The organism is Mesorhizobium sp. M1334 (genome assembly GCF_040317995.1).
GTDB lineage: Bacteria > Pseudomonadota > Alphaproteobacteria > Rhizobiales > Rhizobiaceae > Mesorhizobium.
Genome location: NZ_JAMYLM010000027.1, coordinates 1 through 57,671, shown reverse-complemented (window position 1 = coordinate 57,671; position 57,671 = coordinate 1). Strand labels below are relative to the sequence as shown.

The 57,671-nt window shown below is 57.9% G+C and carries 47 protein-coding genes and 5 pseudogenes (1 of these 52 running past the window's edge); 18 read left to right on the top strand and 34 right to left on the bottom strand.

Going from position 1 to position 57,671, the window contains the following annotated elements; genetic code table 11:
- Positions 1 to 726 carry the 5' portion of an ABC transporter substrate-binding protein gene (locus tag NKH17_RS28950; protein ID WP_352973080.1) on the bottom strand. The gene continues 351 nt to the left of window position 1, outside the view, so only the first 726 of its 1,077 coding nucleotides appear in the window; its start codon is at positions 724 to 726; its stop codon lies beyond the left edge, outside the window.
- A 239-nt stretch (positions 727 to 965) separates the two neighbouring features.
- On the opposite strand from NKH17_RS28950, the gene NKH17_RS28945 reads away from it, so the two are divergent.
- Positions 966 to 1,637, top strand: a complete 672-nt coding sequence (locus tag NKH17_RS28945; RefSeq protein ID WP_352973078.1) for a GntR family transcriptional regulator — start codon at positions 966 to 968, stop codon at positions 1,635 to 1,637.
- Positions 1,638 to 2,372: 735 nt separating this feature from the next.
- Here the strand turns inward: NKH17_RS28945 and NKH17_RS28940 are convergent.
- The 3 genes from NKH17_RS28940 to eutB form a co-directional block, all read right to left on the bottom strand.
- Positions 2,373 to 3,158 (bottom strand): maleate cis-trans isomerase family protein, encoded by a 786-nt coding sequence (locus tag NKH17_RS28940; RefSeq protein WP_352973076.1) that lies wholly within the window; start codon positions 3,156 to 3,158, stop codon positions 2,373 to 2,375.
- Positions 3,159 to 3,806: 648 nt separating this feature from the next.
- Positions 3,807 to 4,796: a cyclodeaminase gene (locus NKH17_RS28935; protein ID WP_352973074.1), complete on the bottom strand. Its 990-nt coding sequence runs from the start codon at positions 4,794 to 4,796 to the stop codon at positions 3,807 to 3,809.
- Positions 4,789 to 5,799 carry a hydroxyectoine utilization dehydratase EutB gene (gene eutB, locus NKH17_RS28930; protein ID WP_352973072.1) on the bottom strand — a complete coding sequence of 337 codons (1,011 nt, stop codon included), beginning with the start codon at positions 5,797 to 5,799 and terminating at the stop codon, positions 4,789 to 4,791. The genes NKH17_RS28935 and eutB overlap by 8 nt, the downstream gene beginning before the upstream one ends.
- A 514-nt stretch (positions 5,800 to 6,313) precedes the next feature.
- Between eutB and NKH17_RS28925 the strand changes: the two genes are divergently transcribed.
- The 6 genes from NKH17_RS28925 (at position 6,314) to NKH17_RS28900 (ending at position 13,796) form a co-directional block, all read left to right on the top strand.
- Positions 6,314 to 7,468: a M24 family metallopeptidase gene (locus NKH17_RS28925; protein WP_352973070.1), complete on the top strand. Its 1,155-nt coding sequence runs from the start codon at positions 6,314 to 6,316 to the stop codon at positions 7,466 to 7,468.
- A gap of 101 nt (positions 7,469 to 7,569) precedes the next feature.
- Positions 7,570 to 8,937 (top strand): ArgE/DapE family deacylase, encoded by a 1,368-nt coding sequence (locus tag NKH17_RS28920; RefSeq protein ID WP_352973068.1) that lies wholly within the window; start codon positions 7,570 to 7,572, stop codon positions 8,935 to 8,937.
- A 122-nt stretch (positions 8,938 to 9,059) separates the two neighbouring features.
- Complete coding sequence (locus tag NKH17_RS28915) at positions 9,060 to 10,463, top strand: aspartate aminotransferase family protein (RefSeq protein WP_352973066.1); 1,404 nt, start codon at positions 9,060 to 9,062, stop codon at positions 10,461 to 10,463.
- Positions 10,464 to 10,594: 131 nt separating this feature from the next.
- Complete coding sequence (locus tag NKH17_RS28910; RefSeq protein ID WP_352973064.1) at positions 10,595 to 12,004, top strand: aldehyde dehydrogenase family protein; 1,410 nt, start codon at positions 10,595 to 10,597, stop codon at positions 12,002 to 12,004.
- 127 nt (positions 12,005 to 12,131) lie between these two features.
- Positions 12,132 to 13,016, top strand: coding sequence for a formyltetrahydrofolate deformylase (gene purU, locus NKH17_RS28905; protein ID WP_352973062.1), 885 nt, complete (start codon positions 12,132 to 12,134; stop codon positions 13,014 to 13,016).
- 3 nt (positions 13,017 to 13,019) lie between these two features.
- Positions 13,020 to 13,796: a tetrahydrofolate dehydrogenase/cyclohydrolase catalytic domain-containing protein gene (locus NKH17_RS28900; RefSeq protein WP_352973060.1), complete on the top strand. Its 777-nt coding sequence runs from the start codon at positions 13,020 to 13,022 to the stop codon at positions 13,794 to 13,796.
- Between the two features lie 634 nt (positions 13,797 to 14,430).
- Here the strand turns inward: NKH17_RS28900 and NKH17_RS28895 are convergent.
- The 11 genes and pseudogenes from NKH17_RS28895 to NKH17_RS28845 form a co-directional block, all read right to left on the bottom strand.
- Positions 14,431 to 15,906 carry a M81 family metallopeptidase gene (locus tag NKH17_RS28895; protein WP_352973058.1) on the bottom strand — a complete coding sequence of 492 codons (1,476 nt, stop codon included), beginning with the start codon at positions 15,904 to 15,906 and terminating at the stop codon, positions 14,431 to 14,433.
- 53 nt (positions 15,907 to 15,959) lie between these two features.
- Entirely contained in the window at positions 15,960 to 16,511 is a 552-nt protein-coding gene (locus tag NKH17_RS28890) for a carboxymuconolactone decarboxylase family protein (protein ID WP_352973056.1), read from the bottom strand.
- Entirely contained in the window at positions 16,508 to 17,845 is a 1,338-nt protein-coding gene (locus NKH17_RS28885) for an aspartate aminotransferase family protein (protein WP_352973054.1), read from the bottom strand. The genes NKH17_RS28890 and NKH17_RS28885 overlap by 4 nt, the downstream gene beginning before the upstream one ends.
- Before the next feature lie 126 nt (positions 17,846 to 17,971).
- Positions 17,972 to 18,112, bottom strand: a pseudogene (locus NKH17_RS28880) (IS6 family transposase); the annotation flags it as partial.
- A 153-nt stretch (positions 18,113 to 18,265) separates the two neighbouring features.
- Positions 18,266 to 19,297, bottom strand: a complete 1,032-nt coding sequence (locus NKH17_RS28875) for an ABC transporter ATP-binding protein (RefSeq protein WP_352973052.1) — start codon at positions 19,295 to 19,297, stop codon at positions 18,266 to 18,268.
- Positions 19,294 to 20,316, bottom strand: coding sequence for an ABC transporter ATP-binding protein (locus tag NKH17_RS28870; protein ID WP_352973050.1), 1,023 nt, complete (start codon positions 20,314 to 20,316; stop codon positions 19,294 to 19,296). The genes NKH17_RS28875 and NKH17_RS28870 overlap by 4 nt, the downstream gene beginning before the upstream one ends.
- Before the next feature lies 1 nt (position 20,317).
- Positions 20,318 to 21,199 carry an ABC transporter permease gene (locus tag NKH17_RS28865; RefSeq protein WP_352973048.1) on the bottom strand — a complete coding sequence of 294 codons (882 nt, stop codon included), beginning with the start codon at positions 21,197 to 21,199 and terminating at the stop codon, positions 20,318 to 20,320.
- Between the two features lies 1 nt (position 21,200).
- Positions 21,201 to 22,142 (bottom strand): ABC transporter permease, encoded by a 942-nt coding sequence (locus NKH17_RS28860; protein WP_352973046.1) that lies wholly within the window; start codon positions 22,140 to 22,142, stop codon positions 21,201 to 21,203.
- 3 nt (positions 22,143 to 22,145) lie between these two features.
- A complete protein-coding gene (locus tag NKH17_RS28855) occupies positions 22,146 to 23,747 on the bottom strand; it encodes an ABC transporter substrate-binding protein (protein WP_352973044.1) in 1,602 nt (533 codons plus the stop codon).
- A gap of 88 nt (positions 23,748 to 23,835) precedes the next feature.
- The gene (locus NKH17_RS28850) at positions 23,836 to 24,936 is read right to left on the bottom strand and encodes a serine hydrolase domain-containing protein (protein ID WP_352973042.1); all 1,101 of its coding nucleotides are present in this window, start codon (positions 24,934 to 24,936) and stop codon (positions 23,836 to 23,838) included.
- Between the two features lie 434 nt (positions 24,937 to 25,370).
- Positions 25,371 to 26,294, bottom strand: coding sequence for a MurR/RpiR family transcriptional regulator (locus tag NKH17_RS28845; RefSeq protein WP_352973040.1), 924 nt, complete (start codon positions 26,292 to 26,294; stop codon positions 25,371 to 25,373).
- Between the two features lie 331 nt (positions 26,295 to 26,625).
- Here NKH17_RS28845 and NKH17_RS28840 point away from each other — a divergent pair, with 331 nt between their 5' ends.
- From NKH17_RS28840 to NKH17_RS28825, 4 genes and pseudogenes are all read left to right on the top strand, one after another.
- Complete coding sequence (locus NKH17_RS28840; RefSeq protein WP_352973038.1) at positions 26,626 to 27,408, top strand: enoyl-CoA hydratase/isomerase family protein; 783 nt, start codon at positions 26,626 to 26,628, stop codon at positions 27,406 to 27,408.
- Between the two features lies 1 nt (position 27,409).
- Complete coding sequence (locus NKH17_RS28835; protein WP_352973036.1) at positions 27,410 to 29,602, top strand: acetate--CoA ligase family protein; 2,193 nt, start codon at positions 27,410 to 27,412, stop codon at positions 29,600 to 29,602.
- Positions 29,599 to 30,414, top strand: a complete 816-nt coding sequence (locus tag NKH17_RS28830; protein ID WP_352973034.1) for an enoyl-CoA hydratase-related protein — start codon at positions 29,599 to 29,601, stop codon at positions 30,412 to 30,414. The genes NKH17_RS28835 and NKH17_RS28830 overlap by 4 nt, the downstream gene beginning before the upstream one ends.
- Positions 30,415 to 31,131: 717 nt before the next feature.
- A pseudogene (locus tag NKH17_RS28825) lies at positions 31,132 to 31,624 on the top strand (Lrp/AsnC family transcriptional regulator).
- A 214-nt stretch (positions 31,625 to 31,838) separates the two neighbouring features.
- Here the strand turns inward: NKH17_RS28825 and NKH17_RS28820 are convergent.
- The 6 genes and pseudogenes from NKH17_RS28820 to NKH17_RS28795 form a co-directional block, all read right to left on the bottom strand.
- Positions 31,839 to 32,297, bottom strand: a complete 459-nt coding sequence (locus NKH17_RS28820; RefSeq protein ID WP_352973032.1) for a hypothetical protein — start codon at positions 32,295 to 32,297, stop codon at positions 31,839 to 31,841.
- 171 nt (positions 32,298 to 32,468) lie between these two features.
- The gene (locus tag NKH17_RS28815) at positions 32,469 to 32,957 is read right to left on the bottom strand and encodes a hypothetical protein (protein ID WP_352973030.1); all 489 of its coding nucleotides are present in this window, start codon (positions 32,955 to 32,957) and stop codon (positions 32,469 to 32,471) included.
- A gap of 205 nt (positions 32,958 to 33,162) precedes the next feature.
- Positions 33,163 to 34,062, bottom strand: a pseudogene (locus NKH17_RS28810) (3-hydroxyacyl-CoA dehydrogenase NAD-binding domain-containing protein); the annotation flags it as partial.
- Positions 34,063 to 34,141: 79 nt separating this feature from the next.
- On the bottom strand, positions 34,142 to 35,041 hold the full coding sequence (gene bcoG / locus NKH17_RS28805; protein ID WP_352973028.1) for a 3-dehydrocarnitine:acetyl-CoA trimethylamine transferase BcoG: 900 nt from the start codon (positions 35,039 to 35,041) through the stop codon (positions 34,142 to 34,144).
- Positions 35,042 to 35,178: 137 nt separating this feature from the next.
- Positions 35,179 to 35,955 (bottom strand): SDR family oxidoreductase, encoded by a 777-nt coding sequence (locus tag NKH17_RS28800; RefSeq protein WP_352973026.1) that lies wholly within the window; start codon positions 35,953 to 35,955, stop codon positions 35,179 to 35,181.
- A gap of 514 nt (positions 35,956 to 36,469) precedes the next feature.
- The gene (locus NKH17_RS28795) at positions 36,470 to 37,093 is read right to left on the bottom strand and encodes a TetR family transcriptional regulator (RefSeq protein ID WP_352973025.1); all 624 of its coding nucleotides are present in this window, start codon (positions 37,091 to 37,093) and stop codon (positions 36,470 to 36,472) included.
- A 685-nt stretch (positions 37,094 to 37,778) separates the two neighbouring features.
- Between NKH17_RS28795 and NKH17_RS28790 the strand changes: the two are divergent.
- From NKH17_RS28790 to NKH17_RS28780, 3 genes and pseudogenes are all read left to right on the top strand, one after another.
- A pseudogene (locus tag NKH17_RS28790) lies at positions 37,779 to 38,111 on the top strand (hypothetical protein); the annotation flags it as partial.
- Between the two features lie 109 nt (positions 38,112 to 38,220).
- Entirely contained in the window at positions 38,221 to 38,565 is a 345-nt protein-coding gene (locus tag NKH17_RS28785) for an ABC transporter permease (protein ID WP_352973110.1), read from the top strand.
- Between the two features lie 133 nt (positions 38,566 to 38,698).
- Positions 38,699 to 39,724, top strand: coding sequence for a quaternary amine ABC transporter ATP-binding protein (locus NKH17_RS28780; RefSeq protein WP_352973023.1), 1,026 nt, complete (start codon positions 38,699 to 38,701; stop codon positions 39,722 to 39,724).
- A 23-nt stretch (positions 39,725 to 39,747) separates the two neighbouring features.
- Here the strand turns inward: NKH17_RS28780 and NKH17_RS28775 are convergent, their stop codons facing one another.
- The 7 genes from NKH17_RS28775 to NKH17_RS28745 all read right to left on the bottom strand — a co-directional run bounded on the left by NKH17_RS28775 (position 39,748) and on the right by NKH17_RS28745 (position 47,140).
- Positions 39,748 to 41,073, bottom strand: a complete 1,326-nt coding sequence (locus NKH17_RS28775; protein ID WP_352973021.1) for an amidohydrolase family protein — start codon at positions 41,071 to 41,073, stop codon at positions 39,748 to 39,750.
- Between the two features lie 112 nt (positions 41,074 to 41,185).
- Positions 41,186 to 42,199, bottom strand: a complete 1,014-nt coding sequence (proX, locus tag NKH17_RS28770) for a glycine betaine/L-proline ABC transporter substrate-binding protein ProX (protein ID WP_352973018.1) — start codon at positions 42,197 to 42,199, stop codon at positions 41,186 to 41,188.
- A 241-nt stretch (positions 42,200 to 42,440) separates the two neighbouring features.
- On the bottom strand, positions 42,441 to 43,661 hold the full coding sequence (locus NKH17_RS28765) for an NAD(P)/FAD-dependent oxidoreductase (RefSeq protein WP_352973016.1): 1,221 nt from the start codon (positions 43,659 to 43,661) through the stop codon (positions 42,441 to 42,443).
- 47 nt (positions 43,662 to 43,708) lie between these two features.
- Complete coding sequence (locus tag NKH17_RS28760) at positions 43,709 to 44,032, bottom strand: 2Fe-2S iron-sulfur cluster-binding protein (protein ID WP_352973014.1); 324 nt, start codon at positions 44,030 to 44,032, stop codon at positions 43,709 to 43,711.
- Positions 44,033 to 44,135: 103 nt separating this feature from the next.
- Positions 44,136 to 45,218: a sterol desaturase family protein gene (locus NKH17_RS28755; RefSeq protein ID WP_352973012.1), complete on the bottom strand. Its 1,083-nt coding sequence runs from the start codon at positions 45,216 to 45,218 to the stop codon at positions 44,136 to 44,138.
- Entirely contained in the window at positions 45,154 to 46,170 is a 1,017-nt protein-coding gene (locus NKH17_RS28750; RefSeq protein ID WP_352973010.1) for a 3-methyl-2-oxobutanoate hydroxymethyltransferase, read from the bottom strand. The genes NKH17_RS28755 and NKH17_RS28750 overlap by 65 nt, the downstream gene beginning before the upstream one ends.
- A gap of 22 nt (positions 46,171 to 46,192) precedes the next feature.
- On the bottom strand, positions 46,193 to 47,140 hold the full coding sequence (locus NKH17_RS28745) for a LysR substrate-binding domain-containing protein (RefSeq protein WP_352973008.1): 948 nt from the start codon (positions 47,138 to 47,140) through the stop codon (positions 46,193 to 46,195).
- 225 nt (positions 47,141 to 47,365) lie between these two features.
- On the opposite strand from NKH17_RS28745, the gene NKH17_RS28740 reads away from it, so the two are divergent.
- The gene (locus NKH17_RS28740; RefSeq protein ID WP_352973006.1) at positions 47,366 to 47,557 is read left to right on the top strand and encodes a hypothetical protein; all 192 of its coding nucleotides are present in this window, start codon (positions 47,366 to 47,368) and stop codon (positions 47,555 to 47,557) included.
- Positions 47,558 to 47,950: 393 nt separating this feature from the next.
- Here the strand turns inward: NKH17_RS28740 and NKH17_RS28735 are convergent, their stop codons facing one another.
- The 5 genes from NKH17_RS28735 to NKH17_RS28715 form a co-directional block, all read right to left on the bottom strand.
- Positions 47,951 to 48,415 carry an acetate--CoA ligase family protein gene (locus NKH17_RS28735; protein ID WP_352973003.1) on the bottom strand — a complete coding sequence of 155 codons (465 nt, stop codon included), beginning with the start codon at positions 48,413 to 48,415 and terminating at the stop codon, positions 47,951 to 47,953.
- Between the two features lie 45 nt (positions 48,416 to 48,460).
- Complete coding sequence (gene gabT, locus NKH17_RS28730) at positions 48,461 to 49,765, bottom strand: 4-aminobutyrate--2-oxoglutarate transaminase (protein ID WP_352973001.1); 1,305 nt, start codon at positions 49,763 to 49,765, stop codon at positions 48,461 to 48,463.
- A gap of 468 nt (positions 49,766 to 50,233) precedes the next feature.
- Complete coding sequence (locus NKH17_RS28725) at positions 50,234 to 52,441, bottom strand: N,N-dimethylformamidase beta subunit family domain-containing protein (RefSeq protein ID WP_352972999.1); 2,208 nt, start codon at positions 52,439 to 52,441, stop codon at positions 50,234 to 50,236.
- Positions 52,434 to 52,841 (bottom strand): N,N-dimethylformamidase alpha subunit family protein, encoded by a 408-nt coding sequence (locus NKH17_RS28720; protein WP_352972997.1) that lies wholly within the window; start codon positions 52,839 to 52,841, stop codon positions 52,434 to 52,436. Before NKH17_RS28720 ends, NKH17_RS28725 begins: the two co-directional genes overlap by 8 nt.
- Positions 52,842 to 53,109: 268 nt before the next feature.
- Positions 53,110 to 54,762, bottom strand: a complete 1,653-nt coding sequence (locus NKH17_RS28715) for an ABC transporter substrate-binding protein (RefSeq protein WP_502910635.1) — start codon at positions 54,760 to 54,762, stop codon at positions 53,110 to 53,112.
- A gap of 1,030 nt (positions 54,763 to 55,792) precedes the next feature.
- On the opposite strand from NKH17_RS28715, the gene NKH17_RS28710 reads away from it, so the two are divergent.
- From NKH17_RS28710 to NKH17_RS28700, 3 genes are all read left to right on the top strand, one after another.
- Positions 55,793 to 55,915, top strand: coding sequence for a hypothetical protein (locus NKH17_RS28710; protein ID WP_352972993.1), 123 nt, complete (start codon positions 55,793 to 55,795; stop codon positions 55,913 to 55,915).
- Positions 55,916 to 56,064: 149 nt separating this feature from the next.
- On the top strand, positions 56,065 to 56,247 hold the full coding sequence (locus NKH17_RS28705) for a hypothetical protein (protein ID WP_352972991.1): 183 nt from the start codon (positions 56,065 to 56,067) through the stop codon (positions 56,245 to 56,247).
- 742 nt (positions 56,248 to 56,989) lie between these two features.
- The gene (locus tag NKH17_RS28700; RefSeq protein WP_352973108.1) at positions 56,990 to 57,289 is read left to right on the top strand and encodes an aminotransferase class III-fold pyridoxal phosphate-dependent enzyme; all 300 of its coding nucleotides are present in this window, start codon (positions 56,990 to 56,992) and stop codon (positions 57,287 to 57,289) included.
- A 248-nt stretch (positions 57,290 to 57,537) separates the two neighbouring features.
- On the opposite strand, the pseudogene NKH17_RS28695 reads toward NKH17_RS28700, so the two are convergent.
- A pseudogene (locus NKH17_RS28695) lies at positions 57,538 to 57,671 on the bottom strand (IS256 family transposase); the annotation flags it as partial.

Here is a 57,671-nt window from a genome sequence, read left to right as displayed (position 1 = left end):
CTGGTCGATGCAGGTCACTGAGGTTTCGCCAGTATCTAGTGATGTGATCAGGTCCGAGGTGGTCGCCGCTACGCGCCCGATGTTGCCGGACTTCGCGAGTTCCTTTAGGAATCCCCACCCTGGCTCCAAGTTGAATTGATCGCCGCCGCGGGCCATCGCCAAGGCAACGACCTGCAGGTTTGTGTTCAAGGTTGGGTTTGGCCAGAGAATTTGGCCTTTCAGCTTCGGGTTCAACAGGTCCTCGATCGACTTGATCTCGATCGGGCACTTTTCGGGAACGTAGGTGAAAAAGATCCCGCTCGATCCGCGCGGAACCACCTTCCAATTGCCGTTAGCGTCTTTAGGGATAAGTCCTTCGGGGACATCCGCAAGGTTCGGGCAGTCTTGGGGGGTGACGGTTTCCGCCCAATCTTCTCGGATCATCGATTGGAAGACGGGACTCCAATTATCGACAACGTCGTAGGGTGGATTTGGCCATGCCGCCTTGATCTTTGGCAAAATCGACGCCGCTCCGCCGGCATGGAGTGTCCAGTCGATCGAAGCCTTGCCCCATTCGGCTGCGAGCGCTTTGGAGTGGTCGATAAAGGGCGGACCCCACTCAACCACTGAAAGCGACTCCGCTGCTCGAGCCTTGCCCATAAACGGTGCGGTCAATTGCGCTGCGGCTAGCGCCGCACCCCCGGCAAAGCTCGTCTTGATGAAGTTCCTTCGCGAGAATTTTGTCATTTGCTATTCCCCTGTATGGACGCTTCTGAATTTGGCCCTTGCGATGGCTCCGCTTGCATGACTATGTTCGTATTGGCGGAGCACCACCTATATACAGCTACGATGCAGCTTTTGTCAATGAGAGATTCCGCGCTCGCATGGCGTGCAGACGGCACGTTTCTAGAAGACAGGGGATTAATCATTGTCGTGTAGTCGATGATGTATTTTCGCCAAGAGACAGACGGAGCTAAATTGGAATCATGAATAGACCCACTAAGCTAAGTGCCGATCAACGCCAGCGATCTATGTATGAGATTATTCGGCAGCGGATTAGCATATTACATTATCCACCTGGCATGATGATCAATGAGACGCAACTCGCCGCGGAGTTCGGCGTCAGTCGGACGCCACTACGGCGGGTACTCCAACAGCTCAGTTATGAAGGGCTACTTGAGATTCGCAATGGAGTAGGCACGCGCGTCACCGACATCGATATGAAGACATTCAAGGACATTTATGACCTCCGGATTCTTCTTGCGGAGACGATGGGATCATTGTCCCCGAACTGGGTCACGGATCGGCACCGGGAGGCCCTCGATGAACTCATCGCGCGAGCAGAGGAACTTCGCGGTCGGCGGGACATTGAGGGCTATGCGCATCTGGCTAACGACCTTTCAGCTCTGATCTGCGATCTTATTGGCAGCGCACCGATGCGCGAAATCACGGACCTGCTGTACTACCGGGTCGCTCGGATCTGGTATACTTTCTTGCCGAATCTTGACTGGGACAACGTCGTGGAAGAGCTGTTGGGCGAATTGAAAGGCCTTTCGGCCGCTTTGGCGTCCAGTGATCTCGGAACGTTCGGCAAGGTCAGGGCAACGTATCTACGCTGGATGCTGAAGAAAGTCAGCCGCTATATTTCGAGCGATTGACCCATCATGTGACGGCTCAAGCCCCTACCACGAAGAGAAGCGAATGGATGCGGAACGGCCCGAGAAAGGTGCTGGAGAGGAGATATCAATGTGTTTCACGATCCTGCGAGCCATGGTTCGGGACTCTCAACGAGATCGCACGAAACGATCTCCCCGCCATCGCCTTTCGGGCGAAAGCGCTGTTCGCGTTCCTTGCTCCTTTAATCTGTCTCGGGTCGCTGGCAATGCGGCTGGCTTCTTTTTAAGCGGAACTCGGTTTCATTTGCTCGCGTGCGGTGCAGGATGACGGCCCCTGGCGAGCCCCCGGCAAGAATGCCTGAGGCATGCGGTGGCGTCTGAAGATGTTCATGCCCCGGCGCAAGATCGGTCACTTCGAGCGCACTAGCAGCGTGTGAGCGGCCTCGTAGAGCGGTGCGGGCGAGTTCATCGCCACGGCCGCTTGACCTTCCCCCTAACGCTAGTCTCGCCGGACCGATAGCGCGCGAACGTCAGCTCGCAGATGCGGAGCCGAACCGCTCCGGCCGGCCGATCGCGGCGCCGAATGTGAAGGCGGGATTCGGCCTGGCCCCGGGTGCGCTCATCAGCAGCCAAGGCGCTGCACAACGATATGCGCACCCAACTTAAGCGATGCGTCTTGCCCATAGTCGTTCTCTTCCACGGGCAAGCGGATCAGTATCCAGGCGCTTTACGGCTTTCCTGATCATTGTCGCTTTTCGTGGGATTCAGTATGATTTTTCAGTGCTCGCGCAGCAGGCGTCCGTACCCGTCGAACTGATCGCTGATTCCTGCTAGGCGCAGGCAGTTCCACATCATCCCCTGGTTGCTGGTAACCACAGGCTTGCCCGTGTCTTGCTCTATCTGGTCAATAACATCGATGGCGCGGAAGCCGCCGCAGCTTAAGAAGATAGCATCCGCGTCCGGGTGATCGATCGCCTTAGCGAACTCACGAATGTATGCCGGCGTTACCCTAGTAATGTCCTTGTCGTAAACCAGATTTAGCCCCTGAACATTCAGGAGCTCGAACCCGCTCTTTTGCATGTATTGCGCCACGACCGACGTTACGTCATCAGTGTAGGGCGTGCCCATCACGATCTTTTGGGCTGATAGGGCGCGAAGTCCCTCGACAACACCGGTCAGGAGCGTCGTCGCCTGCCTCTCAGGATTGGCCCGCTTCAATTCACGGATAACTGCTGCTTCGCCCATTACCGCGGTCCCCGACGTGCAGGCATAGCAGATTACGGGAACTTCGAATTCCGGCATCAACTCCGCCGCTGATGCCGCCAATCCGCTTTCCATCGCAGCTAGGTTTTCGACGGTGCAGCCTATCGGCATGTGCGAACGGGTGAAGTGGACGCAGACGCCTTCCGGCGCCATACGCATCATGTCTTCTTCAATCAGATGGTCACTTGAAATCAGGACAAAGCCTATCCTAGTGCGCCATGCACGGCCTTTGTCGAACTCTGGTGCCCATTTCTCCGAGGCAACTGTCAGAGCCATCTGGGTTCTCGCCGCTTCCGCCATTTGCATTCCCTCATATTGTTTGATGGAGGCCGTCCGCGTGTCGCGCACGGTCTTGTCAATGCGCGGATCATAGGCTCCCCTCGAGTAAAACACAAGCTATATACAGCTACAATTCATCATGGTGAGGACTTGCGACGGGGCCTTGTTTTCGATTCAAATCCGCAGGAGCCATAGCGACGAGACGGCGAAGCCATAGGTGCGAGCGCCGTTTCCACCACCGATTTCGAATGGGCCGATTACCTTCTTCATGCGGGACGAACGCGAAGGCGAACATCGGAAACGCTGGCATCAGCGTTCTTATTTCGGCGCAGAGCTTCCTAGCGCGTTTAGATAGACGTTGGACTGTCGGCGCGGCGAGCCCCGCGGAAGGACCTCGCAGCAGTGGTTCTGACTCAATAGGCTCGGTCCATCCTGGCTCGGGTTTTTCAGTTGTGAATTTCTACTTGATTTGAGCGTCGGGGGCATTTCTGATGGTCGCAGGCGGCGATGTTAAGCCAACTCGCGCGCCAGGGCTTGCCAAACGCCCATTTCGAGCCCGCCCGCCTCCAGTCCACAAGATGATCATAATCATTGGGCGTCTATGCGCTTCAATAGCTCACATCCTGCACTGGCTGCAGATCAACCAGTCAACAGACTGTGAAAACGGTACTAGTTCGAAATGATGGTGCCAGCATCGAGATAGAGTGCTCGCTCGAATGCGAAGGCTGCGATCGCGGTGTCCTGGATTCCGGTTCCGGTGAGATCGCATACTGTGATCTCGTCGTCGGATCCACGCGCCGGCTCTCGACCGGCGATGACCTGGCCAAGCTCCGGAAAATCGGTATTGGTGGCCACGGTTCCTGCGGCTATCGCGGGTCGGAGTTCTCCTTGCCGCCGGCATTGCGCCAAGCTGTCGCAAACGTATCGGCTGGCGGCGGGGATCACGTCGGGAGCAAGCTCCGTTTTGTAATCAGCATCGGTTCCCATTGCTGTCACGTGCTGGCCCGGTCTCAGCTGCGATCTATAGATCAATGGCGTCCGGGAGGGGGTCGTGGTGACAACGATGTCGGCTACAGCCATCACGTCGTCGATGGTCCCGGTCCGCACATTTATGCCCAGCTTTTGCCGGCAGTCGTCGGCGCATTGCCGTGCTTTCTTGGGATCACGCCCCCAAATGACAGCTTCTTGGATATCGCGGACAAGTGTGAGGGCCTCCAACTGCAGGCGAGCTTGTGTGCCGCTTCCGAGTATGCCCGCGACATGCGAGTCAGGCCGCGAAAGCCATTTCGCGGCGACCGCGCCAGCGGCTGCCGTGCGTATGTCGGTCAGATAGCCGTTGTCGAGATGGATTGCCTCGACCATGCCCGTCCGGGCGGCAAACAGTATCATTAGGCCGCTTACGCTTGGTAGTCCAAGTTTCGGATTATCGAAGTAGCCGGGGCTCATTTTGATCGCGAAACTCTCAATTCCCGGCACGTAAGCGGTTTTAACGTCCACCTCGCCGTTATATTCGGCAACATGAAAGCTGAGAATGGGAGGCATCACGACATCCCGTGTCGCGAGAAGTTTGAAGGCATTCTCGACACATTCCACCGCGTCGGGGTCAAGAGCAACGACTCGGCGCAACTCGGCCTCCGTGAGGATCTTGATATCAGGCATTTTCCACTCCTCCTTCTGCTGCAGCCGCAATGTCGCCGACCTCGCCGTCGATGAGCCGCTTGTGCAGTGCCATGTCGAGATTGCAGCCTGTGACCAGGGAGACGCAGATGCCGGGTTTACCTATTTTACCTGCGAGAAGTGCGGCGATGCCGACGCTGCCCGATCCTTCGACAACTTGTTTTTCTGACCAGTAGCAGTGGCGAACTGCGTCGGCGATTTCTCTCTCCGTCACCGTAATCAACTCGTCTGCGAGATCGCGCACCATGTCGAACGTGTAGCGATTGTCGAACCCAATGCCGCCGCCGAGCGCATCGGCGAGCGTGGGCAGTTCCTCCACAAAAATTGGCTTGCCCGCGCGCTGGCTCTCGATCATCGCAGCACCCCGTTCCATTGAGATCCCGACGACGCGAATCGATGGGTTCGCGGATTTCAACGCGAGCGCGACGCCGGCTAGGAGACCGCCACCCGACAATGGGATCAAAACAGTCTCGACTTCGGGACAATCCGCAAGAATCTCCAGACCTAAGGTTCCCTGACCGGCGATGACGTCAGGATGGTCAAAAGGAGGTAACATGATCATGCCTTCTGCCTCGACAAGACGGTCGACCTCAACCTGGGCATCATCCTGCGACCGGCCGGCAATCAGAACTTCGGCACCATGCGACCGAACGCCCTCGATCTTGTTCGAGGGCACCAGTTCAGACATACAGATGATGCATCGAACGCCGGCTTCGTTGGCCGCATAGGCGAGGCCGCGTCCGTGATTGCCGGTCGAAACGCCAACCACACCGCGGGCACGTTCGGCATCCCTCAGTCTCAAAACAGCGTTTGTTGCTCCCCGCAGCTTGAAGCTTCCCGTCGTCTGGAGATGCTCCAGTTTCAGATGAACTGTTCCTCCAGTCAGGTCCGACAAATATGGTGAGACGATCAACGGGGTCCGTCTCACTCTCCCATCAATACGTTTTCGCGCTCGGTAGATATCTTGAAGGCAGATCGTATTCATTATGCGGCATCCATTTCGCGTTCGTCCGTCAGATACCTTCGATGATTCCCTCCCAATCGACTGTCCAACCCGGCCATGAAATGGACGTCATGTTTTCTCCAGTGCGGTCTTATCCCGGCGCGAAATGTCGGCATCGCTGGTCGATTGCTCTGCCACGGGACCGTAGGAGCATTTGATCTCGTTGCTCGCTACGCGGGACAGGAATAACCAGCAAGGCCCTCCCGGATCACGTTTGCGAGTTGAATTTTAGCTATATATAGCTTGTGTTTTCCTATGGTCAAGCTTATCATCCCTCGTGACGACTCGTGCGCGAGGAACGGCGTCGGTCAGAAAATGGAGAAATGCAAATGGCGCGGACGCAACATCCTCGCCAAAGGCGACCGACCACCCGACGCGGATGTGATCGTCACAAGTTGCAACGCCTGTCCCGCATCAGCGATCAGTTTGGCAGGGACGGTCGCCTGCTACGCAAGCGCTGACCAAATTTCTCTAAATCCCTTGAGGAAAAACAATCATGATGCGAGCCAACCTTATCCCGCAATCAGAATTCGATGCACGGATGAACAAGGTCAAACAAGCCCTCGCCCAAGGTGGAATGGATGTTGGGATTGTCACGAGCGCGGAAAATATTTTTTACCTCACTGGATTGGACCACCAAGGATACTTCGGACCTCACGCCCTCGCTGTCCGTCCAGATGGCGAGACGCTCCTGTTTGCCCGAGCACACGAACAAACGACCGTAAATCGCCAGGTCGAGAATTCCCGTTTCGTGGGATATCCCGATACAGCTTCGCCCGGGGCCTTCATTGCAGAACATCTAAAGAGTGTGGGTCTCGGAGATGCGACGATAGGGATTCAGGGAGAAAGCCTTGGATTTCCGCCGGCGTTCGACACTGCCGTTCGCGCTGGACTGCCGGAGGTCCAGTGGTCCGACATTTCGGGGCTCGTCGAGCGGTTCCGGCTGGTGAAGTCTAACAGTGAGGTTTTCGCTATTCGAAAGGCCGCCGCCGTCTCCGACGCTTGTATGGAGACTGCGCTTTCAGTCGCAAAAGTGGGCATTAACGAGCAGGTTATCGCAGCCGAGGTCCATAAACGGATGTTCGAAATCGGCGGTGAGTACGTCGGCTTCGGTCCCTTCATTCGGTCCGGCGAGCGGCTGCCTTATGAACACGAGGTATGGAGCGACCGCGTCATCGGAGAGGGCGAGCAGCTTCTCTTGGAGATGGCTGGATGTGTCGGTCGTTACCACGCGCCTATGGGAAGGTTGGCATTCGCACGGAAGGCGCCTCCGGGAACGCACGCACTAGCGGAAATCTGCATTGCAGCACAGGACCGCGTTCTCGAGGCGATGAGGCCGGGCGCCACCGGCGCCGATGTCTACAATGCTTGGCAGTACGTCATCGACGAAGCTGGAATGGCGCATTATCGCCGACATCATTGCGGCTACGTCGTAGGTATCGCCTTCCCGCCGACGTGGACTGGCGGCATTGGTGTCGTCAGCATGCATCCCGAGAGCGATCTGGTCCTTGAATGCAATATGGTGTTCCACCAATTGTCTTGGTTGCTCGGCTGCGGCCGAGGAGACTACTTCGTCTCGGACACGGTGTTGGTGGGCGAAGGCGGAGGTGAACGTCTAACCAAGGCATCGCGCGATGTCGTGGTTTTCTGATGAGACCAAGTATGGGCAAGAAAACCGGCATTTTTATCTCAAACATTAGCTGCTGCGCATAGGGCTGCGATACATTCTATTAAGACTTAAGGAGCGCGAACGTGAACGACCCGACATCTTTGCGGCATCCCGCTGTTGAGGTTTCATTGGACAAGTCTCCATTGGGACCTGCGGATATCGAGCGCATCATCAAGGCGGTTGAGAACCGCTTCGATGAGCAGGTCGAGTTTTTGACACAATTGGTGCGTGCTGCCTCGCTTCGAGGCAATGAAGCTAGTGTTCAGAAAATTGTCTCCAACGCGCTCGAAAAACGTGGCTATGACGTTCGCAGCTTCGCGATCGACCCAGCTCGCATCGGCACGGATCCGGCTTTTTCACCAACCCGATTTGAACTCAAAGATTCTGCCATTGTTGTTGGCTCGAAGCGGCCAACGCTAGAAGGCGGCAGGTCTCTGGCCCTGAACGCACATGTTGATGTGGTGCCAGTCGGCACAAGCGCCCGATGGAAATATGAGCCGTTTTCGGCGACTCGCGACGGGGATTGGCTTTATGGCCGTGGTGCGGGTGACATGAAAGCTGGCTTGGCTGCAAACCTGTTCGCCCTTGACGCGCTTGCGGCCGCAGGCTTCGACCTGAAGGGGGCGGTGCAATTTCAATCCGTCATTGAAGAAGAAACCACAGGCAATGGAGCGGCAATGGTTCTCGCGGAGGGTTTCCGCGCTGATGCAGTTCTCATTTCGGAGCCTACTGATGAGAAGGTGGTAAGCGCGAATACCGGCGTCATGAAATTTGCTGTCACAGTCCAAGGGATTCCGGCTCACCCACTCGAGGTCGCCACCGGCAGGAGCGCAATCGACATCGCAATTCGGACTATCGAACATCTGCGCCAGCTCGAACAGGAGTGGATCGCGGAGCGACCCATATCTCAGCCCGATTTCGCCGGCGTCGACAATCCAATAGCTTTGACAATCGGCACGATATCGGGAGGCGAGTGGCTCGCCTCGGTGCCAAGCGAGTGCCGTTTTGAAGGCCGCATTGGCTTCTACCCCGGCGAGATGCCAGAGGCGCGCGCCGTAAGGTTCGAGAACTTCCTCAAAAATGCATTTCTGAACGACCCACAACTTAAGGGATGCCCCGAGCCTGAGATCGAATGGGTCGGCGTCAAGCAGGGTGGATATGTTCTTGCTCCAGGAAGTGACGCTGAAGTACTGCTGGCAAAGGCGCACTCCCTCGCTGACAATTCCGAAAGGGAACTTCAACGCTTCGTAATGCCTTGCTATCTCGACGCCGCTGTCTTTGCCATACACGGCAGCATGACCAGCCTGGTTTATGGGCCAGCTGCCGAACACATCCATGCTGTTGATGAGCGAGTGAACTTGCCGTCCCTGTTGCGGGTTACAAAGGCGATCGCTCTGTTTGCCGCAGCCTGGTGTGGAATAGAGGCTCGAGCGGAGCAAGTGAAGCCCTAGTACGGAGAGCATGTTCCGACCGAAGTGTTTCCCGACTTGTCCACGCTTCCTGATCCAGCGTACGGCTCGGCCGCAGAGACCAGAAATATTCGTCGCAGATGCGGCAGCGAAAGGGAGTTCAAATGACCATCAACATTAAGGACATCAGCGAAAAGGACCGCAACTCCGTCCTGCATCCTTTCACGCATCTCAAGGACTTTGCGACCGGCAAGCTGGGCGAGCCGACAATCGTCGAGACGGGCAAGGGCATTCGTATCCAGGACGCGCACGGCAACCAGCTGATCGATGGCTTTGCCGGCCTCTATTGCGTCAATGTCGGCTATGGCCGCACCGAAGTCGCCGAGGCGATTTCGCGCCAAGCCTATCGCCTTGCCTATTATCATTCCTATGCCGCGCACACGACCGATGAGCTTGCAATCCTCTCTGATCGCCTCGTGAAGATGGCGCCGGGGAAGATGAGCAAGGTTTTCTACGGCATGTCCGGCTCGGATGCGAACGAGACCCAGGCCAAGCTCGTTTGGTACTACAACAACCTGCGCGGCAAGCCATCCAAGAAGAAGATCATCTCGCGTGAGCGCGGCTATCACGGCTGCAGCGTCGTCTCCGGCTCGATGACCGGCATGAGCTTCTACCACGACCATATGGATCTGCCGCTGCCGCAGATCGTCCATACCGGCGCGCCTCACCACTACTGGGGTGCAACCCCGGGAGAAACTGAGCGGGAGTTCTCTGCCCGCCGCGCCGCCGAGCTCGATCAGCTGATTGAACGTCTTGGTCCCGACAATGTCGGTGCCTTCATCGCTGAGCCTGTTCTCGGCACAGGCGGCATCACGCCTCCGCCAGAAGGGTATTGGGAGGCGATCCAGGCCGTTCTCAAAAAGCACGACGTGCTCCTCATCGCCGACGAAGTGATCACCGGCTTTGGCCGAACGGGTTCCATGTTCGGCTCGCAGCATTATGGCATCGAACCCGACCTGATTACGGTCGCCAAGGGTCTGACGTCTGCCTACTTCCCGCTCTCCGCGGCGATCGTTGGCGAGAAGGTCTATAAGGTGTTGGAAGACGGCGCTGACAGGGTTGGCGCATTCTCACATGGCTATACCTACTCGGGTCACCCGATCGGCGCCGCCGCGGCCAACGCGGTACTCGACATTGTCGAGAAAGAAGACCTCCCTGGCAATGCCCGTGACGTTGGCGCGTTTTTCCAAGCGCAGCTGAAGGAGAAATTCGCGCAATTGCCGATCGTCGGTGAAGTACGCGGAGTCGGCCTTATGGGCGCGATCGAGTTTGTGGCCGATCGCGACAACAGGAAGCGTTTTGATCCGAGGCTCAAGGTTGGTGCACGAATTTCCAAGGCAGCCCGCGACCGTGGTCTTATCGCTCGCGCCATGCCGCATGGGGATATTCTGGGCTTTGCCCCGCCACTCGTAACTACCAAGTCTGAAGTCGAAGAGATCGTGGCAATCGCTGAAAGCGCCGTGCGCTCCGTCATGGACGAACTCGTTCGCGACGGCCAGAAAATCTGAACGGGGACGACCGCAGAGCTTCGGCCGCCCTGGCGAACGTTCGGGTAGTAATCGACCAAGCACCTTGCCCCGACTAACAAACTTAGCAGCCGCGCATGCCGCCGCATCATTAGGGAAGAAGAAACTCGCCTATGACCGCTGCCCAACTGCACATCACTGCCGGCCTGGCGCCCATAACCGTATACAGCCCCTATGACGGGTCGCTTGTGGGTACGGTCAACGCTACGGGTGCAAGCGAAATCGGCGAGCTTTTGACGCGCGCCAGACGCGGAGCCAAGCTTTCGCGCAACCTGCCAAGGCATCGGCGCGCGAGCATCCTTGAAGACGCGGCAAAGATTGTCGAGCGCCGTCGCGACGCCTTCGCCGATACCATCGTCCGGGAAGCTGGAAAGACCATTGTTCAGGCGCGCAAAGAGGTCCTTCGTTGTGCCAATACGCTGAAGCTCTCAGCTGAGGAAGCAAAGCGCAATGCCGGCGAGATCGTGCCCTTCGATGCGTATGCTGGATCAGAGCAGCGGCAGGGTTGGTTCACGCGTGAACCGCTCGGGATCATCACCGCGATTACCCCCTACAATGATCCGCTGAACCTTGTGGCTCACAAGCTCGGTCCCGCAATCGCCGGCGGCAATACCGTTCTGCTGAAGCCATCGGAACTGACGCCGCTTTCGGCCATCAATCTCGTCGAAGCCCTTCGCGAAGCCGGTTTGCCGGAGGAGGTAATCACTGTCGCGGTGGGCGGTACCGATCTCGGCAAGGCCATGGTCGCCGCCCGCGAGATTCGCATGGTGTCGTTCACTGGGGGATTTGCAACCGGAGAGGCAATCAGTCGCTCGGCAGGGCTCAAAAAACTGGCGATGGAACTCGGCGGCAATGCACCCGTCATCGTCATGACTGATTGCGACTTCGACAAAGCGGTCGAAGGCTCGGTTTCCGGCGCGTTCTGGGCGGCTGGACAAAACTGCATCGGCGCCCAGCGCATTTTGGTGCAGGCTGCACTTTATGAGCGGTACCGCGATGCCTTTGTGGCGGCAGCGAAAAAGTTAAAAGCAGGCGATCCGTCACGCGAGGATACCGACGTTGGACCGCTGATCTCCAGAGAGGCAGCGGAACGCGCCGAGACGGCAGTGAATGAAGCCATTGACGCGGGTGCGAAATTGTTGTGCGGACACCGCCGCGACGGTTCCCTCTACCATCCCACTGTGCTGGAAGGCACGCCTCAGACCTGCCGGCTGTGGCACGAGGAAGTGTTCGCGCCCATCGCGATGCTTGCTCCGTTCGACACGCTTGATGAGGCCATCGAGATGGCCAACGTTCCGGAATACAGCTTGCATGCCGGCATATTCACCAACAATCTCACTGTCGCGCTTGAGGCGGCAAGGAAGATCGAGGCAGGCGGCATAATGATCAACGACTCGTCGGACTATCGCTTCGATGCCATGCCCTTCGGGGGCTTCAAATACGGCAGCATGGGCAGGGAAGGCGTTCGATTTGCCTATGAGGAGATGACTCAGCCAAAGGTGGTTTGCATCAATCGCGGTTAATCCCCAGGCCCCAACAAGCGACGGGTATCTGGAGAAACTCCATTTGTGACAAGCAATCTTCGACGCTTGGTTTTGAGGGCATGCCATTGCGAGTAAAACGCTCGGTATTCAACAAAGTGAGTTTAAGATGACGCACTACGTACTCACGGTCTCGTGCAGATCGACTCGCGGTATCGTAGCTGCGATTGCGACTTTCCTGGCGAGCCAGGGCTGCAACATTGTCGATAGTTCGCAGTTCGACGATCTCGACACAGGCAAGTTTTTCATGCGTGTCTCCTTCATCTCCGAGGAGGGTGTCGGCCAGGCCGACCTGGTGAAAGGCCTTAAGCCGATCGCCGCGAAGTTCGCGATGGATACTGAGATCCACGATCCCACCAAGCGCATGAAGGTGCTGCTGATGGTGTCCCGCTTCGGCCATTGCCTCAACGACCTGCTCTACCGCTGGAAGATCGGCGCCCTGCCGATCGACATCGTTGGCGTCGTTTCAAACCATTTCGAATACCAGAAGGTCGTGGTCAACCACGACATTCCCTTCCACCACGTCAAGGTGAGCAAGGAAAACAAGCCGCAGGCCGAGGCCCAGATCCTCGACATCGTCGAGCAGACCGGCACCGAACTGATCGTGCTTGCCCGCTATATGCAGGTCCTATCCGATGCCATGTGCAAGAAGATGTCGGGCCGCATCATCAACATCCACCACTCATTCCTGCCCTCGTTCAAGGGCGCCAACCCTTACAAGCAGGCCTACGAGCGAGGCGTCAAGTTGATCGGGGCAACGGCACACTACGTCACCGCCGATCTCGACGAAGGCCCGATCATCGAGCAGGACACGGTCCGCGTCACCCATGCACAGTCCGTAGAAGACTACGTCTCGATGGGCCGCGACGTCGAAAGCCAGGTGCTGGCACGCGCCATACATGCGCACATACACCACCGCACTTTCATCAACGGGGAACGAACCGTCGTCTTCCCGGCAAGCCCGGGAAGCTACGCTTCTGAGCGCATGGGCTGAGCGATGACGCATACCGTCGACGGCAAACAGGTTGCGGCAACCGTTATTGAAGCGGTGAAGCAAGCGGCTTCTGATCTTGAGCGGATAAAGGGTGTGAAAGCAGGACTTGCGGTGGTCATTGTCGGTGACGATGCGGCCAGCCACGCCTATGTCGGCGCCAAGGGCCGTATGGCCAAGGAATGCGGCTTCAACTCCATCCAGCACACGTTGCCGGCGCAAACAACGCAGGGCGAGCTCGCTGGCCTCATGGCCTCTCTGAACGACGATGCATCCATCCACGGCATCCTCGTGCAACTGCCGCTGCCGAAGCATCTTGATGCGGATGCGATTATCCAGTCAATCCGCCCGGAGAAGGATGTCGATGGCCTGCATGTCGTCAATGCCGGCAAACTTGCAATCGGTGACTTGACGACCGGCCTGATTTCTTGCACGCCGGCCGGAGCCATGCTGCTGGTACGCTCCATCCATGGCGAGGACCTGTCGGGCTTGATGGCGGTCGTTATCGGCCGCTCCAATTTGTTCGGCAAGCCGATGGCGCAATTGCTGCTTAATGCCAATGCCACGGTTATGGCGGCGCATTCGCGCACGAAGGATCTGGCGTCCGTGGCGCGTGGCGCCGATATTCTGGTGGCTGCGGTGGGACGGCCGGAGATGGTGAAGGCGGACGGGGTCAAGCCGGGTGCGACCGTGATTGATGTCGGCATCAACCGGATCAACGTCTTAAAAACTTCGATCCAGATCTCGCCCAGAACCGAGGGATCCCCGACGAACCGACACTGACCACGCCGGCGAGCGTGGGCGGCAGAGATGGAGAACCAAGGTCGACAGGCATCTTGTCGCGCTTTTGTTAACCGACGGAAGACTTCCATCTCCACCCAAAAAGCAACGCGCAAAACCGCCTCTAAGTCGGATAACTGATGTTGGAACTTCTTTCAGTAAAAATAGACAATTATTAATATTGAAAAGTATGAATGCAGCTTGCTCCAAGTCTTATTGAAAATCATCGAGGGACAAACCTACTCGACGTCTCGGTTCGACAGGTCGCGGCTATTTAACACCACCCCAATGTCTGATTAAATTGGACGTTAAGCCACTGGCTTTCTGAAACGCCGGGGGTCGGCGCCCCAAGTCAGACCATATCGGCCTTCGCGCGGCTTGCCCTCCCGCACTCACTTGTACGGCATGCAATAGACCCCCGCGATTCCATCAGCACCGCGCCAAACTTGGGCAGGAAGGATCAAGTTTCAAGCTGCCGGTCCTCGTTGGACCGGCAGTCTTAGCAGGCGCGGATGCGCGCTGCTCTTGAACTCGCGCACCACCGCTTGCATCATCAGCTCCACCACCACGGAGTGGGACATGAACATACTCCGGTGCATTCGGTCCACATTGCGCACGATCATTAGGGCAGCCGAACTCAATCATAGTCGACGAACGGATAGGAGGTGGCGGTCGGTGCGTGCCGGTATGGTAGCGTCGTGAGGTCGGCTGGCCCCCAGTCCGGTGTGTCGACAATGACAATCTCTTCAGCTAGGGGCTCATAAACCGCCCGGAAGTGCGTCTTCGATCGGAGCACGATGACGGAAAAGTCCTGCGGGCGCATGCCAAACTGCAAGAATGGGTCCTCATCGACCGCCGTGGTCGGCGCCGTAGTGACACTGACAATAATGCCTTCAACGTCAAGCACCGCCGTCAGGCCAAGGTCAACCTTTAGACCGTGAGACATCGGCCCGGATACAGAAAAGCTCTTTTCGCCCGCATACAGCACCTTTGCCTCAACCGAGACCGGTCCGCCCGATCTTGCTGACGAGTGGCCACCAAGCTTCAGCTTGATCGTTGTTCCCACGCCGGCTCGGCATGCAGCCGCCGCGCTGTCGGGGTCCCAGAGAAACGGAACAGCTGCGTTCTTGGCACCCTGCCGGATCAATTCTTGCAAGACGTAGGTAGAATCTATCATTCTGTCGGCGTGCTCGAGCAGGACAATTGGCCCGTTTGACGATTGAGCCCGTTGAAGCGCATAGGACACACCCTCTGTCAAACCCCTTACCAATCCAGGCACATGGAGTTCACGACGGGCCTCATGTATCGACCTGCTTAGGTCGTTTGCCACCCGTTCGGCAAGGTTGCGGTCTCGGTCCGCGACGACGACCACGGAGAAACCGCAGTTCGGTACGTCTGCATATGAGAAGCCCGCAAATACCGAAACATCCAGCACTCCGGGAGTCGTTTGTGGAAGTTCGATAGAGCGGGCGACGAAACTCGAAAGCGGTTGTAAAGTTGTCGCGCTGAAGATACTCGGAACCATAACACCCGGCCGGGCGATTGCCGTGACAGGGCTGATCTCTCCCCGCAAGGTCTTGACGAGGCATTCCGCAGCTCGCCGCCCGGTGTCTGCCATATCGGTATGCGGCGAATAGTGAAAGCCAAAAGTGGCTGTTGCGCCCGAGATGGTGGAGGCATCGAGGTTGCCGTGATAGTCGAGGGCCAGCATCACGGGAACATCGGGGCCGACCTCGGCTCGAACGAGAAGCAGAAGATCGCGGTCGGGGTCGGGCCGCGTCGGAGTCGTGCATGCCCCATGCAGGTAGAGAAGAACGCCGTCCAGAGCCCCACGACGTTCTTTTAGTCCATCAATGATGACTCGGCAGTAGTAGTCGAACGCTTGATCGGAAACAGGTGCCGTTGCATTGGCTTCGGCGTGAACGATGGGCACCATCTCGATGCCCTCGCGCTCACAGACGTCAATGAAGCCGCCCGGGACGGTGTTCATTCCGCGGTGACCTCGTAATATCTCGTTTCCACTCCACTCTAAATGTTTGAAGTCCTCTACAGTCAAAAGGCTAGGTAGGAAACTGACCGATTCAGCTCCGAACCCAGCAATAGCTACTTTCATTTGATTCAATCCTTTCTGCATTTTTCATTGCCAATACATGACGCAAACTGGTTTCAGAGGGGCCGCCTTTGGAATTCGCCGGCGACAGCGCGGTCGATAGGTGTCTCGTAAGTCCTCAAGATGAAGCCTAATGTTGAGTAGAATCCGACTGTTGCTATCAGGTCGAATACAGCCTGTTGACCTATCGCTTCGGCAACGGCACCTTCTATCTCCGGAGGGAGGTATCCCCTGTCAAACAGCGCGTCGACTGCAGATGCGATAAGGCCGTCTTCCCCGTCTGGCGAATTTCGCATTGCTTGAATTCGCGCGTCTGCAATGCCGAGCGCACGGGCGCGGCTCACATGATGGACCCATTCATAGTCCGAGCCCATACGATGGGCAGACCTCAGAATGACAAGTTCTGATCGGACGTCGCCCAGAACGCTGTCCTTGACGATATGTTGGCGTAGCGGAGCCCATGCTTTCAGCAAAGCCGGGTGGCGCGCCATCGTTCGGTAGACGTTAAGTGCTCCGGCAAAGCCGGCCTTCATATCAGCGATTTCTGCGGGCCAGTCTTCGTCGGCTAAGGGCGGACAGGGAGATGTCGCTTTAGAGGAGAGATTCATGACGAATAGCCTCCTGCAACGGCACTATCTATTGCGGCGGCGAGCCGCTCCACGATCATATCGATCTGCTCGGATTGAATGATGTAGGGAGGTGCCAGCAGCACGTGATCGCCATGCACACCGTCGATGGTGCCTCCCATCGGATAGCACATCAGGCCACGCTGCATCGCCTCCTTCTTGATCTTGGAGTGGATCTTGTAAGCTGGATCGAACGGCTGCTTGGTGTCTTTATCCGCCACAATTTCCACGCCGCGGAATAGACCGCGACCGCGAATGTCCCCGACATAGGGAGATTGACCGAGAGCCGCGTTGAGGCCGGCATCAAGTCGTTCACCCATTCTGCTGATGTTGGCTATGGTCTCCGGACGCTTAAGGATTTCGACAACCTTGCTGGCGGCGGCTGCAGCAATGGGGTGACCAATATACGTATGTCCGTGCTGGAACAGTCCCGAACCTTCTTTGAAGGCACGATAAATCTCTTTTGACAGAAGCACCGCGCCGATCGGCTGGAAACCACCACCCAATCCTTTCGCGATAGTGACGAGATCCGGAACGATTCCTTCCTGCTCCAACGCGAATATCGTTCCAGTGCGACCCATTCCGCACATGACTTCATCAAGGATCAGCAAGATGCCGTGGTTGTCGCAGATCTGGCGGACGCGCTTGAAGTAATCCGCCACCGGCCCTACGGCTCCAAGTGTCGCACCGACCACCGGTTCAGCCACGAACGCCATGACCTTCTCGGCTCCCAACTCGACAATTTTGGCCTCAAGTTCGGTGGCGAGGCGCTCGGCGTAGGCCTCAGCTGTTTCGCCCGGCTGCATATCGCGGTAGGCATAGCAGGGCGAAACATGATATGTTTCCGGTAAGATCGGCTTGAATTGCGCCCGGCGCCATGCGTTTCCACCGGTTGCCAGAGCCCCGATCGTATTGCCGTGATAGCTCTGCCGGCGTGCAATGATGTGGCGTCGCTCAGCCTGGCCAATCTCTACGAAATACTGGCGCGCCATCTTGAGAGCAGCCTCCATAGCTTCTGAGCCGCCAGAGACTAGGTACACATAATCAAGACCGCTTGGCGCCAGATCAATAAGCTGCTCAGCAAGCTGTTCAGCAACGTCCGTCGTAAAGAAAGATGTATGGGCGTAACTGATACGCCCCATCTGCACCTTCATCGCTTCAAGAACTTCTGGATGATTGTGGCCCAAGCAGCTAACTGCTGCCCCACCAGAGCCGTCTATGTAACTGCGCCCTCGGTCATCCGTAATGTAAATCCCCTCTCCTGCTACGGCAGTTGGTAAAGAAGCACCGATTGTTCGATGTAGAATTTTGCTCATCTCAGTCTCGCAGTCCGGTCGTTAATTGGGGGCTTGTCGCAAACATTTCCGCGGCCGCGATTATCCGCTGAGTGACCTATTTTCGTGCTTTATCCCAATCGAAGAGGCGTCGCCCGATACAGGCAGCCATTTGCCGCGGATATTGACGTAGGTTTCGTCGACACGAACCAAGCCGTAATGTGGCTGGCGAGACTGACGTAGACGCTTTTCGATCATTGGTGCGTAATCCAATACCCACCGGTTGATCGTGCTGTGATCGACCTCAAGCCGCGTTCCGGAACGCTTCCTCAAGATTCCGATGCTCCGTTCATCTTCCGCGATGTGCACGTCTTCTTCGAACCGGTTTCGTTGACGTCTTCTTTCCCTGCAGGAACTAAATTCGAGGTTGGAACTCTGGCTTGTTGGATTGCTGATCGCTGCTCAGCTACTACACATTGGAATGCGAAAAGGTGCCGTCGCGGGTTGAGCTTGGCCATCTGTGGCCGGGGCACGCACGTGGCAAGCCACAACCCGCCCGTCTGCCATTGGCACCAGAGGTGGCACTTCAATGTGACAACGCTCGACGGCGAGTGGGCAGCGCGGGTGGAACGCGCACCCAGTCGGCGGATTGATGGGGCTTGGCACCTCGCCCTCAACGGGCGCCTCCAGCCGAACCCGCGTCGGATCCGGAACCGGAGCTGCGGCGATTAGCGCCTCGGTGTAGGGATGGACCGGTTTCGCGAAGAGCGCCTCGCTCGGGGCGAGCTCCACGATCCGCCCCAGGTACATGACGGCAACGCGATGCGCGATATGCTCGACGACGCCAAGATCATGCGAGATGAAGACGAAGGCGATGCCCATCTGCTGCTGGAGATCCAGAAGCAGATTCAGAATCTGCGCCTGCACGGAGACGTCAAGGGCGGACACCGCTTCGTCGGCGATGATGAGAGAGGGGTTGAGCGACAGGGCGCGCGCAATGCCGAGCCGCTGGCGCTGACCGCCTGACAATTCGGATGGCAGCCTATGCATCATCTCGGGCGACATTCCGACTTTTCGGAGAAGGTCCGCGGCGAGTGCCTGTCGCTGCATGCGGCTGAGACGTTCAAAATTCTCCACGGGTTCGGTGATGATCTGTCCGGCCGTGAGACGCGGGTTCAGCGACGAGTAAGGATCCTGAAAGACCATCTGCATCCGACGGCGCCACGCGTGAAGCGCGTCCTTCTTGAGGCTCGCAATATCGGTCCCGTCGATCAGCACGCGCCCGCTAGTCGGCTGCACGAGCCGCATCAGGAGCCGCGCGACGGTGGACTTGCCGCAGCCGGATTCGCCGACGATGCAGAGTGTCTCACCTGCCTCGACGGTGAAGGATACATCCTCCACCGCCCGGATCACCGGAATGCTTTTCTTGAAGATTCCCGAGCCAAGCGGATAGTGCTTGGTCAGATGCTCGACTTTCAGCAGAGGACCGTTCATGCGCCCATCACCTCTTCAGCGCGCCAGCAAGCCGCGGCGTGGCTCGACCCTACATCACGGAGGATAGGCGTCTTGTCGCGGCAAATATCTATCGCGAACGGGCAGCGAGGCGCGAAGCTGCACCCGACAATGGGCTCGCGCAGACTTGGCACGATGCCGGGGATTTCCGGAAGGCGGCGCTGGCGACCGCGCCGCGGATCCGGCACCGATCGCATGAGGCCCTGAGTGTAGGGGTGCGCGGGATGCGCAAACAGATCTATAATGTTCGCCTGTTCGACAATTCGGCCAGCATACATCACGATCACGCGTTGGCATGTCTCGGCCACAACGCCCAGATCATGCGTGATGAACAGCACGGCCGTTCCCGTGCGCTCTTTCAGATCGACGATCAGCCGCAGGATCTGGGCCTGGATGGTGACGTCGAGCGCGGTGGTCGGCTCGTCGGCGATCAGAAGCTCGGGCGAGCAGGCCAGCGCCATCGCGATCATCGCACGCTGGCGCATGCCGCCCGACAGCTCGTGAGGGTAGTTGCTGACGCGCCGCCCGGGGTCGGCGATGCGGACGAGGCGCAGCATCTCTTCGGCCCTGGCCAGTGCAGCCGAGCGGGAGGCGCCCGTGTGGATCTCCACCGCCTCGGCGATCTGCCGTCCGACCGTGTGAACCGGGCTCAGACTCGTCATGGGATCCTGGAAGATCATGGCGATCTCGTTGCCGCGGATCCTTCGCATCTCCCGATCGGACAGATCCAGCAGGTTGCGTCCGTGAAAGCGGACCGTGCCACCGACGATCTCGGCGGTCAGTTTCGGTAGCAGGCGCAGGATCGAGAGCGCGGTGACGCTCTTGCCGCATCCGGATTCGCCGACCACGCCGAGCGTCTCACCCTTCTTCACCTCGAAGCTGATGCCGCCCAGGGCGCGGGTAACGCTCTCCTCGCCAAAAAAATGTGTCTCGAGATCCCGGACATCGAGGAGCATGTCATTCTCGATGGCTCTATCCTCCATGAAGTTCTGCATCAGCATATCAGCGCCTCCGCTTCGCGCGGGGGTCGAAGAGGTCACGCAGGCCATCGCCCAGGAGATTGACCGCAAGGACTGTGACCGCAAGGCAGATCCCGGGGGCGAAGACCGTCAAGGGCGCGATGGCGAGATAGAGGCGCGAGCCTGAAATCATGTTGCCCCAGCTCGGGATCTCCGGCGGCACGCCCACGCCGAGGAAGCTCAGCCCCGCCTCGGTCAGGATTGCGCTGGCGCAGACAGTGGCGCTCTGCACCATCAGCGGCGGAATGGTGCTCGGCAGGATATGCCGCCACAGCACCTTGGGCAGGCGCGCACCGCCGCAGATCGCGGCCTCCACATAGGGCCGTTCGCGAACACCCAGGACCACCGAGCGAACCAGCCGCGCGACGGCGGGCGTCTCGGGGATGGCGATGGCGACGATGAGGATGCCGATGCCGGGCCCCGTCAGGGAGATGAGCGCGATGGCCAGCAGGAAGGTCGGGATCGACATCAACGCGTCCATGATCCGCATGATGACATTGTCGAATGCGCGGACATAGCCGGCGACAATACCGATCAGGAGCCCGGCACAGGCCGCCAACAGCGCCGAGATCAGCCCGACCAGGAGCGAGATGCGCGCCCCGAAAATGGTTCGGGCAAACACGTCCCGGCCCAGATTGTCGGTCCCGAACCAGTGTTGATCGGAGGGCGGCTGCAGGCGGATGAAGGGATCCATGTTCTGTGGATCGCCGGCGTAAAACGGCGCGGTGAGCGCCAGAAGGATCAGGAGCAAGAGGAGGCTACCGCCGATCACGACCAGCGGGTGCCGCCTTGCAAGGCGGGGAAGATCGGATCGCTGCAGCCGACCGATCGGCACGGCGTCAACAGGCGCGGACAGAAGCGTCATATCAGTACCGGATGCGGGGATCGATCAGCGTGTAGGCGAGATCGACCGTGAGATTGATGAGGACGTAGAGGCCCGACACCAGGATGAGCACGCTCTGGATGATCGGGTAGTCGCGGTTGTTGATCGCATCGACCACGAGACGCCCGATGCCGGGTAGGTTGAACACCGTTTCCGTGATCACGACCCCGCCAATGAGCCAGGCGAAGCTCAGGCCGATCACGGTCAGGATCGGGACCCCGGCATTCTTCAGCGCGTGATGGAAAAGCATCGCATAGGACGAGGCGCCCTTGGCGGCGGCCGTCCGCATGTAGTCCTCCGAGAGGACCTCGAGCATGCTTGACCGCGTGATCCGGGCGATGAAAGCAATATAGCCGAGACCCAAAGCCACGGTGGGCATGATCAGGTGCCCGAACCAGGGGCCGAGGCCAGCAGCAATCGGCACATATCCCTGAACCGGGAGCCAGTGCAATCTGATCGCGAGAAAGTAGATGAGAAAGAAGCCGATGACAAAGACCGGCACGGAATAGGCAAATGCTGAGAAGGCGGTGAGGATGCGGTCGATGAGACCCCCGCTCCGCCAGGCGGCGAGGATCCCGAAGCAGACCCCGACCGTCACCGAAAGGATCATCGTTAGGATCGACAGGGAAAGGGTCGGCTCAAGTCGCTGCGAAATCAGTTCGAGAACCGGGCGTCCGGCAAAGATCGAGGTGCCGAAATCGCCGCCGAGCATGTCGCGCACCCAACGTATGAACTGAACCGGCATAGGATCGTTCAGCCCCAGTTGCTCGCGGATGCCGGCAATCATTTCCTCCGTCGCCGACCGGCCGGCAATCATCGCCGCCGGGTCGCCAGGCGCCATCCGGAGTAGAAGGAAGACGAAGACCCCGACCATCGCCATGACAGCGATGGCCGAAACAAGCCGCCGGAAGATGTAACCAGCCATTACTCAAGCCTTTTCCATGTTCCACATCGGAACCAGCCCGTCAGCGCCTATCATGCCGGTGAGCGTCTTCCGGCGCGCAGAGGGCGAGACGGCTTGACCTAGGAAAGTCGCTCCGACAAAGTCCCACCAAAGATGTTGCATCTTGCGCGCCAGAGCCTTGCGCTCATCCATCGTTTCAACTTCGGCCCATTTGGCGCGTAGCGCCTCGTATTCATCGTTCTTTGGCCAGCCGTACCAAGCATTTTCGCCATTCGCGCTGAGGAGCGCGCACCCAATTGGATCGGAGAGGGCGCCATTGGGCCAGCTCGATATGTGAATGTTCCAGCCACCCCCTTCAACAGGACCCTTGTTCGCTCGGCGCGCGACAATGCCGGCCCAGTCGCTCGGTGCCAACTCTGCATTGACGCCGATTTTCTTCAGCTCTGACGCCAGTAGCTGGGCGGAAACGTCGCCCTGTGCCCAGTCAGTAGAGTCAAGAATGACGACCTTCTCGCCAGCGTATCGGGCCTCCGTGAAGAGCCGCTTGGCTTTGTCCGGGTCGCCGCCTTTCTTGTACCATCCCGTGTTTTCGTCATTTGAGTATGGCGAGCCATTGCCGAACATCGACGTCATGGCGTGGCGGTATCTTGGGTCGGGAGCAATCACACTCAGGAATGCCTCCTGATCAACCAAGTGCAAAAGCGCTTGACGCGCCTTGACGTTGTCGAACGGCGGCTGGAGGAAGTTTACTCGTGCGAACATGCATTGCCCCCCCGTGATCACAAGCTGGAGCTGAAGGTTGGGATCGCCCTCGATTGTCGAATAGAAGTCGGGGGGGCAAGTAGCCAGGAAATCAATCTCTCCCGCCTGCAGCGCGGCGATAGCCGTCTGTTGATCGGAAATATTTTCCCAGATGACTTGATCGACTTTTACGATCTTACCCCCAGCTAATCCATCGGGTGCCTCGTTGCGGGGCACGTATCGTTCATTGCGATCGTACGTAAAGCTCGCGCCAGGTTTAGCGAGAGCTTGATTAAACTTGAACGGCCCCGATCCGATATTGGCAGTTACTTGCTCCGTTGGGGGAAGATTCGCGTCCTTCTCTCGCATTACAGCTAGAAGCTGTGATGGTGAGGCCAGCGCGTCAATCAGAAGCTCAAATCGGTCCGTCAGCTCGATCGTGAAGGTTCTGTCATCCTTCTTCGAAACGTCCTTGGTCCTTTCCATGAGCAGTTTTCCGCCCGAGGAAGCCGCGCCCCACCGTCGAATCGAAGCCACACAGTCTGCTGCGGTGACTGGAGTGCCGTCGTGAAAGCCCAAGCCGTCCCGAAGCGCGAATGTATAGGTCATCCTGTCCTCGGATACACCCCAGTTTTCGATCATTTGCGGGCGCGCCACCCGCTGGGAGTCGAATGCAAAGAGCATATCATAGATAGCCAGGGCATGGTTTCCAGTGTTGGCGCTTGTCGAATTGTGAGGGTCGAAGCCCGAGGGGAGTTGGTCCAGCGCGACGCGGACCACGCGCGTGTCTGCTGAAGCCGCCTGAGCGCGCAGGATAGACGGAGTCGACAAAACGGCTCCGGCGGATACGCCCAGCTTGATGAGATCGCGTCGAGAAATTTCCATGTGTTCCTCCCTGTTTGAGTAGTCTCGTTTCGTATTTTATCGTGGGGACCGCTCCCAGGCGCAAAGCCTTTGGAGCGGATCAGCTCGCTTATTTCACGATTGTGCTCTCCACCAGCTTCTTAAACTCTGGAAGAGTAGCGTTCCCCGTCCGTTCCGACTGAGTCAAGTAGAGGCCAATCACGTCATTTGCCTTATCAACCCAAGATAAAGTGCCTTGGAATCCGCCATGCCCAAAAACACAATCGCCGAATGTCTGCCACTGCAGACCGTATTCTTTCGACACTACTCCTGGACTCGTGGCGAGTTCGACAGAATCCTCGGACAGCAAGCGGCGATCGCCAAAGCGCCCACTGTGCAGCATACTGGACAGGAACTTGGCATAATCGATAGCCGACGCGAAAAGGCCGCCGGAGGCGCGGAAGAACGGGACTTCCTCCGGTTGCGTGTTATCCCAGGACTTTGTCCAGGGGCCGCTCTCCCCGTTCTCCCTGCGGTAGCTTGCGGCCACACGTCCTGCACGTGGATCGCCCGGCTGCAGCTTGAAGTCTAAAAACGAGTCGCCCATCCCGAGCGGCTTCAAAACTCGGGTCGTGATGAAGTCTTCGACAGGCATTCCGGAGATCTCGGCGACAACTGCCCCAAGAGTGCTCGAGCCCGGATCACTATATTCATATCGCGTGCCGGGCGGATGTTCGGGCCCTTTCCGACCGACCTCGTCAACCGCCTCCCGCAGTGAAGCGTACCGCGTGGTCCCGATATCCTCAACGATCGAGCCGGTGATTCCGGAGGTGTGAGTAAGAAGCTGGTAGATTGTAATGTCGCGCGAACGCTCATTATCAAAGGCCGGGAGATACTTCGACACCCTGTCCTCGAGCGTCAACCGCCCCTCTTCCTTCAACATCAGGATGGCCGTGCCGAGGAGCGGCTTCGTCATTGACCGCATCATGAAGATCGTGTCGGTTTTCATGGGAATCTGGCGCTCTCGGTCACTCCAGCCGACCGTCTCGTGCAACACGATTTGATTCCGGCAGATCACCAGCATCGCCGCCCCAACGATGCGGTCCTCGTCCACCCACGCATGAACAGTCTCGACGGCGTGCCTAAGGAGTGGCAGCGACATGCCAACGCTTTCGGGCGACGCGGGCGAGAAAGGTTCATTCGGTTCGTACAGGATGGTTTCAAATCTCATTACGTTCTCCACAATTGTCGAAGCAGCGGTGCATCCGCGGTCACCATTCTCCGGCGCGCCAATTGATGCACATCTAGAAAAATGAGTCAACTGTTTCATGCCGGTCCCCCTAATGCACCGAACTACGTGGTGGGGTTGCTTTGCGCCTTGAGCGCAACGAGCTCGGCCAATTACGAATGGGTCGGGGCGAGGACCCCAAGACGGCAGCTGGTCGTGGAGCACGGTGGCCCGACCGGCGGAGCCGACGACGGCCGGATCATCGTTGTTAGCCGGTGGAATTTTCTAAAGCGTGTCGAGATTTAAGGGGTTTCAGGCCTGAACGAATCCGCTGACGGTCGACCAGTACTACTTCGACGCCGGCAACGGCTTCTCGGCAGTGGTCTCGCTCGAGGAACGCTCTGGCACGGCTGGCATCGCTGTGCGTCCCTTGCCATCTATTTTCTTTGCCGTAGGAGAGGTCGAACGAACGAGCGGGCTTTTTTAGTCCAGGTTCTCGATTTCAAGTGGGTGCTGAAATCCGCAAGATGAGCATCAAACCGGAGTAGGGACTCACGCGAGGCCTCCGCACCCTGCCCGGCGATCAGCGCGCCCAGTACTTCAGCGACCGCGAACGCCGGTGTCATCGTGTGGAAAAACGACGGACTTTTCGTCTGGACAAGAACGACATCGTCGGCCACTCGGGCCAGCGGGGCAACCTCGCTGTCGGTGATCGCAACGATCGGAATGCCATGCCGATGCGCATACTCGGCGATCTCGACCGTGACGCGCGTGTAGGGAAAGACGCTTGTTGCGAAGAGCACGTCGTTGCGGGAGGCACGGGCCAATGCGTCCGAACCGGTGCCGCCGACCGCATCGAGCATAACCGACTTTTCCCTGATCATCGAAAGAATGTAGTGCAGATGCCAAGCAGTTGCGTGGCTCGACCTCAATCCCACGCAATAGACGCACTTGGCGGCTGCAAGGCGTCTTGCTGTTGATACTATCGCGTCAAGTTGAGACTCGGCAAGATGGACAATCTCGGCCGCTTGAGCCCGGAGAATTTCGCGCGCAAGGCCATGATCGCCTTTACGTTTTTGAGCGATCGCTTGTACATCGGCTTTTCCGGCGAATCCGACGTCGCCGCTGCGAACGGCCTCAGCATAGATTTCGCGAAGCTCGTCGTAACCTGTGAGGCCAAGATGCTTAGCCAGTCGCGTCATGGTAGCCGGCTGGACCCCGGCCAGACGCGCCTGGTCCCGCATTGACAACAGCGCGACGTCATGTGGTTGGTCGATAATATAGCGCGCCGCCAATTGAAACTGCTCCGACATTGTGTCGAAGCGGGCGATCAATCGCTCCGAAAGAGGTCCGTCGGCCATGACTCCTACCTAGCGCAGCGATATAGTTTGCGCAACATATGTTTCATTTTAGGTCAATTGGCTTTCCCACGGACCGCTCCCGCATCGTGACACTCCAGGGCCGTCCGCGCCAAATCGGCTGGCCCCAGTGGCAACGAAGCATGGGCCAGCTTGATGAGCCGGCCGCTGTTGGCAACGCAAATGGCGAGCTAGGACGCGGCTCCCCACGTGTCTCAACATGATCCATGCAGCTCACTCGCGTAATGGTGAAACATATGTTGCAAATCAAATCGCCTCTGTTATGTTGCCCGCAACCATGACCACCCCCGCCCATCGGGTTACTAGGAAGGACATGATGTTTGAAACGGTTGCCTACGAAATCCAGGACAGTATCGCCGAAATTCGTCTCAATCGTCCGCACCGCCTGAACGCAGTGGTGCAGAAATTATACGACGAAGTCCTGGCAGCTCTCGATCAGGCTGAAAGAGACAAAGACGTTCGCGTGATTGTCTTGACTGGAGAAGGGCGGGCGTTTTGTGTGGGCGCCGACTTGAAGGAGCACAAGGCTGGTCGCACGTCCTTCGATAGGCGAGAATATCTGATGAGCGAACAAAGGGTGTGTAGACGTCTGGTCTCACATCCGAAGCCGGTCATTGCCGCCGTGAACGGATATGCCCTCGGCGCCGGTGCCGAGATGGCTCTCGCTTGCGATTTTATGGTCATGGCCGCATCGGCGCGGATCGGATTTCCCGAAATTGGCCTTGGCGCGTTCCTCGGGGGTGGGGCTACGAATATCCTTCCACGACTTGTCGGCCTCGCAAAAGCGCGTGAGCTGATCTTCTTCGGCCGGCAGATCGACGGAGCGGAAGCGGTCCAGATTGGGCTGGCCTCACGCTGTATCCCCGACGAGGATTTCGTTGAAGGCATCCGCACTTTGGCGAGCGAACTGTCAAAGAAGGCGCCATTCGCGATGCAGCTTGCCAAAGAGCAGTTGGCGTCAGCTGCTCACGGGACGTTCGACTCAGCTCTTACTGCTGAGCTTGAGGGCATGATGTTTTGTTCGACGACGCGCGATTGGCAGGAGGGCGTCGACGCCTTCGCGGAAAAGCGTTCGCCGATCTTTCGGGGGGAATAACATGGCGTCGAATGACCTCCTCAACATTCTGTCCCCCGACTCCATTGCGATTATCGGTGCATCCAAGAATCCGGCCAAGCGCGGATATCGGTCTCTAAGGAAACTGCTGGATGACGGCTATGCGGGAGCAATCTATCCGATTAATCCGAAGGAAAGCGAAATCTGCGGCGTTAGGTGTCTGCCTGATCTGGGCAGCCTGCCGGGGCCTGTCGACCTTGCGCTGGTCTGCACTCCCGCCGTGACGGTTGCGTCAGTCATCACCGAATGCGCCGCGAAAGGAGTGCGCGGTGCCGTGGTTCTGGCGGGTGGCTTTGGCGAGGCTGGCGATGACGGCAAGCGGCTCCAGGATGCAATGCTAGCCGCTGCGCGGACTGGCGGGGTGAGGATCATCGGGCCAAACACCTCGGGCATGTTCAACACTCACAAAGCCTGCAATCTCGTCGGCTTTTCGGACTTGCGGAAGGGTAGCATTGGCCTTTTGTCCCAGTCGGGCAACATGGCGCTGTCGCTCGTCACCGAAGCTCAAGCCAACGGGCAGGTAGGTTTGAGCACTTATGTGGGGGTAGGTAACGAGGCTGATATCCGCTTCGACGAGTACCTCGACTACTTTGCGGCCGATCCCAACACCAACGTGGTGATCGCCTACGTTGAAGGCCTAAAAGACGGCCGCCGCTTTTTGAATGCCTTGAGGCGGATCTCGCTAGAGAAACCAGTTGTCATTTACAAGTCGGGTCGGACAAGTGCCGGACGGATTTCCGCAAAATCTCATACCGGCGCTTTGGCTGGCGAATATGCGGTCAGCGAGGGCGTGCTGAGGCAAGCCGGCGCAATCCTTGCACACCGGTCCGATGAGATCCTGCCGATAGCGGAGGCGCTATCATTACTGCCCCCCCTGCGTTCGCGCCGCCTTGCCATCCTTGCGGACGGCGGAGGTCACGCGACAATTGCCGCCGACGCCTTGTCAGAGCGCGGACTGGCGCTCGCCCCGCTGAGCGAAGAGACGCGGCGGCGGCTTTCGGCGATACTTCCTACGTCCGCATCGGTCATCAATCCTGTCGACGTAGCCGGAGGCACGGATTCGGACCCCTCGGTTTTCGCCGCTTGCGCCGAGATTCTCTTGCAGGATCCGATGGTGGATGGACTTCTGATATCCGGTCTTTACGGCGGCTACGCGCTCCGTTTCTCTCAAGACCTGCTAGCAGCAGAAATCGATGCCACGAACCTCATCGGCGCAATGCCACGCCGGTTCGGCAAGCCCGTGGTCGTTCACAGCCTGTACAGTGTGCTTCAGGCAGATCAGCGGCCGTTACCACTCCTGGGCATGCACCGCGCAGGCATCCCAGTGCACAGCTCTCTGGAAACGGCCGTGCGATGTATGCAGGCCTTGGCAGAGCGCGGTGAGGTGGGCCGCACCTTTGCATCGTCGCCGCCAATGCGAGCGCAGAACGGCAGAATCTTTGAGCAGGTTCTTGTGCGCTGTAGGGCCGAAGGCAGGCGGGTTGTTTTGGAGCACGAAGGGCGAGCCAGCTTGCGCGATTTCGGGCTGGATCTCGCTCCGGCTTTGCTGGCTGGGGATGAAAAAGAGGCCGAAGAGGCTTTTCTCCGTCTCGGCACAAAGCCCGTCGCTATGAAAATCGTATCTCGCGACATCCTGCACAAGACTGAGGCTGGGGGAGTCAAACTCGATATCGCCGACGTCGCATCGGTGCACCGGGGCTTCCTTGAGATTGTAGCCAATGCCAAGGCGGCAGTAACCAATCCGCATGTTGCCGGCGTCCTCGTCAGTCCAATGGCAGCCAAAGGGGGCGTTGAAGTCATCGTCGGCATCGTGCGCGACGCAGCATACGGTCCCGTTATAATGTTCGGTCTTGGCGGAGTCCTCGTCGAAGTTCTTAGGGATGTAGTGTTCCGCGCGCTTCCGATCTCACGCAATGATGCCTTTGCAATGTTGGACGAAATCAAGGCGCAAGCGATTCTCGATGGCGTGCGCGGGAGAGCACCGGTTGATCGAGACGCGCTCGCCGACTTGATGGTGAGTATTTCGGATTTCGTTGAAGCCTTCCCGGAAATCGACGAAATCGACCTCAATCCCATCCTTGCCTATCCCGACGGCCTAGCCGTGCTCGATGTGCGCATTCTTCTCGTCGCGTCCTCCACAGCGCGGTCGATAGAGAAGCAGGGGATTGAGGCATGACGGATCTGCCAAAACTGATCGACTCGAAACTCGAGATTAGCGACCGTGTCGCCATGCTCGTGCTGGACCGCGACGACGTCCGTAACGCGCTCACCGGGACGGCCCTCATCGACGATATCGTGCGAACGATTGACTGGATCAATGGCGGTGCGGCCGTCTCGGTATTGGTCTTGACGGGAGCTGGCAAGGCGTTTTCCGCCGGGGGCAACGTCAAGGACATGCGGGACCGTAGAGGAAGCTTCGCTGGCGATGTCTTTGAGGTGCAGGATCGCTATCGCTGCGGTATCCAGCGGATCGCCCAGGCCATGCACCGCCTGGAGGTACCTGCCATTGCTGCGGTCAACGGCGCGGCAATCGGTGCTGGTTTCGATCTGGCGACCATGTGCGACATCCGTATTGCAGCAGACGACGCGGTATTCGGTTCCACGTTCATCAATCTTGGCATCGTACCGGGAAATGGCGGTGCCTGGCTCCTGCAAGATCTGATCGGTCCCCAAAGAGCGGCGGAGCTGATTTTTACCGGGCGTCTGGTCCGCGCCGAGGAAGCTGTACGACTGGGAATCGCGCTCGAGATCGCGGCTGCCTCCCAATTGCAGGCGCAAGCGCTGCAGCTTGCCGCAACCATTGCTGGGAAACCCCCTCAGGCACTCCGACTCGCCAAACGGTTGCTGATGGCGGCGCAGCGATTGGACCTCCCTGATTACCTCGATCTCTGCGCGGTGTTTCAGGGCATGTGCCACAATACTTTGGATCATCTAGAAGTGGTCGAAGCATTCCTAGACAAACGGCCTGCCCTGTTCCAAGGGCGCTAACAAGTCGCGGGCCAATCAGTTTTCCACGCCGGTCATTCTGGAAACTCATTATGGGACATGAGTGTGGCAGATGCTTCGCGGTTGACGTTAGGTTAGGGAAGTCGGTGAGCGCAACGCGAGGAACCAGTGCGGCATGCTTATCTCCAGGCCGCTCGCCGGCTGAAGGATCGCGGATGCTCCGCGATTATCTCGAACTGCGCGTATTCGGTATTATATCGCGACCTGATCAGAGAAACCGTCGGCCTCCCCACCGTGACATCCAGCCTGCTGCTTCTACCGGTTCTCGCAGCTATTACACCGCCGAGACAGAAGATCGCATTCATCTGCTTTGATCCCACCGGCCCTTTCTCACGCGCATTTGCGTGCCGCGTGGCCAGAACTGCAGGCAGACAGGATCATTAAGGCCGGGATTGAGGAACCGGAAGCGTGGCGACAGATAAACCGACCTGACGCCGTTTACGACTGGAACCTTATCGGGACCACACTGAGCCAACTTTGCGAAAATAAGTTGCGGAGCGAAATTCTTGGCGGGATCATCGTCGAGTGCTGTGCGTTTTCGCCCTTTGTTCCTCAGATCCAGAGTATGCTTCAGCGGCCCACCTTTGGCATCATTTCTGCGGTGCACGCGTTGCTACCATGATCATGCGGCGCGTTTGGCGCTCCGTCTCCTCAGTCCATTGAGGCGCTACGTGGCAATGTCAAGATAAGGTGAACGCCTTGGCCCCAGCCAAACTCGATCTGTATGATCTTAAAATTCTCGACGCCATTCAGCGCGACGGGCGCATTACCAAACTCGCGCTGGCCGACAAGGTCGGATTGTCGCCGACGCCTTGCTGGATGCGGCTGCGAAAGCAGGAAAAGGCCGGCATCGTTTTGGGGCTATCACGCCAGGATCGCCATGCGTTTGATCGTCCCGACTGCCACCGTGCTGAGGGAGGTGACGCTGGCCAGCCACCGCCAGGCCGATTTCGACCGCTTCGAGCGCGTCATCCGCGACATCCCCGAGATCGTCGCCTGCTGGTCGGTGGGCGGCGGAGTCGACTATGTGCTGAAGGTGATGGCGCGCGACGTCGATGCCTACCAGCGGCTGGTGGACGGCTTGCTCGAGCGCGAAATCGGTATCGACCGCTACTTCACCTACATTGTTACCAAGACGGTGAAGGATGAAACTGTTTTGCCGGTGGCCGAGCTGTTGCCGGCGCAATCGTAGTGGCGCGTCCACAGAGATCTTCTGGCCGAGGCGTACAATAGCGGGCCGGCATCCAATCGGCCGCTGTCTGTCGATGGCGAATAGTCTCCCTGTTCAGGCCTCGACCAGTCCCCTCACTTTGCCCGCTCGCATCCATGAGGCGCTCGACTGCCTCGCGGTGCCTGGCGCTCGAGGCCAGACCATATCGGTTTCGCTCCCCTGCCCTCTCGGCGCACTACTTGTGCGGCATGCAATAGACTCCCTCGGATTCCATCAGTACCGCGCCACCCTTCAACTCGCTCAGTGCGCCGACCCATGCTTGCGAATAAGTGCGGCTGGCATCCACGGCCGTCAGCCAAAGAACGCGATTGTCGGCCAGTTCGACTTTAACCTCCTGCTGCAAAGGGCTTGCCTGAACGGTCTGTTGATAGTGGCGTTTGATCCTGACATTGCTGGCCGGGAACTCAGCTTCGTTGCTGCCGTAGTTCAGCACAAACCCAGAGCGGTCCTCAGTCACTGAGCAACCGCCATCACGCTCGCATACAATCTTGGCAGCGGTCTTGCAGTCCCATTTCAGTGAAGCAGGCCACATAGGATTGTCCACGCTTGATCGCGGCTTGTCGCTCTGACCAGCCGCCGTCAACACTGCGCCTGTGTTCAAAATCACAGTGGACAGGAGAAGCGCCTTCAACACTACAAACCTCCCTGAATTGCGACCCCATAGTACCTCGTCCTGCGTGATCGCCTGGCTCATGGCATGTTGAGATTGAACCAGTTTTTCTGGCGCACGCTGTTCGCGTCATCATACTCGATGAACCAGGGCTTTCCGCGCATCGGTCGAGGGATGGTGTAGTAGGTGGGGACATTACCAAGGGAATGCCCTCCGATCGTTCCCCGCGGTCTGGATTTTTGCCGTCACCACCTTACCGTCGATTTCGATTTGGACCTGACGTGATCCGTCTCCATGATGCCCGCCGAGGCCGCTGTTTTTGAAAACGACGGGCAAGGAGAGCCTATCGGCCGCGATGCGGCAGATGTTCCGTTCTTGACCTAAGCCCGGCCGATCGGATTCGGAGCTGCCAACTGCTTGCCAGCCAGACGGACAATCCTCATACTTCTCAAATCTCGCCGCGCTGGAGTTGGCTTGCGGACAGGTCGGCCAATTAAAACCCGGGGCTTCCATCGCCGCAATCAACTTGTAAATTGGCGGGTGGCATGAGGGGGTACCCTGCCAGTCGCCGGACAGACATAGGAGGACCTGACGGCCCCATTCTGACGCTTTTGATTGGGATGGAAGAGCTGCGGCGCCCGCGATCGCGACGGCAGCCCCCAGTAGGAATTTGAGTATGGTCATAGCCTTTTCCTCGCTGCAGATTTGACAGTTTACTATGGATGATCCGCGCGAAAAAGGACAGGTCGAAAAGGCAGGTTTGTGCGACTACATCGATTTATGAAACGAGACGACGGAGGCGTGGTCAACAACCCGTTGCGCGCCAACATTGCACTGACGCTCGAGCGGGAGAGAGCCAGACGCGGCCTATCCCATATGCACATGGCCGAACTGTTTCGGACCCCCGAGGGCGAAAAACTGGCCTATCGAACCTACATTCAGACTGTGCGTCAGACTGAGCTGCGATTTTTTCAACCAATTCATCGTCGAGGTCGACCACGTCGGTCAACTTGGTCCAGGGCCATGTCAGGCTGGGGCCGTACTTGGAAAGAAAGTCGCGCATGCCTGCCTCCCCGCCGGCAATGCGATACGTCTCAAATAGCCCCATCTGCGCCCAACGAAGCCCAAACGAGTAGCGAATGACGTTATCCAGCGTCTCGGTATCACAGATGCCGTCCTTGATCAGCCAAAGGGCTTCCCGCCAGAAAGCCTCGAGGAGGCGGTCGCCAACGAATGCGTCGATCTCCTTCTTGATAATCAGGCCTGTCATGCCGACGGTCGCAAGCTTGGCCTTGGCGTCTTCAAGCGCTGATTTCGAAGTTTTCTGCCCACCAACCAACTCGGCAAGGGGTAGCAAATAGACAGGGTTATAGGGATGAGCGACGAACATGCGCTCGGGATGCTTCATGTCGCGCTGCAGCTCGGTCGGCATCAGGCCAGAAGTCGAAGAGCCGATCAGAGCTTGCGGGTCCGCAGCAGCGTCCACCTGATTGAGTACACGGCGCTTAACTTCAAGACTTTCCGGCACACTCTCCTGAACCCACTGCGCGCCCTGAACAGCCTCCTCCAGAGACCTGCTGAAGCTCAAGGTGCCTCTGGCTGGAAGCGGCGCTTGCGTGAGCATCTCATAGGCACGCTCGGCATTGGCCATGACCACTGATACGAGCCGCTGCGCGTCCGGATGCGGATCGAAGATCCTCGTATCAATACCGGCCAAGACAAATCGCGCCGCCCATGCACCGCCTATAACGCCGCCGCCAATACAGGCTGCTTTAGTGAACTTATCCATGTGCGCTTGCGCTTCCTATCCCGGTTTGACGGCGGTTATAAGGACAGCGGGCTATGCCCGCTGTCCTGCAGGAACCTGGTTATCGCTTGGTCAGCTTGAGCTTGCGACGCACCTCATCGGGACCGATGATTTTGCCACCCATGCTCTCAACGATATTCACGGCACTTTCGACCAGTTGGCCATTGGTGGCCAACTGGCCCTTGGCGACATACAGGTTGTCTTCGAGGCCGACTCGGATGTTGCCGCCAGCCAGCACTGCCGCGGCAGGATATGCCATTGCATCGCGGCCGATGCCAAAGGCTGAAAATGTCCAGGTCGGCGGGATGGCGTTCACCATCGCCATGAATGTGGTCAAGTCATTGGGGGCACCCCACGGAACCCCCATGCACAGCTGAACCAACACCGGATCTTCGATTTGGCCCTCTTCGACCAGCTTCTTGGCGAACCACAAGTGCCCAGTGTCAAAACATTCAATCTCCGGCCTGACACCAAAATCCGTCATCATCTTGGCCATCGCGCGGAGCGTTCCCGGCGTATTGGCCATGATGTAGTCCTGCAGGTTGAAGTTCATCGAGCCGCAGTCGAGTGTGCAGATCTCAGGCGCACATTCAGCGATCGGCGCGAACCTCTCGGTGGCGCCGATAACGTCGGAGGACGGCGCCAGCGGAAACGGCTCCTCAATGCTGCCGAAGACAATTTCGCCGCCCATTCCTGCGGTGATGTTCAGCACGATGTCGACCTCGGCCTGGCGGATTCGGTCGGTGACCTCTTTGTAGAGTTCGTTCTTGCGGGATGGCGCGCCAGTCTCAGGATCGCGGACGTGAATGTGCGCGATTGCAGCGCCAGCCTTGGCGGCCTCGACTGCTGCAGATGCGATCTCTTTGGGAGACCGAGGGACGTGACGTGACGTTGACGCGGTATCTCCTGAGCCCGTCACGGCACAGGTGATGAAAACTTCTCGGTTCATAGCAAGGGGCATCAGATTGTCCTCTTCGTAGGAGCGATGATCGTCGGCAGGCCCCTGCCCCTTTCAACAAAGTGGCGGTGGCTTGCTTTGTAGCGGTGGGAAACAGCGGGCCGAACGTGATTAGGGCGCGCTGGCGAGCGAAGCCAAAGTCAGTATTCGGTAGCGATGGTTTGACCATCCACTGCTAGAGACTGTCCGGAGATGATGCGGCCCTGGGGACTGCAAAGGTATACCATCATGTCTGCAATATCATGCATGCTCACCAGTCTTCGCATAGACTGCTGCTCGAGCATGGTCTTGTTGATCTGTTCCATAGATATTCCGCGTGACGCCGACGCCATCAGGTTCACGCGTTCCAGCCTAGGCGAATCAACGTTGCCGGGGCAGATCGCGTTGACGTTGATATTGTGCGGACCAAGTTCCATGGCCATGACCTCGGTCAGTCCGATAATGCCGTACTTGGCGGTGCAATACGGCGTGCGAAGCGAGTAAGGCAGAAAGCCCGCTGTCGAGGACATATTGACGACAGTCCCGCCTCCCGCCTGCTTGAGGCGCGGCACTGCCGCCCGCGCACAGTAGAATGCGCCGTCGACGTTCACCGCGAGGGTCGCTCTCCATTCTTCATCCGTCACATCTTCGACCGGCTTCGAGGGACCAGAAGTCCCGGCGTTGTTGATCAAAACGTCCAAGCCGCCCAGGCGGCGATCGATTTCCTCGAACAGCTTCGCCACCGCCTTTGAATCAGACACATCAGCTTTGACTGCTATAACGTTCGCCTTTTCCTCGGCGTTTCGAATTGCCTCATCGTCGACGTCGCAAACGAGTACTCTCGCGCCCTCGGCCACGAAATGCTCTGCCACGACTTTCCCGATTCCGTTAGCGCCCGCTGTAATAAGAACGCGCTTATCTTTTAACGCCAGATCCATCTTGCTCTCCCGATCGCATGAGAAGTTCCCGTCTCTCCAGGCTCCCCGCCCGGAGGCGCAGTCTTTCGAGATAGAATGGTCATTATATATCCCATTGGCCATCGTCAAGATCAGCGCGCAGCTCAAAGTTAGATTCCCAAGGCAACCTATCACTGCCGGATAGCTCTGCGGTAACGGTCGAACGTGGGCGAAGCGTTCCCCCTATACACAGCAAGTAATTGATTATGCGCATTTTCCCTAGGGCGCGATGTCGAGTCTTTCGCGAGCCGCTGCGAAGCCTGCCTTCACCACCATTTGATATGGGGAGGACGCCAGACTGCTCAGTCTAAGGCGGTCGGAATGTAACGGGCATTATACGTAGGAGCTGCGGCACTCGTACACCATGGGCCGTCTCAGCCATGCCTGATTGGTTACGTTCTGTCTTTTCGTCAGGTCGCAAACAAAAACGATGACACTCGAGGCCTAACGTTGGCCGCTACGTCGCCCCCATTGATTGTAAAGTGCTTTCTAATTCTCAATTCGCTTTCGCACCGATAGAGGTGTTTCGTTCTGCCCAGCCGCGAATTAAGCTCAAATGTAAGCGGAGCTGCGATCTTTGCACCGAGCTTGTCCAGACTGCACGATTTGTGACGCCACCGGCTCCTAGGCCAAAAATGAAGGTAATAACCGACCGAAGTACGGTTTCGAAGACCTCGGGGGACCAGTGGTCGCTCTCCGGCCAAGCGGCGCGGATCACATGGTCGTAAATCTTTCGACCCTCGAGATGGAGTGTATGATTGAGCTTCCGATATTCGGCATCCGCAGCAATTACGCCCCAGAAATTGACCCAGATAGTACTGTCGTCAGCATGAAGTTTTGACGCGGGTATTGAGACGTCAAGGAGCGTTGCGAGATCCCTTTCTCCCTTCTTCAGCAGGCGCGCAATCTTGCGTTCGATATTGAGAAATGGAACGCGCAAGGCGGCAGCTATGATGTCTGCTTTGCCCTCAAAATAGTGGGTTATCATTCCTGTGGTGACGCCTGCTGCGTTGGCAATATCGATCATTGTTACGGCGGAAATACCCTTCGCCGCTATGGCTTTGCCAGCGGCCTTGGCAATCCGGAGCCGTGTTTCCTCAACGTCCACTTTTTTTGGCATGGCCTTGTAAACTATCTCCAGGACTCACCTTGGCCGCCGCAACGGCGGTGCGGTCCCCGTATACGGGGGGATGCATACTCCTAACAAGCAATGTCTAAGCCGCAGCCCGGACCTTACCGCTTTTCGCATCATGCCGAGTATATAACCCGCATGATCTAGAAGCGAAAAGCTGCATCGACCTAGTTGCCTCTCCTGAGTCTTCCCGCACCCCGCTCCCAGGTTAGCTGCTCCCAGGTTAGCTGGCGCTTATCAATGTTTGGTATTAATATAACAAAATGCCCGCGTTCCCGCGCCGATGGTGTCGACCGGGTTCCGGATTCGTGGGACAACCTTGGCAAGGTACTGTTTCTCGGGGGCTTGCATGAAGCGTCCCCGAAATAATGTCACTCGGCAGGCTACTTTTTTACGAGGCGTCGCCTCGTTTCAACATGCTAGCCTTCAGGTAAACCGGCTCACAAATCCAATGGGGAACAACGATGGGCGGATGTAGTTTGTTAAATCCGTTTGCATGCGGCACCCTGCCCGTGGCGCAGTGGGTCAGCGAAGCGTTGCGCTGGCTGGTCGATAACTACCGTCCGGTCTTCCAACTTGTGAAGGCGCCATTTGATACGGTCCTTCAGTCGGTGGTGTCTTTCATGACGTCCGCGCCGCCGTTGGTGGTAGTCGCCGTGATCGTTCTCTTAGCATGGCAGCTGGCGAGCTGGCGTCTTGCTGCCGTTTTGGGCGTGATTCTGTTCTTCGTAGGCTTCATCGGCGTCTGGACGGAATCCATGATCACGCTGTCGATTGTTCTGACCGCGCTGATTTTTGCGTTGGCCATAGGCATTCCGGTCGGCATCCTGCAACCCGTTTCGAGTGGCTTTATGCCGTCCTTAGGCCAATACTCGACGGAATGCAGACCATCCCTGCATTCGTGTACCTCGTGCCCATTGTCATGCTGTTCGGCATCGGCAACGTGCCAGGCGTGATCGTAACGGTCATCTTCGCAGTCGCCCCCGTGATCCGTCTGACTTATCTGGGTATCGTCCAGGTGCCGGAAGAAGTGATCGAGGCGATGAAGAGCCTTCGGTGCAAACGACCGCCAGTTGCTTCTGAAGGCCCAGCTGCCGCTGGCGCTCCCAACAATTATGGCCCGCGTCAACCAGACGCTCATGATGTCTTTGTCGATGGTCGTTGTCGCTTCAATGATCGCCGTTGGGGGGCTCGGCCAAATGGTGTTGCGGGGCATTGGCCGCTTGGATGTCGGGTTGGCGACCACCGGCGGGCTTGGCATTGTAGCCCTTGCGATCGTGCTCGACCGCCTCACACAGGCGCTGGCTAGACCCCGCCGTCGGCCTGGCGAGATCTGGGACCATGGACCTGTTGCAGCTTTTAAGCGCATTTTGGCGCTATTCAAATCGTCGTCAGTTCAAGGATCTGGCCGGAGCCCAAAAGCTTACGAGCTAGGCGCTCCCACCAAGGGTGCAAATTGAAAGCCCGCGTAACCATAGGTATCGTGCCATGGGCTGGACGGGCTGGTCAGGCCCTGGGGACGAATCTGCAAGTCAAGAGGGCGTGGGGTAGATCGTTTCCGAATACCGTGCCAGCCCACAAATTTGGTGATCGATGAATAAGCCTGTAATCCAGTGCTCCGGCGTGTGGAAGATTTTTGGGGACCGCTCTCCTGCGGCCTATCGGGCAATCCAGGAGCAAGGCCTCTCCAAGTCGGACATCCTGAGACAGTTCGGCTGCGTAACTGCTGTGGCCGATGTCTCGTTTTCCGTTAATGAAGGCAAAATCTTCTGCATCATGGGGCTCTCGGGGTCAGGTAAGTCGACCTTGGTTCGGCATATCAACCGGTTAGTGGAACCGACAGCTGGCGAAATTATCGTCGCCGGCCGCAACATCAACGCGTTGAACTCCAGGGACCTCCGAGCGCTTCGCTCTGCAAGCGTTGGAATGGTCTTCCAGAACATGGCCTTGCTGCCGCACAGGAACGTTGAAGACAACGTTGCGCTAAGCCTGGAACTCCGCGGCACCAAGCGTTCAGAACGGTCTGCCAAGGCACGGGAAAAGCTCAAGCTCGTTGGCCTTGAGGAATGGGCCCATCGCTATCCCGAAGAACTATCCGGAGGCATGAAGCAACGCGTAGGCTTGGCCAGGGCCATGGCGGCCGACCCAGAGATCCTGCTGATGGATGAGCCTTTTTCAGCATTGGATCCGTTGATCCGGCGGCAGTTACAGGCGCAATTCATGGAACTCTCGAGACTGCTCAAAAAGACCACCATCTTCATCACGCACGACCTCGATGAGGCGATCCGGCTGGGCGATCGTATTGCAATCATGAAGGATGGTCGATTTGTACAAGTCGGCACGCCTGAAGAAATCGTCACGGCACCGACCGATGACTATGTTGCCGATTTTGTGAAAGGAATATCCAGGCTGGACCTGGTGACTGCACGCAAGATCATGAAACCGATCGACGGCTCCCAAGCGCCGGCGCACAGCCGTGCTACCGCAAGCGCCGACGCGACTATTGGCACCCTAATAGGAATGGCAACCGACCACGACGGGGACATCACCGTACTCGACGATAAAACGCCCATAGGAACGATTTCCCGCAAGGATCTGCTCCTCGGCATTAAGGGGTGAAGGTCTATCAGATCAGCGAAGCGTTAAGGGTCGCTTCTCAAGGCTACGGCTTTCTCATGCACCGCACTGCCAAACAATTCCCGAGCATTTCCATTCATCAGGCGTGCGGCCAGCTCGGGAATATCCGAATGGTCCACCCAGTTTCGCTGGACCAGGTTCGAGAGCGTCTCAGCGATGCCCTGGCGCGCGATAACGCTGTGGCCAACGACATTTTCCACCATGATATAGTCGCCTCCAAAGGTCAGCACCTTGTTTGCCGGCACGGCAACCAAGAATTCCGTTAGGAAGCGCACGCTCGCCACCGGATTGACAATCCAGGCCCAGCACAAATCCACATAGGCATTGCTATACTGTTTGCACAGAGCAAGGATTTCGTCCTGGTAGGGATAGCCAATGTGCATCAGGACAAAACGGACCTCGGGGTAGTCCTGCAGAAGGCTGCAAAGGTCTGCGGCGTTTTCCTTTACCCATGCAAGCGGCATGGAGTCCCTGGTGGCAAAGTAGCCGGTATGCAGCTTCACGGGGAGACCGTATTCACCAGCTTTTTTGACGCAATAGTGGAAAAGGTAATCCTGTAGAACCTTTTCCCCATGGGGCCCGATAAATGGCCGCTCGGCATGGTGGGCTTTGAAGAAATCAGCGGCAGAGCGTTTCGAAACATGTTCGAAATTCAACCGCCGCGAATAGGCCCCCTGGTATTTGACCGCTACGGCCTGCTTTCCGTAGCGCTCGAAGAAGTGGTCGATCGCGGCAAGCCAATCCTCAAAAGTTTTTATGGTCAGACCGGTCTCGCTCTCAACCTTGCGAAGGTCGGCGGCGCTACACCGGCTGAGCTCCAGGATGCTAATATCCTGCTTCAGAAGCTCTGGTGACTCGCTCTCCATGAAAATCCGCTCAAGCGAATTGACATGGCAGTCGGTTAACCTGCTGACATTCTTCAGCACATGCTCATAATAACCAGGCTTTTTGAGGTCATGGTATTTGCTGGCAAGCTCATCCACGTGCTTCAGCGAAAACGACTCGATTCCGTACAGGTTGCGCAATGTGTGGGAGAACGCCTGGGCGTAGCCCGTGTGCTTGATACGCTCCCAGAACGGGTGTACGAGCTTGAACTTGTCAATCGATGGCGTCTCAGGATCGTAAAAACGCAATTCGTCCGCAGTGCTCATCCCCGCGCAGTGGAGGTCATCCTGCATATATTCTCTGAAAAGCAGGGCCCAATCATCGCAAGGGAAGAGCCAGCCGCTCGACCCCTTCGTCCGTCGTGACTCCTCTACGATGTGTTCATGGGTGTCTGCCAGGTCCGTTTCAGCGACAATCTGTTCAATCCAGTCCATATTGTCCTTCATTCAATCGTTCGCTGATGGATCAGGCCGAGCCTAAACCTAATGCCGGCAGAATTCATAGAATCCCGCCGGCAGACGTTCAGGCAATAGGCAAAATCCGAGAAGCGGTCGCTAATTATTTAGCGGCCTTGGCTTCCGCAATCCACGCGTCCCACTGCGTCGTGTGTTTGGCCTTCCAATCCTCGGCGTGAGCAAGAACCTGGGCGGCCGAGGTCTGACCTTCGTGCTCGAGCAGATTCTCGGCATTAATGTCCTCGATCGGGACTGCCACCAGTTCGAACCACTTGCGTGCGGCCGGATTTTTCGTCAGGAAATCCGTGTTAGCGATCACGTGCTGGGTGTTTACGGGAAACCCGGTATTTCCAATGCCAGGCACCTCAGTGACGGCACCAACCTGGTCGTCTGGCAGCGCCGTTGACGTCACCGTCAGCCATGCCACTTCCTGACCGGGCCGCAGGACAGCGCTCAGCCAATTCGGCGTCCACGCATAATACAGCGTAGGCTTGCCTGCCTTGATGCGCTCGATCGCATCGGCAATGATCGTTTCATAGCTGCCCTGCAGGTGATGCACTGTGTCTCGCAGGCCGTAAGCATCCAGCTGGTGTTCGATGACGCGTTCGCAGCCCCAGCCGGGGTCGCAGCCATAGAGGTCGGCCTTCCCGTCGCCGTCGATATCAAACAGCTTGGCGATAGCCGGGTCTTTGAGCTGGTTAATCGTCTTGATGTTGTTGGCATCAGCCGTCTTCTTGTCAATCAGGTAGCCCTGAATGGAGTTGGTCACCAGGGTGCCCACGGGCTGCAGCTTCGCTTCGCCTCCGGCCTGTTCAAAGAAGGACTTATGAAGAGGGTTCCAATAAGCGGGGTAGTAGGTCGCATCGCCGTTGGCAACCGAGACGAACGCCGCCTGCATCTGCATGGAAGCCGAGTCCTTCACGTCATATCCGAGGTCCTTGAGCCCGAGGCTCACCAGATCCCCTTGAAACCATTCATTGACATAGTTCTGATCGGCAGGTTGGACGGTAACCCCTTTACCGGGCAAATCGTCTGCGACAGCCCCCGTCACAGCTGCCGCACTAAGCATCACAACTACGAGGGCCTTCTGTAGCCCCATCCTGCCATTCAAGCGCATCCACGTTCTCCCTTCTGTTATGGTTCACCGCCAAGATCCGACACTGCCAATTTGGTGCTCAGCATGCTCGGAACCCCAGTACCCCATCATTGGAGCGCAACGAGCGGGGCATTGAAACTGCAAAATACTCATGTGTCAGTTGAGGTGATAAAGACGGCAGCGCGGACCCCGAAGCTTGAGCTGCCAAGCTCGCGAAAATTTACCCGCTCGAGGTGCGCGGCATCATTCCGCAGCAGCGTCTTCAGAGGCTGGCGGCCCGTGAAAGCAATGCCTTAACGTCTGTCGTTACATCGACAACGTATTTCGGGTCTATCGTTTGTCGGGACTCGAGGATCCTTTTCCCGACCATGTAGGCCCGCGCGTCATTGATCGCGTCGACAGCCAAAAGCTGCTGCCCGCGGTAATACCAAATCGACCGCGATCCCGCTTCAACCGCACGCTCTACAACGCGGTCGTAGCCCGCGTTCAAGCCCGCAATCTGGAGCTTTACATCATATTGATCGGACCAAAACCAGGGTTTCGCTTCATAAGCCTGTGTCGCCCCGAGAATGTTTTTAGCCACAACCTCGCCGTGATGGATCGCGTGTCCCACGCTTTCAAGGCGGATGCGGCCGCCTCCATGCGGGAAAGATGCGCATTCTCCCACTGCCCAGATGTTTTGGTCGGAGGTACGGCCGTAAGCGTCGGTTCGGATGCCGTTCTCTATTGCGAGGTCCGCTTCCTGCGCAAGCTGTGTTCTCGGCATGATGCCAATGCCCACAATCACAAAATCAGTCTCTAGCTCTGTGCCGTCAGCCAAGATGGCACCGGAAACGCGGCCCGAACCTACGAGGCGATCGAGTCCGGTATTTTCCCGAATGGCGACGCCATTGGACAGATGGAGCTCGCGAAAGAAGTTGGACGTTTCGGGGGCCGCGACACGCTGCAGGATCCGGGGCGCCATCTCGATCAGGGTGACGTTGAGTCCAAGCTTGGCCCCAACCGCCGCGGCCTCGAGGCCGATATATCCCCCTCCGATTATCAGGAGTTTCCGGCCGGGACGGAACTCGGTCGCCATGACATCGACATCCGCGATATTTCGGACAGTATAGACCCCCTGTAGCAAGCCGCCCTGGGCCTCAGGCAATTGCCTCGCTGTCGAACCGGTCGCCATCGCGAGATGGTCATAGTGGAAACTGTCACCTCCAGCCCGCACTGTGGCGTTTGCCCGATCAATTGCGGTAACAGCTCTACCGACCGCTAGCTTTATGCCATGATCCCCCCAGAAGGACGCCGCACGAAGCGCCATCCTATCCACTCCAACATGGCCGAGCAGATAGCCTTTCGACAATGGCGGGCGTTGATAGGGCGCGACGGGCTCGTCACCAATCAGCGTTATGAGACCCGGATATCCGAGTTTACGCGCTTCCGCTGCGAGCGATGCTCCAGCCTGCCCTGCACCAATGATGACAATGCCAGGCATGTTATTATCCTTGGGCTGTGAGTAGCGAGCCGTACTTTCCGGCTCGTTCAGCCCTGTCGTTCCGGCAACTGCAGGACCAGGCCATCAAGCGCCCCGTTGACTTTGATCTGACAAGTCAGCCGTGAGCGCGCTGGGTCCGGGGCATAGGCGAAATCCAACATGTCCTCTTCCATCGGTTGCTTGGCAGGAAGCTTCGCCACCCAACTGAGGTCGATATAAGCGTGACAGGTCGCACAGGAGCAGCCACCGCCGCAATCAGCCTCGATACCGGGAATATCGTTGTCCCGGGCGCCCTCCATGACCGTCGCGCCTGCTGGCACGTCCACCACATGCGCTTGGCCATTGAATTCGACATAGGTGATTTTGACCATTTGCCCTCCTTCGGGCCGACGCGACGGATGCATCTGGCGAAACCCGCAGGGGCGGCATCTGTCTCGCCTTACCCTCGCGGTTGCCTAAATCCGCGCGGGCGCTCTACTTCCTGCGCATCTCTTTCGTGCGTATGCGCGTCTGCGCGGTGGCCTCTTCCGAACCGTCGTGAAAGGTGCCGAACCACTTGTCACAAGGCACTTCGGGTTCGCCGTAATTGCACTCGAAGTAGCGGTGGTGCAGCTGGTGAAAGAAGTCGCCCACCCTGAGCCCGGTATCACGATCCTCACCTAGGGTGACCGACTCGTATCCGGCATGGGAGCTGACCGCTAAAAGCACCTTTTGCTGAAGATGAAAAATGAAATGAATCGGGTGTGAGGCGAGCAGCAAGTGGATAAACACAGAACTTAAGTACGCAACATGCTCGATCGGATGCATCGACATGCCTGACCACGGACCAACGTTGACGTTCCGATGATGAAGGGAATGGACGCGGTTGTAGACCAGTTTCGAGTGCAACAGCCGATGGATCCAGTAGAAGTGAAAGACACCGTAGAATGGCAGAAAAATGAACCACAGCACAAACAGGACCGGATGGGCGGCTGCGTCCAGCAGAGGCATATAGCCGTTTGCGTAGGCCCAGAGCCCCAGGACTTCATAAGCCGTCCAAACCGTCACGCCGCTGGCAACCGACCAGAACACGTTGTCGAGAAACTGACTGCTGAAGGTGAACAACGCATTCTTCTTGTGAAACGGGCGCGCGTCGTATCGGAGGCGATCACCCTGCATTTTGAACGTATAAAGGTAGAGATGCATGCCGCCTGCAACGAGGGTGATCAGTATAAGATTACGAACATAAACTCCTGCAATCCAATCGAAGGCGAAGGTACGTGCCGTCTGCAGGGAAGGCGACAGATAAAACCAGGTCAGGATCGACACACCTACGACGATGAGACGGTCCGAAATCGGCAGCCAGGAATTCCAAATGAGCCTTAACCCTTCGGCAGGTCCGCGCTTCAGATTGAACACCGAGCGGTCTTGCAGTGGGAGATCAGGCTGAAAGTTCCAGGTCGACTTGGCAGGCAGGGTGACCTCAGGCTTGGTCGCATCATGTGCCATATCACTATCCTTTGTGTTCGGTGCCGACACCACTTTCTCCAAGCCGAGCGCGGAATGCTTCAAGCTCATGGGGCTTCATGGAGATGGACACGTCTTTGTAGGGGAATGAGCCGTCGCGCACGCCCGCCTGAAACGCTGTGAGAGCCTCTCGACGTTCGCGCTCAGTCTGTTCCTGCAAACGCCGAACGTTTCCGTACGCGTAAGCGTGGCGTGGTGCGTTTTCGGTCTCACCGCAGATATCTTCCGAGAACAGGAAAGTGACGTCTCCGCCAGATCCCGAGCCGATCGAGAACGTGATCAGGTTGGTCTGCTTGTTAAGTTCTTCCAGGACTTGCTGGGGAACCAGCTCGACTTCGACAGCAAACGCTCCGGCTCTTTCCATAGCCCGGAACCTGTCGGCGAGCTTTAGGGCTTCGTCTGCGGTCGTACCGTAGGCCCGCAACCCGCCGATCCATGTGCTATATGGCGGGACAAGCCCCACGTGGCCCATCACGGGGAAGTCAAGATCGGCCAGCATCTTGATCGTGTCCAGACTCCGGGTCGTGTAAAGGGCGTCCGCGCCCTCGTCCATCGCCCGCATAGCGCCATTCAGCACATCACTCTCGGTCGGGTGATCGATCAGCATCAGCGCGGCCGTGACGAACGTATTGGGCGCAGCCTCGCGCACTTCCTTCATCATCTGAACGCGCGTAATAATCGTGTCGATGCCGGCGGCGGCGGCACGAGCAGCCTGCTCGCCATTCATCGCCGTCACCTCCGTCAATTGCTGCTTGCCCTTGTTGGCGCGCAAATCTGCCACGGTCCAGTTGCGCTGGGCAGGGCGGTGACCGAATGTGAAAATGTTGCGCAACTTTAGTACCTTCCTGATGCGACCGCAGGCGACCTCAACCCATTGAGGGATATTGCCGCCGCTCGTGTTGTTCAAATGAATTCCGGCGCCCGCTTGCATTCCCTGAAGGAATGCAAGCGCTGAGGATTGAAGGAACTGGCGCGACACTCCGCCTTCAGCGAAGGCGGACACACGAAGATGGCCTCAAGCCAGCTTAAACTTTCGGTTTCGTGGCGGGAAGGGGAAACCCCGGAATGGCAGCACCGTACTGCCGGGCCAGCCATTCCTCGAATGGTTGAATTGGAAATCCTGGTGTCCGATCAGAAGGCCAGGCTAACTGATATTGGTCTTCGGTTTGCATATATTCAGGCAGTGGGGTGACCAAGCGTCGCGATTCCAGCATATTGCCGAGCTGACGGAGCCAGCCCAAAGCGACGCCTTGGCCCGCCAAGCAGGCTTGAATCGTGTTATAGTAATTATTGAAGCCCATGGGCTGATGGATTTTCGGGAGATCAAGAGAAAACTCGCGTAACCATTGCCGCCAGCCGATCCACGACGGATGCTGGGCCTGCATATACAGCAGCTCACACTTCAACAGGTCGCTTACCTGCCGCAACGGGCCGTTCTTTTCCAAGAACTCTGGCGAGCACACCGGAGTGAGGATATCGGCGAATAGCGGTCGGGTCTCCAGCCCGGGAAAATCGGGCTTTCCGAAGGTGAGCGCCAAGTCAAACTGACCTGTTGGCTCGATACCCTGCGGGTCCCACGTGACCAGAAAAATCTCCCGCCCCGGGAAACATTCGCGCAGCTCCCCCAGTCGGGGAAGGAGCATAAATGCCCCGTTGGCCGTCGAGGTGGACAAGACGATCTGCTGTCTGGAATGTTCCTGGATCAAGTCTTCGAGAGCGTCGATAAGCTGGGAGGCAGCCAGCGAATACGCCTTGAAAAGGCGATCCCCTGCCGGAGTCAACGATATTTGTTTGTGAGCACGGACAAACAGCGGGTGCCCAAGCCGGCTCTCAAGCTCCGACATCTGCTTGCTTACCGCACTTTGCGACAAGCCAACCTCTTCGCCACCCAGTGTGAAGCTCTCACGGCGCGCGGCTGCTTCGAAGGTTGGCAGCAGCCGCTGAATGTTCCGGTACAGAGCCTTATTTCGCATGCAGATCCTTCAAAGGGCATGGACGGCACACTGAGATGCGTTTCGACCATCTTCGAAACGACCGCCAGCCACGAACCTGAAGAGGCTCACAGGCGAAGCTCAGGATGTAGAGATACGACCTTTTGGGATTGCATGACAACGATGCCGTTTGGCAAACACGGTGTGACGCCTGTTAGACGGCCGTTTATTCGGTGTCAGACCAGGCATCGCAGCGGAGCCAAAATCGTGGGTGAGCGTGATGGCCATTGCTCGGCGGCTGATGACCACACTGGATTTGTGCTGAACTACCGCAGCAACGAAGCTGAGTTCCCCGCAAGCGATGTCAGGATCAAACGGCTCTATCAACAAACCGTGCAGCAAGCCCTTTGCAGCAGGACGTTAAAGTCGAACTGGCCGACAATCGCGTTCTTTGGCTGACCTCCGTGGATGCGAGCCGCACTTATTCGGAAGCATGGGTCGGCGCACTGAGCGCGTTGAAGGGTGGCGCCGTACTGATGGAATCCGAGGGAGTCTGTTGCATGCCGCACAAGTGAGTGCGCCGATTGGGGAGGCGAGCGAAGGCCGATATGGCCTGGTTTGAGACGCCGCCCCCCGGCGTTTCAGAAGAGTTCACGGTATCCTGTCCCATTGCATCAGATAATGTGGTGATCGTAAGGAGCATAGATCTGTCGAACTAAGACATTTGAGTTTGTTGCCTTTATATGACAGAATAACTTGAGAAGCACAATTCATACCTTGTATTACTAAGAAATACTGATATTTGATGTTTAAAATCGCGTAAGATCTGTTATGGAACTTAATTTTGTTTAATTATATCAAAAGCTTAATATCGCTCTGCCGATGAAGGAGGCCTTCATCAGCGGGCACTGGCGTTGGCACGATGAGCGCGTCGACACCAATTGCGCTGGAGTACGAAACGATGACCGAATTGATGTCGATTCCGCGATTGCCCGAAAGAGCGACGCACATCGACGAGAACGCCGTCAGGGCCGCGACCGCGACTTTGGCAGGCGCCTGCCCGCGAACACCATCCAGCAAACGGGAGATCGACAGGCGGCCAATTAGGGAACGGGCCTTCTCCTCGCCGAAGAGCGCGAGCGCGAATTGACGGTCCGCAAAATATTCCCCCAGCGTGCCGCCGGCTGAAACCATGATAAGCGGTCCGAAGTCCGCATCGTGGACGTAGCCGAAAGCCATCTTTTGAACGATCACGCGGCTGCCGAGGCTGGCGCGCAGGTGGAGTTCGCCGTTTGCTGTTCGGACTGTGTCGGCCAACGGGCTCGCCCCTGAATTCAAGGACGAGCCTCGTCGGAATCTTTTTCAGGCGCAGACACGATCGGCAGCCCTTGCAAGCGAGCCCGCGAATATGGACAGAGCCTCATCCAGAATTTCGTCCGATGTGGTCAGCGGCACGAGCACGCGGATAACATTATGGGCGCGACCCGCCGAAGCTAGGAGAAGTCCGTTCTCGGCCGCATCCTTAATCAGCCACGATGTGAGTTCGGCAGCCGGACGGCGGGATTCGACGTCCTCCACGAGTTCGACACCGACCATCGCTCCGGCATTCCGGACCTCGCCGATTATCTGTCGGTTCGTGGACTGGTTGAGGGCGCGGAATCCGGCAGCAAGACGATCGCCGATCTTCACACTGCGCGCAGCGAGGCCCTCTTCCTGGAGCACGTCCAGCGCGGCCAGGGCCGCCGCGCAGGCGAGCGGATTGCCTGCGTAGGTACCACCGAGGCCCCCGGGCGGCACCTTGTCCATGATCTCGGCCTTGCCGATGAGAGCGGCGATCGGCAGTCCCGCGCCGAAGCTCTTGCCGATAGCTACGAGGTCCGGCTCGACACCGGAATGCTCGATCGCGAAGACCTTGCCAGTCCGAGCGAAACCGCACTGCACCTCGTCGGCGATCAGGACGATTCCGCGCTGGTTGCAGACCTCGCGGAGTCCCCTCAGGAATTCCGGCGGTGCGGCGACGAAGCCGCCTTCACCCTGCACAGGTTCGATCACGACGGCGGCGATTTGCTCGCCTTCCGTCTGAGATTCCACCAGGTCCCTAAAGGCATCGAGCGCTTCGGAAGCGCTAGGCCCACTATACGGCGACGGGAAAGGAGAGAAATGGATATCGCCCGGGAAGGGGCCAAACCCGCGCTTGTAAGGGTCGATCTGCGAAGTCATCCCGAGGGTCAACAGGGTACGGCCGTGGAAGCTGCCGCGGAACACCACGATGCTTCGCCGCCCTGTGTGGTAACGCGCGACCTTGATCGCGTTTTCGACCGCCTCGGCACCTGTCGTGACTAGAAGCGTCTTCGACTTCCCGGAGAACGGAGCCAACGCGTTCAGCCGCTCGGCAAGCTGAATGTAACCCTGGTAGGGAATGCTTCCAAAGAATGTGTGGGAGAACCGGTCGAGCTGTGCTTTCACAGCCGCGATGACCTTGGGATGAGAGTGTCCGACTGCCAAGGCCCCCATACCGCCGATGAAATCGATGTAGCGACGGCCCTCAATGTCCCAAACCTCGGCGCCTAGGGCGCGCTCGGCATAGACCGGAAACGCAACCGCAACCCCGTGGGGCAACGCCTGCTCGCGCCTTACCTCTAGATCCGCGCCGACTTCCGATACCATACCGCAATCCTCCGCTACTCTGTTCAAGCCGCGCCGCTTGGGAAGGCAGTCCGACGGCTCTATTGCCGAATGGAACGTCTAGCAGATGGCACACTAGTCGCCATCGAGAAAAACGAACCAGGCGGGTGAGAATTATTCGGCGAGCGGCGCTTCTCAATAACGGGCCACCTTGTCGAGTCAGCAAGACGTCCTGATTAGGCGACTGATCTCGGCTTGAGCCGATCCTGCGCCGCCAAAGTCGATGTCGAGCTTGGCATAGCGGACTCCATTCGCCTCACAGAAGCACTCGGCATTTCGGCACACGGACTGACAGCCTTCAGCCTGCCTCAGCAAGACGGCGCTCGCTTGAGACCCTATGCGCTAGATCCTAAGTTCGGATCACACTACCTGCAAAAACCATGTCTTGGGAGACCAGCACCGGCTTGTCCGGGCCATTTGATAGCTGCTTTGAGCGACTGCCACTATTACTCAGGGCATCCGGAAGGGTGTCGGATCGCGAAAGCGACGTAGCACGTTCGCAGATATGTGTGCGACGTGGTTGTTATTTTCGGCGTGCGGGAGGCAACTGCCCCAAGCTATCGAGCCGACAGAAAAGACCGCGCCGCCCGCAGGGGTCTCAAAGAACGTCATATCGGCACGAATGGGCTCCCTTGGTGCATCGTTCCACAGTCTGGTGAAATAGTTAAGCCCTCCCAGTGTGCGAATGAACGAACTACCATGCTCCTCGGAGGATGCTACGACGAGTGCGTGACGCGGCGTACCTAGCTCTACATCAGCCACGTCAATCTCAAGTCCGGCGGCTCCGCCTGTAATGCCGAAATCGCCAATGATATCTTCTGCAATACCATCGAAAATAAAGCGAGCTCGGGGGTCTTCTCCGGCCTCCAGACGACGATAATAGCTGCTGCGGTCGAATGCCTCGGTCAAATACCCAACGCCCACCAAGGATTGTTCGGGTCTGCCTAGATCCGACCACGTCCCGCAGGGGCGGCCAACAAAGCTACTGTATGCTTCTCCGGCACCAAAGCGGCCGTTTCCGGGCCGTCTCCGCCTGATCTCAATCAGGCCGTTTCGTGCGGGATGGAAATCGATTGCCCAGTAAAACCCGTTGGCGCCGAGGTACATAAGCCGTCCACCTCTCGCGAGAAATCCGTCGAGAGCCTGCAACATCGGTAGCGACCAATATTCAGGATGACTTCCGGTAACGAGCACCTGACATCCGTCCAGGGCCGCCAATCCCTCACGGTCGAGGTCTTCGTCTGTCAGTGTCTGGTGATCCGGAGCTGCATGGGCAAGCCAGCCGAGCAAACAAAGGTCGATCTGGAAGTTCCAGAGCCAGCCCCCGGGCTGGAGATTCAACGCAGGTCGCCGCAGAGATCCAATGCATCGCTCACTGCCATCATCATGGGGATCGTAGAGCGATTTGCCGAGGCCGGGGTGCTCAAAGGCCAGAAGATCAAGCGGGGTGTATGAGGAGGCGACGCAACCGAGGTTATATTCGTTCGTTTGCCGCTGCATGGTCAAGTTCGTATAGGCCGCATATGTAGCAGTCGGTACCAGAAAGGCAACATCGCCGATAGCGTCGGCAGCCTTCCGCACAAAGAATGGAACAAAAAACTCGGCATCCGCGCCGCGCAAGCGCGCTGCGTAGCATCCGCTGGGCCAATCAGTTGGCACGGTAAGCCTGAGGTCCTCCTGCCAGCCGGGGTTCTCGATGTCGTCGTGGTGGAAATGAGCTGCGCCATACTGTTCAGGTGCACTGCGCCAGTCCATGGTTGGGCTTTCCCAATTCGAACCCTGGACGGCGCGGGTGGGCTGATTGATGCATACGCCGTCATGGCCACAACCGGATTGATCTGGAACAATTTCTGACGCTGGATCGCTCAGCAAATCCCAATCAGCCAAACAGGGCCAACTCAAAGGTTCCGTCGGCTTGCGCAAAGCCAAATCGTTAAGTTGTTCGACCGACAGCGCCGCAGCCAGGATGCGGGGACGCTCAATCTTGCCATTGAAGTGGTGATGGGGAATTCCACTATGATCCCGCTCCGCCGCTATCAAAAGGCGACCATCGCTTGGTGCGGGCGGCTCCACGTTGTCTAATGTTAGTCGGCTTACGCCCATATAGTCGTGTGTCCCGGACTTAATACCGCGCGTCACAACCAGCAGATGATGGCGCTCAGCATCATAGCTCAGCGCAACGAAGCTCCATAGCCAGAGAGGCAAGGGGCCATCCAGGCGGTAGGTGCGCGGCCCGCCGGGGCCCCCGAGGATCGCCGCCAGACAGCCGTCGCCCTCCAGACGCAAGGCCATGCCCCCATCTCCCCCGGCGGTCAGAGTACTGAGCAGGCAGTGGGGTTGGCCTGCAATCAGAGTTGGCATGACATTGGCACAAATGGTCACCGACCTAAGATCGGCCAAGTGCTGCGATCCCTTAACCTCAATGCGGGAGCCGGCACGAATAGGCTGCTCGCGTCCGGGATAACGGCGAGCCTCCGGCGACGTCATGACGAGCGGGCGGAATGGTGGCATCTCCGGCCCGAAGTCGCCGCCGAGCAGGCGGACGAAGTCGCATTCGAAGCTGTCGAGTTTCAGACAGCTCACAGCGAAGGCGATACTTTCGCCAGGCTTAACGCTGTCGCGGTCGGCATAGGCGAGAATCGCTGCGCGATCAGACATCGTTGCCACCCTGCTGCATGGGCAGCGGACCGATGAGATGCTGCCAACGCTGCTTGAACACCCAGCGATCAACCTCCTCGCGTGATTGAAAAGGCAGTGGCCCGATCTCGACCACCCGCATGGGCAAATCCAGCGACCATCGCGCAGCACGCCATTCGCTATACGGCTTGGTCATAATGGCGATCCATTTTCCAGCGACCGGCTGTGAGCGCATCACGTCCAGAATAAGGCTCAGCTCGGCACTGTGCCGACCGAAAGGTGCGGCCTCGAATTCGCGGACCAGGTCCGAACGACCGACAAAGCCAGCCAACGCAGAGCGGGCGGCAGCTGTACCGGCGCTCTCCGGCGAGTAGTCCGGTTGAAAGTTCTCGAATTCAGGGCTCGGGCGGTCAGTCGTCATAGCGGGCCTCTCGGCGGAGCGTGCCAATCCTTCGATCCGTGCATTGTTACCCCTCGATATCGCTACATTTCTCCCCGACGAACTCTTCGCGGCATCATGTTTTCTTGTAGCAACGATGGTCGTGGGAGGCGGCATGTCGTTCGCGCCAAGTGAACGGTAACGCCCACGAAACTCCACCTGGAACGCTTGTCGACGAGCGAAAACCCAGCTGCCAGCGGGATGCAGGGGCTTCGTCGTATCCGACGAAGCCCTAACAAACCTAGCTGCCTCATGAGGCCCGGTCGAGCCACACTTTATCGAGGTGGATCTCAAATGTGGGGTGCATTGCGTTGCCCCTAACGTGCTTTGCAGAATGATTGAACAGGGTAAGCCAATAAGGTTGTATGATAACGCCAGATTCCTGCAGGAGCGTTTCAACATCTTGCATGAGCGCTTTGCGCTTCTGCGGGTCCGGAATCGTCAACGCGGCGTCGAGTTTCTTATCGAATTCCGGATTTGACCACGCCGCCTCATTCCATGCTGCGCCGCTGCGATAGGCAAGCGCCAAGACTTGTACCGCCAATGGCCGCATGTTCCAGTTTGTAGTCGACAGGGGGTATTTCAACCAGTCGTTCCAAAAAGTGCTACTGGGAATAACCGTTCGTTTGACCTTGAATCCGGCCTCCCGCAACTGCGCGGCAATCGCATCGCCTGTGTCTTTATGCCAATCCTCGTCATTGCTGATGATCTCGTGTTCGAAGTCCATCTGGTTGGCATCGATCATGAGGCGTTTGGCAGCCTCAATATCCCGTTTCTTTTCCGGAACTGGGTAAAACTCGGGATGTATCGGCGCGACATGATAATTCGCCCCAACGGTGCCATAGCCACCAGCCGCTAGTTGCAACACAGAATGGTTGTCTACGGCCAGTTGCAGTGCATTGCGCACCCGCTGGTCGTCGTACGGCTTGGTAGTGGCATGGGCGCGGCACACCAGTGTCGTGGCCGTTTGCGCTTCTGACCTCACCAAACCGAGTTTATCGAATATGGTGACGTAATCTGCGAACGTCTGATAATTCGCGTCGACTTCGCCTGACTCAAAGGCGCTCAGAAGGGCTGACGGATCGCTGCCATAGTCTATGAATTGCACTTCGTCTAGGTAAGCTTCACCTCCCCACCAGCTTCCATTGGTTCGACGCTTCAGAACAGCCTTTTGGCCGACGTCCAATGACACCAATTCAAACGGCCCCGTGCCGACGGGATGTGCAACGAGGTCCGACCCGTTCTTTTCGTAGTCACGGTGTACAATTAGCGCGGGATAGTCGGCAAACCCCGGAATGATGGTAATATCGGGCTTGGGAAGCTTGATTTTGACGGTGTGTTCGTCAATTTTTGTAATAGCGCCCGCTAGTGCTTTGCCGGTCTTTTCATCAACGAGCGTGGCCATACGCGCAGCCATTGAATTCCCAGGCACATCTCTTTCACACCAGCGCATCAGGTTAAAAATGACGTCATCTGCAGTGAAGTCATCGCCATTGTTCCATTTGACGCCCTTACGCAGGTGCAACACGTATTCCGTCGCGTCGTCGTTCGTGTCCCAAGATTCAAGAAGCATCGGCTCAAAAGTATAAGCATTGGTATATTTTACCAGAGATTCAACGTATTGACGATACATATTCCCTAATACAGGGAGATCATTTATACGGGGGTCCTTCTGACCAAAAACCTGCATGGCAATTCGCAGAGTTCCCCCTTTCTTCGGGACTTCTTCGGCATGCGCCGGCGGTATTGCATCCAGCATCGAGTATGCCATCGCTGTCGACGCACCGTATACGGAAGCGAGAGCCAGGAACTCGCGCCGGTCCATTCCTTCCCTTTTTGCTTCCTCGGCGAGACTGTCGAAGATCTTCGGCATAGGTTTGCCATGCCTAGTCAAATACCCCATTTGAACCTCCTAAATTGGCTAAGGACAATGGCTTTGGACCAGCACGAAAAGCGCCGAGATCTTCGACATGAAAAGATGGAAGAGCTCGGCTTTCCGCTGAATGCTCCATTCACGCTCGCAGGAGGTTACAGAAAAGCGCCTATCTGGACATTCGAAATAAAATCAACCGGCAGGCGAGTTTTTTGCGGAATCATCTTGTGCTCCGAATGGTCGGTCGGCGTTCCGCTGGACCCGACAGTACCTTGCCCACCGCAGAAGAGAGCGTGCCTGACATGACAAAGGGCACAACACTTCGCTTATTGCTTTCCGCGCCTAAGAATCCGGCTGCCGAGCCGAACAGGCACGGCTGCAAATCCCCGCAGCCTGCTGGCGGTGACTCTATTCAAGAAACTTGGTTGAAGCCGACACTGAGGGTGGATGATGGGGACGTAGCGGAGCGTGAAGTCAGCCGCCAAGGACGCCTATTCGCGTCCCGCGAGCCATTCTTGATAAGCGGGGTTCAATCGGGCGCCAACATCGATGAATGGCCGCGGGGGCAAAGTCTGGGCTTGTCGAATGCGCTGAATACTTCGCCGAGCTGAGACTGATGCCTTGCGATGCCTGCGGCGGTGGACTTAGTCCCTCCTATGCCGTTGCATGCACATGCAGCGAAAACGCTGTCCGCCACTTGGCCAAACAGCGGCACCGAATTGCGCGTGAGGGGCGCCGGTCGCACCTGGCGTTCAGATAATCCTGCAGCTCCGCGATCCGGCGGGAACCTCAAGGCGCTTACGTCAGGCGTCCTGAGTGGGTATTCGGCAGACATGGTGGCACTATGCCTGCGGAACGTCCTCCCTGCCCTCTGGCGTTCACGTCTCAATTTCAAAAGCTGCCGCCGTCCAAAAAGTCGTCGGCCGGGATCGGAAACACCGCGCATATCCGGGTGCCCATGACCGGCAACAGTAGCCGCCGGTCGGCCGGCGTCCCGAGCAGGGCCAAATCAGTGAAACAGCGAAGCGCATGGCAGGGACATCCCTCCAGGCAGACAATCGTGACCAGCGTGATGATGGACGCCGCGAGAGCGCTGCCCAGCCAGATCGCCAGCGCCTTCGGCCCGCATGCCGAGAATGTCGAAAAGCCTGACCTCGAGTTTTTGCATGACCTTCCTCCGTAGTCGCGGCAGCCTAGCCGCCGCACCAACCTGTTCGGTCACGTTAGCGACCTGCGGCGGACTGGTCGACGACGTTTGAGCATGAGCTACACGACGCAGTAGGGCGAGCTACCCCGGCTCTCCCTCAAATAGCTAATTGCGAAAGCCTGCCCGTGACAGACCGCGAAATCCACCCCTACCTCGATGACAGCGGCAGCCGTGAGCCAGACCAAGAGCCGAAAGGGAAGCGACGTGACGAAATGGATTATTTCGCCCTGGGCGGCATCCTTATCAATGAGGAAGACGTCGATGAGCTCTACGGCGCTACAAGATGTTCTGCCAGCAGCATGGCATAACCTACCCGCTGCACTCCGATCAGGGGCGGGAGTGGCGACTTCGGCTGGCTGAAAAAACCGGCGACCGCCTACGAGTTCCTGGACGGTCTGCAGCGGATGCTGCATGCCTTCCGGTGATTGGCATTGCCGCTGTGATCGACCGCCCCGGCTATATCGCCCGTCTACCGCGACCGGTATCAGGACCTGGTTCATGTGCAAGACCGCCTATTGCATCCTGATCGAGCGTGCCGCCAGCTGCGCGTGCTTTTCGAGCGGGCCGGCAAGGCGGATGACCGCGACCTTGTGGCTTATACGCGCATCCTGAAGACCTAGGGCACGCCGTTCGACGGCGCCAACTCGGCCGGCTACGGATCGTTGCCGCAGAAGAATTCAAGGAAATCGTCCGCGGCGAACCCCGTGGCAGGACGAAAGCAACCCCGATGCTGCAGATCGCAGATCTGTACCCCAGTCCGATGGCCAAGGGCGGATATGACGGGCGAACGCACCACCGCCCGGCCCCTGCGGGACAGTGAGCGTAAAATGAAAGCCCGAACGACCCAGCATCCCGGCGAAAAACTGGATATAGACTGGGTTTAAGACCAACTCGATTTTTTGCCAATTGTCGGGATCTTCAACGATGGCCTAGGGTCACAGGTATCTGCGCATTTCTCAGGAACCTAAGCCTGCGAGGATCACTGTGAACAGCCGTTACGATGCGACCGTTGCATTCTCACCGCAGGATTTCACAGCCTCCCGTGAATATATGGAGCGAGCACGCACCATTATACCGCTCGGGGTGACGTCATCCAGTCGCGCGGCACAGCGGCCTGCGCCAATCGTAGTCGCCCGCGCGCAAGGGTCTCGACTGTACGACATAGATGGCAACGAGTACATCGACTATCTCGCCGGATGGGGTCCGATGTTACTGGGTCACCAAGCCAAGCCAGTGGTTGACGCGGTGCGCGCGCAGCTGGAACGGGGTGAGATTTTCGGCACTCCTCACGAAGGCGAGCTTGAACTTGCTGAGCGTATTGTGCGCCTCGTACCGGCGCCGAGATGGTGACATTCCTGTCCTCCGGCAGTGAAGCCGTGCACCTCGCTCTTGCGATCGCACGTGGTGCAACCGGTCGCCGTCGCGTGCTGAAGTTCGACGGACAGTTCAATGGATGGATTTCCCCTTTGCGAACCAACATGCCGGGTATGCCGGCAGTGGAACGTCAATCACCGTACGCAGCTCGGCCAGATCGTGTCCCAGGGAGTGGTGTAGCTGACGGCTTGGTCGCCGTGCTCTCCGGCATGGGGCCGGGCTGATCAGCGTGCCACGGCTGGCAGGCTGATCAGAGGATCATCGCTCATTTGGCTGATGGTTTCCAGCGTCATGTATCTGGCGCGCTGCACGGCCCATTCGTCGTTCTGTTCGAGCAGGATCGCGCCAACCAGGCGGA

Bases quoted from the DNA above. Each gene is read 5' to 3' on its own strand.
- NKH17_RS28945 (WP_352973078.1), top strand. From the start codon at position 966: ATGAATAGACCCACTAAGCTAAGTGCCGATCAACGCCAGCGATCTATG.
- NKH17_RS28940 (WP_352973076.1), bottom strand. From the start codon at position 3,158: ATGGCGGAAGCGGCGAGAACCCAGATGGCTCTGACAGTTGCCTCGGAG.
- NKH17_RS28935 (WP_352973074.1), bottom strand. From the start codon at position 4,796: ATGCCTGATATCAAGATCCTCACGGAGGCCGAGTTGCGCCGAGTCGTT.
- eutB (WP_352973072.1), bottom strand. From the start codon at position 5,799: ATGAATACGATCTGCCTTCAAGATATCTACCGAGCGCGAAAACGTATT.
- NKH17_RS28925 (WP_352973070.1), top strand. From the start codon at position 6,314: ATGATGCGAGCCAACCTTATCCCGCAATCAGAATTCGATGCACGGATG.
- NKH17_RS28915 (WP_352973066.1), top strand. From the start codon at position 9,060: ATGACCATCAACATTAAGGACATCAGCGAAAAGGACCGCAACTCCGTC.
- NKH17_RS28910 (WP_352973064.1), top strand. From the start codon at position 10,595: ATGACCGCTGCCCAACTGCACATCACTGCCGGCCTGGCGCCCATAACC.
- purU (WP_352973062.1), top strand. From the start codon at position 12,132: ATGACGCACTACGTACTCACGGTCTCGTGCAGATCGACTCGCGGTATC.
- NKH17_RS28900 (WP_352973060.1), top strand. From the start codon at position 13,020: ATGACGCATACCGTCGACGGCAAACAGGTTGCGGCAACCGTTATTGAA.
- NKH17_RS28895 (WP_352973058.1), bottom strand. From the start codon at position 15,906: ATGAAAGTAGCTATTGCTGGGTTCGGAGCTGAATCGGTCAGTTTCCTA.
- NKH17_RS28890 (WP_352973056.1), bottom strand. From the start codon at position 16,511: ATGAATCTCTCCTCTAAAGCGACATCTCCCTGTCCGCCCTTAGCCGAC.
- NKH17_RS28885 (WP_352973054.1), bottom strand. From the start codon at position 17,845: ATGAGCAAAATTCTACATCGAACAATCGGTGCTTCTTTACCAACTGCC.
- NKH17_RS28875 (WP_352973052.1), bottom strand. From the start codon at position 19,297: ATGAACGGTCCTCTGCTGAAAGTCGAGCATCTGACCAAGCACTATCCG.
- NKH17_RS28870 (WP_352973050.1), bottom strand. From the start codon at position 20,316: ATGCTGATGCAGAACTTCATGGAGGATAGAGCCATCGAGAATGACATG.
- NKH17_RS28865 (WP_352973048.1), bottom strand. From the start codon at position 21,199: ATGACGCTTCTGTCCGCGCCTGTTGACGCCGTGCCGATCGGTCGGCTG.
- NKH17_RS28860 (WP_352973046.1), bottom strand. From the start codon at position 22,142: ATGGCTGGTTACATCTTCCGGCGGCTTGTTTCGGCCATCGCTGTCATG.
- NKH17_RS28855 (WP_352973044.1), bottom strand. From the start codon at position 23,747: ATGGAAATTTCTCGACGCGATCTCATCAAGCTGGGCGTATCCGCCGGA.
- NKH17_RS28850 (WP_352973042.1), bottom strand. From the start codon at position 24,936: ATGAGATTTGAAACCATCCTGTACGAACCGAATGAACCTTTCTCGCCC.
- NKH17_RS28845 (WP_352973040.1), bottom strand. From the start codon at position 26,294: ATGGCCGACGGACCTCTTTCGGAGCGATTGATCGCCCGCTTCGACACA.
- NKH17_RS28840 (WP_352973038.1), top strand. From the start codon at position 26,626: ATGATGTTTGAAACGGTTGCCTACGAAATCCAGGACAGTATCGCCGAA.
- NKH17_RS28835 (WP_352973036.1), top strand. From the start codon at position 27,410: ATGGCGTCGAATGACCTCCTCAACATTCTGTCCCCCGACTCCATTGCG.
- NKH17_RS28830 (WP_352973034.1), top strand. From the start codon at position 29,599: ATGACGGATCTGCCAAAACTGATCGACTCGAAACTCGAGATTAGCGAC.
- NKH17_RS28815 (WP_352973030.1), bottom strand. From the start codon at position 32,957: ATGACCATACTCAAATTCCTACTGGGGGCTGCCGTCGCGATCGCGGGC.
- bcoG (WP_352973028.1), bottom strand. From the start codon at position 35,041: ATGCCCCTTGCTATGAACCGAGAAGTTTTCATCACCTGTGCCGTGACG.
- NKH17_RS28800 (WP_352973026.1), bottom strand. From the start codon at position 35,955: ATGGATCTGGCGTTAAAAGATAAGCGCGTTCTTATTACAGCGGGCGCT.
- NKH17_RS28795 (WP_352973025.1), bottom strand. From the start codon at position 37,093: ATGCCAAAAAAAGTGGACGTTGAGGAAACACGGCTCCGGATTGCCAAG.
- NKH17_RS28785 (WP_352973110.1), top strand. From the start codon at position 38,221: ATGGCCCGCGTCAACCAGACGCTCATGATGTCTTTGTCGATGGTCGTT.
- NKH17_RS28780 (WP_352973023.1), top strand. From the start codon at position 38,699: ATGAATAAGCCTGTAATCCAGTGCTCCGGCGTGTGGAAGATTTTTGGG.
- NKH17_RS28775 (WP_352973021.1), bottom strand. From the start codon at position 41,073: ATGAAGGACAATATGGACTGGATTGAACAGATTGTCGCTGAAACGGAC.
- proX (WP_352973018.1), bottom strand. From the start codon at position 42,199: ATGCGCTTGAATGGCAGGATGGGGCTACAGAAGGCCCTCGTAGTTGTG.
- NKH17_RS28765 (WP_352973016.1), bottom strand. From the start codon at position 43,661: ATGCCTGGCATTGTCATCATTGGTGCAGGGCAGGCTGGAGCATCGCTC.
- NKH17_RS28760 (WP_352973014.1), bottom strand. From the start codon at position 44,032: ATGGTCAAAATCACCTATGTCGAATTCAATGGCCAAGCGCATGTGGTG.
- NKH17_RS28755 (WP_352973012.1), bottom strand. From the start codon at position 45,218: ATGAGCTTGAAGCATTCCGCGCTCGGCTTGGAGAAAGTGGTGTCGGCA.
- NKH17_RS28745 (WP_352973008.1), bottom strand. From the start codon at position 47,140: ATGCGAAATAAGGCTCTGTACCGGAACATTCAGCGGCTGCTGCCAACC.
- gabT (WP_352973001.1), bottom strand. From the start codon at position 49,765: ATGGTATCGGAAGTCGGCGCGGATCTAGAGGTAAGGCGCGAGCAGGCG.
- NKH17_RS28725 (WP_352972999.1), bottom strand. From the start codon at position 52,441: ATGTCTGATCGCGCAGCGATTCTCGCCTATGCCGACCGCGACAGCGTT.
- NKH17_RS28720 (WP_352972997.1), bottom strand. From the start codon at position 52,841: ATGACGACTGACCGCCCGAGCCCTGAATTCGAGAACTTTCAACCGGAC.
- NKH17_RS28715 (WP_502910635.1), bottom strand. From the start codon at position 54,762: ATGGGGTATTTGACTAGGCATGGCAAACCTATGCCGAAGATCTTCGAC.
- NKH17_RS28700 (WP_352973108.1), top strand. From the start codon at position 56,990: ATGGAGCGAGCACGCACCATTATACCGCTCGGGGTGACGTCATCCAGT.